Genomic DNA, 57,671 nt, shown 5'->3' with positions numbered 1-57,671 from the left:
CAAATCCTGGCCTTTTAAAATAATTCCGTTTGATATAGTAAACATTAAAGTAAAATCTGGTTTTTTTTATTAAAGTATTTTTTTATTCATTAAATTTATTTAATTTGAAAATCAATAGTAAAACTGTAATAAGCATGAATTTGAACACAAGCTTGAAACATGAATTCATGATTATCATTGCTTTTTATAAACCATCAAGGTGATTGCTATTAACTCTCAGGAAATACGATACTTTTACAGGAACATTGTAAAAACAGGTAATGTATACAGAGTTAAATATAACAATAAGGATTATGGAGAGTTCAGTAAGTTATCTGATGCTTTATATGAAAGGGATGCACTGTTTTTTTGTAATTTCGACTATGATTTGCTTGTTGAATGTGACCTTGAAAACAAGTATGAAAATATGGAACTGCCTCCGTTTCCTGAAAAAAGACCAAAAGGCAGGATAAAGGGAAGCAAAATCAACAAGAGCGAACGTGAAGGGGAAATACTGTTCAACCATAAGATGAGAAAGTTCTACATTCAAAAGGGTGACGACATCATCGGGTACTATGACAGCATGACCGAAGCGTTTTACTATAAAAAGATTTTAATGGACAACAACTGGGATATGAGCGCCCTAAGCACCAACATCACCGAAAGGCTTGAAGTCAATATCGTCATTGACCAAACAAAAGAATATAAAGTACAACTCAACTTCTGTCCTAAGTGTAAAAGCAGGTTGAAAATCGGAGAAGAAGATTGTCCTTCATGCGGTATTAACATCAAGGAATACTTGTATAAAAATAATTGAATGATAGAGAATAATTATTCTCCATCAACATAGTCATTTAAAGATTTTACATTGATTTCCTTATTCTGAACAGCTTCAATAGCATTCAAAACAGCTCTTGCACCAGCTAATGTGGTTACATAAGGTATACCGAGTTCAATAGCTAAACGTCTGATGATGTAACCGTCTTTTGCAGACTGTTTACCTTCAGATGTGTTGATAATCAAGTCGATTTCATTGTTGAGTATTGAATCGCGAATGTTAGGTGATCCTTGTGATACTTTTAGGACCTTTTCAATGTTGTCAAGTCCTGTTGCATCACCGGTACCTGCAGTTGCAGCTATCTTAAATCCTAAAGTCTCTGCCTTTTCAGCGATTGGTCTGATTTTTTTCTTATCGGATTCTTTTACGCTGATGAATATCTTACCTTCCTTAGGCAATTCCATACCTGCTGAAAGCTGGGACTTGTAGAATGCCATTCCGAAGCTTTCATCGATACCGATACTTTCACCTGTGGATTTCATTTCAGGTCCAAGCACAGTGTCGGATTCCGGAAGTTTAAGGAATGGGAATACTGATTCTTTAACGGCAACATGGTCGATTTTAACCTCTTTGGTTAATCCGAAGTCTTTAAGTTTTGCGCCGTTCATAATCCAGGTTGCCACTTTTGCCAATGGCACTCCAATAGCTTTACTTACGAATGGAACGGTCCTACTTGCACGAGGGTTTGCCTCAATGATGTATACCATTTCCTCATCAAGTTTGACTGCATATTGAATATTCATTAAACCTTTAACATCCAATTCCAATGCCAGTTTTCTTGAATTATCACGGATGGTGTTCAATATGTGTTCCGGTATTGTCTGTGGAGGTATTACACATGCGGAGTCTCCTGAGTGAACACCTGCTTCTTCAATGTGTTCCATGATTCCTGCAATGAATACGTCCTCACCGTCACATAATATGTCAACATCCAGTTCAATGGCGTCTTCAAGGAACTTGTCGACGAGAATTGGGTGGTCAGGTGAAACCTTTACGGCCTCTTTCATATATTCTTCAAGCTCGTTCATGTCGTAAACGATTTCCATTGCTCTTCCACCAATAACGTATGATGGACGTACGAGCACTGGGAATGTGATTTTCTCAGCGATTGCCTTTGCCTCTTCAAAGGAGTTAGCTGTTCCGTATGGAGCTTGGTGAATGTGTAATTTTTCAAGAAGATCTGCAAACAGTTCACGGTCTTCTACCCTGTCGATGCTTTCATATGGAGTTCCGAGGATTTTTACGCCTGCATTAGCCAGTGGCACTGCAAGGTTGATTGAGGTTTGTCCTCCGAACTGCACGATAACGCCGTCAGGTTTTTCCTGTTCAATGACTCCCATAACATCTTCAAATGTCAATGGCTCGAAGAACAGTTTATCTGAAATGTCATAATCGGTACTTACGGTTTCAGGGTTGTTGTTGATTAATATTGTTTCGATTCCATCCTCTTTCAATGCGAGGGATGAGTGTACACAACAGTAATCGAATTCGATTCCCTGACCGATTCTGATAGGTCCTGCACCTAGAATTACCACTTTCTTCTTGTTGGTTGAGGTTAACTCGTTACCTTTGTCGTAGCTGCTGTAGTAATATGGGGTTTTAGCTTCAAACTCTGCAGCACAGGTGTCTACCATCTTGTATGATTGTTTGATGTTGTACTTGTTGAGCAGGTTTCTGATGTACTCTTCGGTCTGACCAGATAAGTCTGCTAAACGTTTGTTGGAACATCCGATTTGTTTTGCTTTTCTAAGGTAATCTTCATCATCCAATTTGTCAGCGCTCACATCGTTTTCAAAGTTTACGATGTTTCTGATTTTGTATAGGAAGAAATTATCGATTTTTGTGAGTTCACGGATTTTATCAATATCCATTCCGTCCTTAATTGCTGAGTAGATTTGGAAGTAAATCAAATCTGTCGGATGAGCCAAGTCATCTTCTGTGTATTCAATATATTCGAATCCGTCAAAGCCCATGTCAAGTGATCTTAATGCTTTTTGGAAGGCTTCCTCGAAGGTTCTTCCGATTGCCATTACTTCACCGGTAGCTTTCATTTGAACTCCGACTTCACGGCTGATTCCTTTGAACTTGTCGAATGGCCATCTTGGGATTTTAATAACCACATAATCGATTGCCGGTTCGAATGATGCAGGAGTCTCTTTTGTGATGTCGTTTTTGATTTCATCCAAAGTGAGTCCTAATGCCACTTTTGAGGAAATTTTAGCGATAGGATAACCTGTTGCCTTGGATGCGAGTGCACTACTTCTTGATACACGTGGGTTTACTTCAATAACCTTGTACTCATCGGTTTCAGGGTTTAGGGCAAATTGAATGTTACATCCTCCACGGATGCCTAATGCTCTGATGATTTTAATGGATGCGTCACGCATTTTTTGAATGGTTTCGTCGCATAGGTTTTGAATAGGAGCAACTACAACACTGTCTCCTGTGTGGATACCCATAGGGTCGATGTTTTCCATGGTACATACGATGATACAGGTGTCTTCCTTATCCCTCATTACTTCAAACTCTATCTCTTTCCATCCGAGAACTGATTCGTCGATTAATACCTGGTTGATGAAACTCATGTCCAATCCGTGGTTTGCGATTTCAATCAATTCCTCTTCGTTGTGGGCGATTCCTCCACCGGTTCCTCCTAATGTGAATGCTGGCCTTACAATGACCGGGTAACCGATGTCCTCTACAGCCTTAAGTGCATCCTCTACACTTTCAACCGCATGACATTTTGGAATTTCCTCACCGATTTCTTCCATGAGGTTTGCGAATAAGTCACGGTCTTCCACATCCTTGATTGTCTGTACGTCGGAACCGATAACCTTGATTCCTTCGAGCAATCCTAAATCTCCAAGACCTGTTGCAATATTCAATCCGGTTTGTCCACCCATTGTTGGTAAAATAGCGTCAATATCTTCTTCTTCAATGATTTTTGCAACAACTTCAGGAGTCAAAGGTTCAGTGTAAACAGTGTCCGCCATTCCCAAATCGGTTTGGATTGTAGCCGGATTACTGTTGACGAGTACGGTTTCAATTCCTTCTTCTCTTAGTGATTTACATGCTTGTGAACCTGAATAATCGAATTCTGCTGCCTGTCCAATTTGAATAGGTCCAGATCCAATAATTAATACTTTTTTAATATCTTTATCTACTGGCATATGTAATCCCCTTTCCTAATAATCATCCATCATTTGGCTAAACTCATCAAAAGTATTTCTTGTATCGTTTGGACCAGGTCCTGCTTCAGGGTGGTATTGTATACAACGCATAGGTAATTCCTTGTGTGAAATACCTTCAGGAGTTCCGTCATTTAAGTTAATGTGAGTCAATACTAAATCTGTTTCCTTTAAGGATTCCTTATCGATTGTGAATCCGTGGTTCTGTGATGTTATATATACCTTTCCAGTGTTCAGGTCTTTGACTGGCTGGTTTTCACCACGGTGCCCGAATTTCATCTTGTATGATTTTGCACCGAAAGATTTAGCAATCAATTGCTGACCCATACAGATTCCAAAAATAGGCAACCTGTTTGCCAATTTCTTCATGGTTTCAATAGTTTCTGTTACCCTATCAGGGTTTCCAGGGCCAGATGTAATCATCAATCCATTTGGAGAGTAATCCAAGATTGTTTTGTAATCAGTATCGTAAGGGAATAATATTACTCCAATATCCCTTTCTAAAAATGAGTTGATAATGTTCTTTTTAACACCGCAATCGATTAATGCTACCTTTTTGTCAGCATCTTCGTTAAACATCTTGATTTCCTTTGTGGATACCAATGGGACAACGTCAACGTCTTCAATGCTTGGTTGTGACCTTGCCATTTCAATCAGTTTGTCATCGGCAATGTCTTCTGTTGTGATTGCAGCTTTAAGTGAACCTCTTTCACGGATTTTAAGTGTCAAATCACGAGTGTCGACTCCACTGATTCCAGGAGTCTTAAATTCTTTTAAAAATTCGTCCAAGGTCTTTTGAGGTCCGAAATTGGAGACTTCACGACAAACCTCACGACAAACAAATCCTTCAACCTGAATCTTATCAGACTGATACCACTTCTCACTTACACCGTGATTACCTTCTAGCGGGTAAGTGGACATTAAAATTTCTCCTTTAAAAGACGGGTCAGTTAATGATTCGGTGTAACCACCCATACCTGTTGAAAAAACAAGTTCTCCTAATTTAGTGGTTTCGTAACCGAATGCTTCACCTTTTAAGACAGTTCCATCTTCCAAAGCTAATTTAGCTATTTTTACCATTAAATCACCATTTTAAGAAAATATAATTCTCTATCCTTTATATATTTTATTTTACTATATTATTAAAGTTTGTTTTTTTAGGATTTTGATTCAAGTTTTGGAAAATAAAATGAATATAATTGAATAATATTTAATGTTCAGGTCTGAACAAATTGAAAAAGAATAGTTGAACATTTCCGCAATTGCCATCTGCAAAATTTTTAAAAGCAATCAGAGACAAAATTTAAATTAAAAATATATTAAAGGACTTGACCATGAGCAACACTGAAAGATTGGCTAAAAAGCATTTGAAAACCCCTGCGGAGTTCACCAGATTTAAAAAGCTGATTACCGAAACCAAAATCTACAATGCTCCCGAAACATTAACAGGAGAGCTGAGGCCTTATCAAAAGATTGGATATTCCTGGCTGATTCAAAATATCCGCTACAAATTCGGAAGCATCCTGGCTGATGACATGGGGCTGGGTAAAACAATACAGGTCCTGTCCGCAATCTTATTTTACAAGGAAAAAGGGCTTTTGGAAGATAAGTCCTGCCTAATCATTGTTCCGCCGACATTAATATCAAATTGGGAAAACGAGATTAAGAAGTTCACTCCAGACCTGACATATTACATTTATCACGGATCAAACAGGACTTTTCCATTGGAGTCATATGACATCATATTAACATCTTACGGTGTTGTTAGGCTTGATTTGGATATGTTTGTGGATGAAATGTGGTTTTTATGCGTAATTGATGAGGCGCAAAACATCAAAAATCCGAATACAGAACAGACCAAGGCGATAAAGGAGGTTCCGGCAAGGACAAAAATAGCCCTGACTGGTACTCCAATCGAAAACAGGCTGATGGATTACTGGTCAATATTTGATTTTGTTAACAAGGGCTATCTTTCAACAAAGGATGATTTCAAGCGCAATTATGTCATGCCTATTGAAAAACTGGATGATGAGGATGCTTTAAAAAATCTAAGAACAATAGCCAAGCCTTTTGTAATGAGGCGTTTAAAGACTGATGATGACATTAAAAAGGAGTTGCCTGACAAGCTCATCAATGATGTCTACTGCAGCTTAAGCAAAAAGCAGATTAAGTTATATAACGCCATTTTGGATGAGATTTTCTTTGATATTGAAAACTCGAAGGGAATTCAGAGAAAGGGAATAATCCTCAAGATTCTGACTGCCCTAAAGCAGACCTGCAATCATCCTGCACAATTCCTGGACATTAAAAAGCCGAAGATTTCTGAATCCGGAAAAATGGAACTGCTGGTGAATATCCTTGAAAACATCCTTGACAATGATGAGAAAGTCATAATCTTCACCCAATACGTTGAAATGGGAAAACTGATTCAGGAGTTGATTTCGAAGAAATTCAAGCAGGAAGTGCTGTTCTTGCACGGTTCACAAACCCTTAAGGAAAAAACAAGAATCATAGATACCTTCCAAGAGAATGATGATTATAAGATCTTTGTTGCAACACTTAAGACCGGAGGAACCGGTTTGAACCTTACTGCTGCTCAAAATGTTATCCATTACGACTTATGGTGGAATCCTGCCGTTGAAAACCAGGCCACTGACAGGGTTCACAGGATCGGACAGACAAAGGACGTGATGGTTTATAGGTTCATCACCAAAGGAACGCTTGAAGAGACTATCGATGCAATAAGCAAGCATAAGACAGACCTTGCAAGCAAATCCATAAGCAATGACGAAACATTCATTACTGAAATGAGTGATGAAGAGTTAAAAGAAGTGTTATCACTGAGACTGTGATTCCTCTATCTTCAAGCTGAAATTAAGGCTTCTTGATGAATGTGTCAATGCACCGATTGAGATAATGTCAACGCCCAGATTAGCGTAATCAAGAATGGTTTCATCAGTAATTCCGCCAGACACTTCAATCAATGAGTTTTGACGAATGTTTAACTCATTCAATTTATCGATAACCTCTTTAACTTCAGATGGAGTCATGTTGTCAAGCATTACGATATCCGCACCGTTTTGAACACAATCAACCGCATCATCCAATGATTCAACTTCAATTTCTATCTTTTTAGAAAAGCTGGTGTTCTCTTTAGCTTTGAGAAGCGCTTCAAGAGGTGTTCCGCATGCTGCAATGTGATTGTCCTTGATCAGCACCATGTCATCAAGGGCGAAACGATGAGTGTCGGCACCACCAACTTTAAGAGCATATTTATCAAATTTGCCTATTGCAGGAGATGTTTTACGGGTTCCTGCAATTCTTACATCTGAATCCTTGACCAAATCAGCATAATATCTTGCCGCACTTGCCACTCCACTCATTCTCATGAGCAGGTTCAGTGCAGTCCTTTCAAGCAGGAGAATTGTTCTTGCATCGCCCTTAAGTGACAGTAGCATGTCACCGTTTGATATTTCACTTCCCTCTGCCAACCAGAAGTTCACTTTAACTCCGTACTCTTCAAAAAGGTCACGTATGACATTTATTCCAGCCAATATACCTTCATCTTTTGATTTTATATATGCACTTACTGTTTTGTCCTCATCCACAACTGCATTTGAGGTAATGTCTCCAAATCCTTCATCTTCAGCCAGCATATATTCAATAATTTTTTGCAAAAAATCACCTAAAATTTAATATGATTATGAATATATATTAAATTAAGAAATATAAAAGTGATTACATTATGGAAATAATTTTTTTAGGAACTTCATCCGCAGTCCATTCAAAAGAAAGGAATCATCCGTCAATAGCCCTTAAGGCATTTGGGGATGTGATGCTGTTTGATTGTGGTGAAGGGACACAAAGACAGATACTTTACACAAAAGTAAGTCCTATGAAAATATCCAAAATATTCATTACTCATTATCATGGAGATCATATCCTGGGCCTTCCCGGACTCCTGCAGTCAATGAGCCTGCATGGAAGAGAGTCAGAATTGACAATCTATGGTCCTAAAGGATTGAATGACATTAAGGATGCAATCTACTCATTAGGATACTGTGCTATTGACTTTCCGGTTGAATGGATTGAAATCGATACAGAAACCATCGAGGAAACTGAAGAGTACATCATTACAGCACAAAGAGTCAGGCATAATGTTCCATGCCTTGCATATTCAATTGAAGAGAAGAAAAAGCCACGTTTCCTACGTGAAAAGGCCATTGAATTGGGTGTGCCAGTAGGACCTGCCTTTGGAAAGCTTCATAATGGAGAGGAAGTTGAAATTGACGGCAGAATCATAAAGCCCGAACAGGTTCTAGGAAAGCCAAGAAAAGGAATTAAGATAACCTATTCCGGTGACACCAGACCTTGTGAGGAGATGATTGAGCTTGCAAAAGACAGCACATTGCTTATCCATGAATCCACATTCGTTGAAGAGGAGCGCACAAACGCTGAAGATCATGCCCATTCCACTTCAACCGATGCAGCATACATTGCAAAGGAGTCCAACAGCAAGGAATTGGTCCTGACACATATCAGTACAAGATACGGCAAGGAATATGTTGATATCATGCTGAAAGAAGCCCGTGAAATATTTGACAACACTAAAATAGCTAAAGATTTAATGGAAATAGTACTATGAATATCCCAGTAATTAACGACACCACAATGAGTTTAATCAGCATACTGATTATAATAGGCGTTACTTTATTAATGACTAGATTCATTGCATATGTAATGAATAAGGCAGAGAGATTTAAGGATGACATGACCGCAGCATATCTTGTAAGAGACATGATTACTTATGTGATTTATTTCATTGCATTGATGGTGATACTGCAGTATTTTGGAATAAATCTTGCAGGAACCTTGTTGAGTGTAGGTATTGTAGGTATTGCAGTGAGTTTTGCTGCAAAGGATATCATTTCAAATCTTTTTTCAGGAGTGCTCTTGATTTTGGGAAGAAGCGTAAAAGTAGGGGATACCCTTGAGATAAATGGAGAGAAGGGCTATGTTGAAAAGGTCTCTCTCAGGTCAACCGTAATCACAGATGATTATGGAGTCAGGAACCATGTTCCGAACTCAATATTGACAAACAATGAATATCTCGAATATAAAGACCCCGAAATGTTTAGAGTCGATATTCTTGCAGGATTTCCGCTTGACATTGACATTGTTGATTTCAGAAAATACCTGATCGAAAGAATGGAGAGCTATCCTAAAATATCAGACAAACCCAAACCAGATGTTTACAGTAAAGAGATTAGTTTTAAACAAAGCAAGGTTAAGGTATCATTTTGGGTAAAAGACTTTAATGATAAAGACGAATATAAGATAATAATTACAAATGAAATTAGAAAATATATTAATCAATTAGGTGAGATGAATGAGTAGTGCACTTCAAGACGAGATTTTAAGATTGAAAGAGGAAAAGAATGCCATAATCCTCGCACACAACTACCAGCCAAAAGAAGTTCAAGAAATTGCTGATTTTCTTGGAGATTCACTAGAATTATGTATCAAAGCATCAGAAATTGATGACAAGGACTTGGTAATATTCTGTGGTGTGGATTTCATGGCCGAAACCGCATTCATATTGAATCCAGACAAGAAAATAGTCATTCCAACCCTTGAAGCTGAATGTCCAATGGCACATATGCTTCCTGAAGAGGAACTGTTAAAGGCAAAAGAGGAACATCCTGATGCAGGAGTTATCCTTTATGTGAACAGTATCGCTGAAGCAAAACAGCATGCAGATACATTATGCACTTCCGCAAATGCAGTCAAGGTTGCTGAAAGCCTGCCTCATGATAAAATTCTATTCGGACCGGATAAAAACTTAGGAACTCATGTTGCAGAAAAAATCGATAAGGAAATCATTCCAGTTCCTAGCGACGGTCACTGTTACGTTCACAGACTGTTCCATATTGAAGATGTTGAGCTTAAAAGAAAGGAATATCCTAACGCTGAGATAATCTGTCACCCTGAATGTGACATTAAGGTTCAGCAAGCATGTGATGTGGTAATGTCAACCGGTGGAATGTTAAGACACATTGCCGAAAGCGACAAGGAGGAATTTGTCATTGGAACAGAGGTTGACATGATTACAAGAATCAACTCAGAGGTTCCGGGCAAAAAGCTATATCCTCTGCTTGAAGGGGCAATCTGCAAGACCATGAAATTGCATACCCTTGAAAAAATTAGAGATTCACTTGTCAATGAGGCTCCTGAAGTCACATTGCCTAGTGATGTTGCTGAAAAATCTAGGAAAGCTGTTCAACACATGTTGGACGTTTCAAAATAGCTAGTTTAACTAGCTACTATTTTTATTTTTTACCTTATCCATAAATTCTGCAATCTCTTTTTCAACAATGGCTTCGTCATCATAATTGATATTTGTAATGTCACTTTCAAAAGTCACTATTGTTACGTTTTCAATCAGGTCATTCAGGGGCATTACGTCAAATTCGGGAGTGTAATACATATCATCATTTGAACTGATAACCAATGTCTCGGCTTTAATGTTTTTTAACTTATCCTCAACATCATACTCCAGAACCGCATCATTACGCAATTTGAAATCATAAATGTCCACGAACAATCCTTCATCTACAAAATCATCCATCAATACATCGATTTGGTCATTGGACAGGTTTGAAAATATTTTCTTGGAGAAATAGTTTGAATACAATAGCCTGTTGATTGAAACCATCATTCTTGATAATGAGTCGCTATAAATCTCTGAGTAAAAATCATCAGAGGATTCAATTATACTTTCCATGCATTTGGAAACCACATAACGATACCCGTTTGTTTTAAAACAGCTTCCTGCAACCATTATGAATTTCATTTCATCAGGATATTCGCAAGCCCAGGTATAGGCATCATATCCTCCAACACCCTTACTGATTATACCATAAACCTTTTCAATACCGAATTTTTCCCTTAAAAATTGTCTTTTAAAATTAACCTTATCCTTAATTGTGTATTTTGGAAAATTATGTTTTAAACCAGTGGTTGATGGTGAACAGGATTCTGGAAATCCTAATGAAGTTGTTGAAATGATATAAAATTCATTTAAATCAAACGGTTTGCCTTCGGCAACAAGCTTGTGTATATAATCAACCGAAGAGTAGTTTCCATTGAAAGTGTGACAATAAACTAATGCATTGCATATATTACCATCCTCGTCATATTTGGGAGTTCCTCTAGCGGAGTATTCGATTTCAACGTTTTCAAGAACCCTTCCTGACTCAAATTCAAATTTATCCAATATGAATTTATCATAACCTATGAATGCATCATTATCTCTGTACATATTATCACATCATAAAAGGTTCATATAATAAATAATAGTTAAAACAAAGTATATAAATATACTTAAAAATTATCCAATTGAAAAACTTTTAGTGATAATAATCTACAAGATATGATTTTTTTACATATCTTCTAAAAAACTGGATAAAAAAGCGTTCATCTCAATCTCTTCACGAGCAATGAAATCATCTAACCTGAACTGGGCCACATCACTTGCAAAGGGATAGAGTTTATCTTCAAAATAAGATTTTATTATCAAATCATCACCGACAATGCTTGTTTGTTCCTCTAAATTTTCATCAAGGAAATTCAGCTGTTCTGGTGATAATCCTGAAACCTGGTACTCGACAAAATTAACCTCACCTGATCCGTAATCTGTAATATTAACAATCATCAAACTCCTCCATGAATTCTTTGAGCTCATATGAAATGCTTTCAAGCTCGTTGAAGCATAAATGTCCCAAGTTTGAATCCATCACTATCAACTGGGAATCCTTGATCATGTTGTTCATTGGGATGCCGTCAAGGTCTGTTGGGAAATGAGGGTCTTTAGTGCAGGAAATGATTAGAACCTTAGATTTGACCTTATCCAAGTCATCTTCTACATTGAAGTACATGCAGGACTCGTTGCAATATTTCAAATCGTAAATGTCGACTTCAAGCATTTCATTGCCGAAGTTTTCGAATTCACTGGCCAGTTCATCATTTGACATTTCTCTCAATGCCTCCTTTGAAAGTCCAAAGTTGAATTCAGCCAGATTAGCCAGCCTCAATGTTCTTATCAATGAGTAGGTCAACTCTCCTTTGGCATAATCGGGATCGGATGTTATTATCTCATCAACAAATTTTGAAAGGATGAAATCATGGCCGGCAACCTTATAGCTGCTCACTCCTGTGATTATGAAATCCGCATAGTCGGGATATTTGATTGCTGATGTTAGTGCAACGAAACCTCCCATGGAATTTCCTATCATTCCCAAAACATGGGATATGTTGAATTTTTCGGCTAAAAACTGCTTTTGGAAATTTACAACATCAAGAATTGTGTATTTGGGGAATTTATTTTTCAAACCGGTTGTTGATGGTGAACATGAATTTGGAGAGCCCAATGCGGTTAGACAGATGAAGAAGTACTTGCTTTCATCAAAAGCGTCCCCCTTGCCGACCAGTGGAGCTATCTTTTTCATTGATGAATATCTTCCAAGAGACCCATGGCAATATATGACTGCATTTTTAATGTTATTGTCCTCATCATAAATGGGAGTTCCAAATGTCATATATTCAACCTGAACATCCTCTAAAACATCTCCGTTTTCAAATTGAAATGAATCCATTGTGTGATATTCATTCCTGCTCTCAAAGTATTCATCATCGTAAATTTAAATTCCTCCAATGCAAATTATGTATATTCCTTTGAAAAACAAATTATTTAAATTAAACTAAACAATGTTATTGTGATGAAATATAAAATTTTGGAAAAACCAAGTTGCGAGGATGCATATGACTTCGTTCAGGAAGCCCTAAGAAAAAAGGCAACAATAATACTGTTTGCATGCTGTAAAGTCAGTTATGAAGGCCGTGCATTAAGCGAACTGAATTGGGGAGAGCGAATTATAATGATCAAGCCCGATGGCGCTTTTTTAATCCATCAGGAAAAAAAGGTTGAACCAGTGAATTGGCAACCACCAAAATCAAAAACAAGAGCATACATCCGGGAAGATAACCTATTTTTAGAAAGTCACAGAAGGACTCCCAAGGAACTGCTGACTGTGGAAGTGAAAACAATCCAATTTGCCAATTATGCGAATATGGAAGACTTTGAAGAGCTTGAGCAGGCAGGATATGAAAAGGACATGAGCGACATGATTATGGAAAAGCCTCATATGATTGAAGAGGGATTCACACCTACTGCACGTGAATACAGCGTCGAGCATGGTTTCATTGATATTTTAGGAAAGGACAGTGACAATAACCTGATGATACTTGAACTTAAAGCCAGAAAGGCAGGAGTCACAGCGGTTAAGCAGCTGAGAAGATACATTCAGGATATGGAAAACACCGATAACGATTATCTGAAAGAGGTTAACGCCGAAAAGAAAAAGATAAGGGGTTTGCTTGTTGCACCATCAATCATGGATGATGCCTTGGAGCTGATTGAAGAGGAAGGCATTGAGTTCGTGTCAGTTGAACCTCCTCGTGAGCTTAAAAGAGATAAAAAAGTAACATTAGATTTCTTCTAATCTAATGCATCTTCTATTTTTTTAACTTCATTCTCGAAGTGATTTTTTGTAAAATCATTTGCAGGAATTGAAATTGTCACATGACAATCCTTTTCCAATTTAAAAATAAGATAATCCTCGCCATCCAATGGAAGGGAATCCTCATCATTTAATAAATCTAAATTATCCAATTCTTCAAGAATATTCTTGTACTCTTTTTCCTCAAGTTCAATGACCTCATCCAAATCCATCTCTTGAAGTTTTGAGTTCAATTGCAATGCAATGGCCACAAAACCATTAACAGTCTTATCGGAAATGTCGAATTTTGAGTTTCTGATTTCATCCATTGAGAATTTAACGTGCATTACTGTGTTTTTGGTGGCTGGAACCTCATTTGACAATCCGATCTGGTTGATTTCATAATGATTTTTCCACTCGCCTATTCTGTAAACTGCATAATTTATATCATCAAGATTAATAATTTTTTCATCTGCCATACTATCACGCCTTATGTAAATATATTTTTATATTATAATTAATAAATGTAAATTTTAATGGAGGTTAAAGTGTGAAAAAATGTCCTGAATGTGGAAATCCTAGTTATGATGGTGCTCCTGTTTGTGGAAATTGCGGTTATAAATTTCCAAAACAAAAGGTTGTAGCTCCAAAAAGCGAAGATATATTCCAACAAGAACCAAAAGTTAAAAAAGACGCCAATGATGAGGACACTATTAGTATAATCAAAAACAACAAACTTATTATTGGAGCAATATTACTTATAACTTTGATTGTTATTTGCGGAATCGTTCTCATGGGAACCGGCAATAACAGTAATTCCAGTTCACCATTGCAGGCAACAGCCAACGCAATGGAATATTCTACAGGAGATTTCTCATTTAAATATTCTGGTGATTGGAAAGAAATCAATGAAACCGATTTAGAACATGCTGGAGCAAAGTTTTTCCAAAATGAAGATAATGTTACAATTGAATACTATAACGTGACAAGCAGTGCTGATTCCATTAAAGAAATATCTCAAGGAATCCTAACATCTGCGCAAGGAAAAGGCGCTTATGTCGAACTTGTTGAAACAATAACCCTAGACGGCAGAAATGCATCCAACATTGTTTTAGAAGATGCTGACGGCGATTACACTCGTTATGTTTCAATGTTCACTGAAGGAATTACCCATGTCTTTAAAGTAAACGGAGATTCAATGAATGCCGTTTCATCCGAAGACGTTGATTCTGTGATTAACACTGCTAATATCGCTTAAGTATGATTAACTTCATACTTTTTTCTTATTTTTTAGATAATTATGAAAATTAAACTATCTCTTTGTCAAATGAACGTCGTTGACAATAAGAAAGCCAATATTGAAACCGCCACCTCAATGATAATCGATAGTGCAAACAATGACGCTGATTTTATAGTTCTGCCTGAAATGTTTAACTGCCCATATTCAAACGACAAATTCATCGAGTATGGTGAAAGTGAAAGTGAAAGCGACACATTAAAAAGCATTTCCAAGTTGGCTAGTGAAAATCATGTCTATATTCTGGCAGGGTCAATTCCCGAGTATGAAAATGACTGCCTGTACAATACCAGTTACCTGTTTGACAGGACAGGATCAATAATAGCAAAGCACAGAAAAATGCATCTTTTCGACATTGACGTTAAGGATAAGATTACCTTTAAGGAGTCTGATGTGCTGACCGCCGGTGATGAGTTTACCGTTGCCGAAACAGAGTTTGGTAATATTGGCATTGGAATATGCTATGACGTGCGTTTCCCTGAGCTTGCAAGAATAATGGTTGAAAATGGTGCATTGATACTGTTCTATCCGGGTGCATTCAACATGACCACAGGTCCTGCACACTGGGAATTGCTCTTTAGGTCAAGGGCATTGGACAATCAGTGCTATTGTGTCGGCGTTGCACCTGCATTGAATAAGGATGCAAGCTATCACAGCTATGGCCATTCAATAGTCACAAGTCCTTGGGGAGAGATTTTAACCCAGGCGGATGAAAAAGAGCAGATTATATTCTGTGATATTGACTTGAGTGAAATAAAAAAAATAAGGGAAGAGCTTCCGCTTTTAAAGAATAAAAGGAAAGATCTCTACGAAACTAAACTACTCTAGTTTAGCCAATCTTTTTTCAAAGTATGATAATTTTTTATCGTTGTCTGCAAAGACTTCACATGCTGTTTTTATGACTCTGACTTCATTGTCATAGTCATTAGCTTTTCTGTATAGTACGCATAATCTTTTATATGGTGCGTCTTTTGCTTGTTTTGATTCAACGTAGCTTTCATAACCCTTGATTGCCTTTTGGACATTAGTCTTTTCCATTTCCTTAAGGGTGCTCATTGGAATCAATGACACTACTTCTTCACCGGATGCTTTTGCCTTTTGCCTTTTTTGAGCCTTTTTGATTGCCTTGTTACAGGATTTCTTAAAGTCCTTGTCGCTTTCAGCCTTACGTGCATCCTTGATCAGTTTGATTGAATCATCTGTTGCAATGTCTCCTAATGCCTGAATGGCTGCGAGCCTTACACCCCAGTCCTCATCCTCGAGGCATTTTGATATAGCATCCAATTCGCTTTCAGCCTGAAGTTCACCTAATGAGCGCACTGCAACTTTTCTAACACCAAAGTCTTCATCATTAGTTGCGCCAACAAAGTATGGGATGACCTTTTCATCACCGGTTTCTTTAAGTGCAAATGCAAGGAAGCGTTTGTCTTTACCTTCTGCATTTTCAAATTCTTCAATTAATTTGTCAACAGCCACTTCGCCCATGTTTCCTAAAATTTCAGCGGCCTTAAACCTTACTTGAGCGCTTTCATCAGTGGTGGCTTTAATCAATGGTTCAATAGCATTCTCATCAGTTATTCCAACCAATGACTCTATTGCTTCTTTTCTAACCTTAACATCATCATCAGATAAATTGTTAATGGCCTGTTCAAAACTTAAATTTGGCATGATATTAGTTAGATTTTAAGCATATATAAAAATATTTGAATTTAAAAAAAAGTTTACAAAAAAAGTAAAATAAATAAGAGAATGAATCTCTTATTTGAATAGCATTAAATACTATTTTAAATTTAGATACAGGTGTATCCACCGTCTACAGCAATAGCTTGTCCAGTTACGTAACTGGATTTAGGGGATGCTAAGTAAACAACGGTTGAGTCTAATTCTCCGTCCACACCGGATCTTCCAACAGGCACAACGGTTTTGGTGTATGCTTTGTATTCGTCGTTGTCAATAGTTGAACGGGTGAGTTCAGTTGGGAAAGTACCAGGACAGATTGCGTTTACAGTAATGTTGTATTTTGCCCATTCTGCTGCTAATTGTCTGGTAAGGTTTACAACTCCTCCTTTTGCTGCTGCGTATGGGGAAGTTGGTGTTGCCATGGTTCCTACTAAACCGAACATGGATGCAGTGTTGATGATTCTTCCGTATTTTTGTGGAATCATTGCTTCACGTGCAACTGCTCTTGACATTTTGAAGGTACCGGTTAAGTCAACGTCTACGGTCATGTTCCATTCTTCGTCAGTTAATAATTCTGCTTCTTTAGTTGCACCGTATCCTGCGTTGTTGTGGAGAATGTCTATTCTTCCAAAGTGGTCCATGATTTCTTTTACACAGTTTTCTACACTTTCAGTGTCGGTTACGTCACAAACTACACCAATGCAGTCTACACCAATTTCTTTGATTTCTTCTGCTACTTGGTCTAATCTTTCTTTCCTTCTTCCGGTAATTACAATGTCAGCACCATATCTTGCGTATGCTTTTGCCATGTCTACTCCGATACCGGAGGAAGCTCCACTTACTACTGCTACTTGTCCTTGTAAGTTAAATAAATCATTCATTTTATTACCACCTTAGGCATATAGCCTATGTATAAATATTTAAACATTAAAGTATTTAATAATTTTTATCTAGAAAAATCATGAAATAATAAAAAAATATTCAATATTTTGTAAAATTTATTAGACGATTTTATTTAACTGACCATAATATGTTCGATAAAAAGTTTAGGTGTATCAAAAAATTCATCAAAAATATGTGACTGAACAAAAAAAGTTAATATAATTGAATAATTAAATTTACATAAACCAATTGAAAAGAATGAGGAAAATAAATGATTGAAGAGCAAACAAAAAGTTATTCAAAAAAACAAATCTACAAAATTCTCCATCCGTGGGTTGAACAGTGGTTTGAATCAAACTTTGAAGACTTTACACCTGCACAGAAAAAATCAATCATAGACATTCACAAGAAAAACAACGTACTAATCTCATCACCTACAGGTTCCGGTAAGACCTTAACAGCATTTCTATCAGTAATCAGCGAACTGACAACCCTTGCAGAAAAGGAACAGCTGGAGGATAAGGTCTACTGCATTTACATCTCCCCATTAAAGGCACTGGACAACGATATTGAAAAGAACCTTGACGAGCCGTTGGACGGAATTGAAAAGATAGCCGGCAAAAAATTAGGAATCAGAAAGGCAGTGAGGACCGGTGACACAACACAATATCAAAGGCAGAAGATGCTTAAAAAGCCGCCGCATATACTTATCACAACTCCGGAAACATTGTCAATACTTCTTGTGGCTCCGAAATTCAGGGAAAAGCTAAGCCATGTCAAATATGTAATCATTGACGAGATCCACTCACTGGCTGAAAACAAGAGGGGAGTTCACTTAAGCCTATCCCTGGAAAGACTGCAACACTTAATAGGCCAATACACAAGAATCGGATTGTCTGCAACAGTAAGTCCGATTGAGGAAGTTGCCAAGTTCCTTGTGGGATACGAGTATGGAGTCGAGCGAAACTGCAAGATTGTCAACATAAACTATTTAAAGGAGCTTGACATGGAAGTGATGTGTCCAGTAAGCGATATCGTGCTTGCCGATGAGGAGGACACACGTTTAGGAATGTATGACCTGTTAGATGACCTGATTCAGGAAAACAAGACCACATTAATATTCACAAATACCCGTAGCGGAACAGAAAGGTTCGTTTACAATCTAAAGAAAATGTATCCAATGAACTACAATGATTCCAATATAATGGCTCACCACTCCTCCCTGTCAAAGGAAGTTCGTCTGGAAACGGAAAACAAGCTGAAGGAAGGGAAATTGAAGGCAGTGGTTTCATCAACATCCCTCGAGCTTGGAATAGACATCGGTTACATTGACCTTGTAGTTCTTATAAACTCACCGAAATCAGTTGCAAGAGCCCTTCAAAGGATTGGAAGAAGCGGACACAGACTGCATGAGAAATCAAAGGGAAGAATCATAGTGACTGACCGTGACGATTTGGTGGAGTGTTCAGTTTTACTTAAAAATGCAAAGGAAGGCAAGATTGACAGAATCAACATTCCTAGAAATTGCCTTGACGTTCTGGCACAGCACATTTACGGAATGAGTATAGAAAATCCATGGGACATCGATTACGCCTATGACGTGATACGCAAAAGCTACTGCTACAAGGATCTCACAAGAGACGATTATGAGGACGTCCTGAGTTATATGGCCGGAGAATACCCTGAGCTTGAAGAGCGTTACGTTTATGCAAAGATATGGATTGACTATAAGGAGAACACTTTCGGAAAGCGTGGAAAATTGGCAAGAATGCTTTATTCAACAAATATTGGAACAATACCTGATTCATCAGGAGTTCTAGTCAAATATGATGGGGAAACCGTTGGAAAGATTGAAGAGTCATTCATGGAAAGGCTTAAGAAGGGAGACACTTTCGTTTTGGGAGGAAGAACCTTCAGGTTCAATTATGCAAAGGGAATGACAATCAACGTGACACCCGCCAATGGGCCGCCAACAATACCCTCATGGTTTTCACAGCAACTCCCATTGTCATTTGACCTTGCAATGGAAATTCAAAGGTTCAGATCATATATGGAATCCAAATTCGAATACAGAAGAAGCAAGGAAGAGATTATGGAATTCATTTATGATTACCTGTATGTTGATGACTTTGCAGCCAATTCCATCTATGAATACTTTGTAGAACAGTACAAGTATGCGAAAATCCCATCCAATCGATGCCTATTGATAGAATACTATAGAGGATTCGGAGACAGGCGTTTTGTAATATTCCATTCACTGTTTGGAAGAAAGGTCAACGACGCACTTTCAAGGGCTGTCGCTTATGTTGTGGCTCAAAGGTACAACACCAACATTACCATTTCAATTTCCGATAATGGATTCTATTTGAGTTCAGACGGCACAATCGGAGGTTTGGAATCCTTTAAAGAGTTGAATCCTGAGAATTTTGAAAGGATACTCACCAATTCATTGAATAAAACAGAAACACTGGCTTCAAGGTTCCGCCATTGTGCGGGAAGGTCGCTCATGACCCTTAGAAGATACAAGGGAGAGTCTAAATCCGTTGGACGCCAGCAGGTGAGGGGAAAGATCCTGCTTAAGTTCGTGCAGGAAATGGATAACGATTTCCCTATCCTAAAAGAGTCAAGAAGGGAAGCCACAGAGGATTATATGGATATCAAAAATGCATTGAAGGTCATCAATATGGTAGACAGTGGAGAAATGGAAATCAAAACCATAAACACTGTAATTCCAAGCCCATTTGCATTCAATCTGGTTTCACAGGGATATCTTGATGTTTTAAATCAAAATGACAAGGGAGAGTTTACAAAAAGAATGCATCAGGCAATCCTTGATCAAATCAAAGATAAGCTGAAGGACATCTATTAATCAAAATTAAAAATAAATACTTTTATAACTGAAATTAGATAGTTATATTAAAAGGTGATATTATGACTAAATGGAGCGCAGTAATAACAGGTTTCATATTAGCAGTGTTCGTAAAATCATTTTTTGCACAGTATGAATTTATTGGATTGTTGATTGTCGGATTCATCACAGGCTACATCGCACATAGCGGTGCGTTAGGTGGTTTGTGGAATGCTGCCGTTGCAGGCGCATTGGGCACAATCGTTGCAGCAATATTATTCATCTTTGCCGCAACTTTCGGAGGAAGTGTACTTGGAATCTTTGGAGGATTGACAGGATTTACCGTTTCCGGAATTGCAAGCATAGTCACAATTATTGGATATTTGATTTATTATGCAATAGTTATGGGAATTACTGGAGCTGTTGGAGGGGCAATAGCTTCTAAAAAATAAGTTTTGGAGATAAAGCATGAGATATGACATGGACATTGATATTAAGGCTTTAGTATTTGGTGCTGCAATAGCTGCCGCATTCATCATATTCGGATGGCAATTCAAGAACGAATGGCTTTACCCATTCTCAGCAATAGGACTGTTATACATTGGATATGGACAAAATAGCATTAAAAAAGGAGCAATATTAGGTGCACTTGGAGCAACCCCAATTGTAGTATTGACATTACAAGGATACATGGGAACCGCTTCAGGATTTTTCGTAACAGAAAATGGAATATTGGCTGTAACAGCAATTATCCTTCTAGTTGGTGCTTTGGTCGGACTTGTTGGTGCTTGGGCAAAAAGAGACCGCATGAAAGCAATGGCTGAATACGAAAAACAACAAAAAATAGGCAAAAATAAAAACAAAAACAAAAATAAAAATAAAAAGAATAAATAATAACTCTATGTTATTATTTTTTCTAATTCATCTCTTTCTATACCACGTTTGATTTCAAGAGCAATTCTTCTACCCATACTCATTGGTTTACCATAGGTTAAGTAGGAGTAAGGAGAACCATCCATGAAAGTGTTAGTTCCACCATCAGTTCTGGCACTGATTTCGAAACAGATTACTTCTAAATTATCATTTACTAATGTTTGCATACAGAATGGACCGTTTAATCCTGGTGCAACTAGTTTTTTAGCGCTTTCAGTTAATTTGTCTGCAATGTCGAACACTTGTGGAAGTAATGATTCACGAATTACAGCAGGGTGGTTACCGGTTACAACATAGGATGGGCTTAAATCAATGTCAAGTTGGTCTTTAGCAGGCATTCTTACAAATCCGTCAATACTGGATTCGTATCTTGTGTCCATACCCATCAGTTCAACTGTATCGTCAAGTGCTGAGTAGAAATAGTGGATACAGTAGTTACAACCTGAAACGTATTCTTCAATGTGTGCTGCTTCAACATCACTGTCTTCTAACCATCCACGTGCTTTCATTGCTTCGATTTTTGCGTCAAATTCTTCGGTGGATGATGCTACAAAGTAACCTCTTCCTCCTCTTGCACCTGGGAACTTGACCATTACAGGACGGTCGATTTGGTCAGGACTGTCGTATTTGAATGGTATTCTTACATCACCTTCAACGAGCAGTGCTCTTTCCTTGTCTCTTTCAGCTTCCCATCTGAGCACGTCTCTGTTTCCGAACATTGGGACGTTGAACTTGTCTTCAACATTATCAAGACCAGCATATGCGACAAAAGATCCATGAGGAACAACGATTGCATTCATGTCTCTGAGTTTTTGCTGTACATCCTCATTGACGATGTCCTTGAATTCATCGACGATGATGTATTCATCAGCTACTCCAAAACGTTGATATGGAATTTCTCTTCCCTTTTGACATACAATAGCTGTTCTAAATCCTTCTTCCTTTGCACCTTGAAGAATGTGTAAGGAGGTGTGGCTTCCGAGAGTGGCTATTGTGATTTCACTTTTGTCATATTTAGCCAAAATATCTAAAATATCTTCCTTTTTAACTTCTCCCATTTTATCTTCTCCTAAAAGAATGATGATAATATTTATATTTATAACAATTAATAAAGTTTTTTTAATTAATTTTAATAGAGATAATTAACAAAATATAACATGAATAATTAAGGATTGAAAAAAATGTTAATTGGTTTAATTTCAGACACCCATATACCTGACAGGGCAAGAGAATTGCCTGAAAAAGTAATTGAAGCATTTGAAAATGTTGAATTGATAATCCATGCAGGAGATTTGACTTCACCGAAAGTCATTGAAGAGCTTGAAAACATAGCACCAGTCATGGCCGTTCAGGGAAATATGGATAGGGTTAATGGAATAGACCTTCCAAAAGCCAAGGTTATAGAAGCGGAAGGACTGAGAATTGGCGTTGTTCATGGAGAAGTCTATCCAAGGGCAGACACAGACCAATTGCTATACCTGGCAAAACAGTTGGATGTTGACATTCTTGTTTCCGGACACTCCCACCAGCCAAAAATCGAACAGAAAGGCGGTGTCCTATTGGTGAATCCTGGAAGCCCTATTGTTCCAAGGCTTGCAGACAGAACAGTAATGTTGCTTGAAGTCAACAACAAGGAAGTGGATGTTGAAATAGTAAAAATCGGCGCACCAGTATGCAGCGCACTTGATTTTGACCAATACAAGAGGGATTGAAATGGGAAGTAAATGGCAAATGGAAAAGCATAATGACCCGTATTATAAAAAAGCTAAAAAGGAAGATTACCGCTCACGCGCATCATATAAACTCAAACAGTTGGATAAAAAGTACAAGCTCATCAAGGAAGGAAATACCGTGGTAGATCTTGGGGCAGCACCTGGAGGATGGTCCCAAGTGGCACTTGAAAAGGTAGGTGAAGAAGGAATCGTTGTCGGCGTTGACTTGAACAGATTCAAGAAATTCCATGAGGAGAACTATTTCGGAATCAGAGGGGATTTCACAACCCCTGAGGTTCAGGCAAAAATCATGAAGCTTATCGGCGGAAAGGCAAAAGTTGTAATGTCTGATGCGTCACCGTCACTGTGCGGAATAAAAAACATCGACCAGTTAAGATCAATCGATTTGACCTACACTGTCATTGGAATAGCTGAGAACATCCTTGAACCGAAAGGAAATCTTGTCATGAAAGTTTTCCAGGGCCCTGAATACAAGGAGATGTTGGATTCACTTAAAGGCAAGTTCAGACATGTGAGAACCACAAAACCTGCATCATCACGTAAGAAAAGTTCTGAAATGTATGTTGTAGGCCTGGAATATATGCCAAACAAACGCCAGAAAAAGAAGAAAAACTAAATATTCCACATAATATTAAAAATCATCACCATAAAGAAAAAAAGATACTTGTTTTAAAAAAATAGAGAAAAAAAGAAGTAAAATTTAAAGTGAATTGTATGCATCACTAGCGGTTTTTAATTCTTCTTTTGCAAATTCAATCCTGCTGTCAACCTCATTAGATGGCTTACCTGCATCCAAAGCACTCTTGACATTTTGAATAGCCGAATCCGCCCGTGCCAACTCTAATTTCGCATCATTGTAAACTTGAACATCATCAGCGCCACCGGCATAATATGTGGCCTTGACACTATCAAACTTCACAGACAGATTGTCATATGATGCCTGTAGCTCTGCAAGCTCATCATATTGGGTTCCAGATGAGATTTCATTTGTAATTCCTGAAGAGACAATACTATAACTCACATAAGCAACAACAAGGATTGTTGCGATAATCATAATAATTCCAACGACAGAAATCATCATAGAAGTAGATTTGAATATGCTTAATCTAGATTTTCTCATATTAACCTCAATTAATTAAATTTTCTAATACTATTTTATTAACCTTAGTATATATAATTGTTACTTTCCAAATGCTCTTTCACAATATATTTTAAGTATGAAAAATTAATATTATGACAATGAACTCTACTAATAAAACACAAACATCAACCGCAAAATTCGAAGAATTTTTTGCAACATCATATAAGGATGATGTATTCAAAATCCTTGAAAAATACCCTGATGAACGGTCACTTAATGTAAATTACCAATCATTGGAAATGTTTGATCCAGACCTTGCGGACTTGCTTATTGAGAAACCTGAAGAGGTTATTGAAGCCGCTCAAATTGCGATTAAAAACATTGACCCATTGGTTAAGGATGCTGACATCAACATTCGTTTTGAGAACATGAGCAACATAGTTGCCCTGAAGGACCTGTTAAGTAAATATATCGGAACATTTGTTGCAGCTGACGGTATTGTGAGAAAGACTGATGAGATTCGACCACGTATTGAAACCGGTGTTTTTGAATGTAGAGGATGTATGAGATTACACGAGGTCGAGCAAACTTCAGGAAATCACATAGTAGAGCCGTCATTATGTAGTGAATGTGGTGGAAGGTCATTCAGACTGCTCCAGGAGGAATCAAAATACATTGATACACAAACCGCCAGGATGCAGGAGCCTTTGGAAAACCTATCCGGAGGAACCGAGCCTAAGCAGATGCTCATGATTCTGGAAGATGATTTGGTGGACAAGTTAAATCCGGGAGACAAGGTGAGAATTACAGGTACTTTGAAAACCTTCCGTGAGGAAAGAAGCGGTAAATTCAAGAATTACATTTACGTTAATCATATTGAACCTTTGGAACAGGAATTTGAGGAATTGCATCTTTCAGAAGAGGATGAGGAAAAAATCATTGAACTGTCACAGGACCCTCATATCTATGACAAGATCATTGCATCAACCGCTCCATCAATCAAAGGATACCGTGACGTTAAGGAAGCTATTGCACTCCAGCTGTTCGGAGGGGCTGCAAAGCAGCTTGAAGATGAAACCAAACTGAGAGGAGACATTCACATTCTCATTGTCGGGGACCCTGGTATCGGTAAGTCCCAGATATTGAAATACGTATCAAGGCTCGCTCCAAGAAGTATCTATACAAGTGGTAAAGGTACAAGTGGTGCCGGTTTGACTGCAGCAGCAGTTAGGGATGAGCTTGGTGGATGGTCTCTGGAAGCAGGTGCATTGGTTCTTGGGGACCAGGGAAACGTGTGTGTCGACGAGCTGGACAAGATGAGGTCAGAAGACCGTTCCGCGCTTCACGAAGCATTGGAACAACAGACTGTAAGTATTGCGAAAGCAGGAATCATGGCAACATTGAACTCAAGATGTTCCGTTCTTGCAGCTGCAAACCCTAAATTCGGTAGGTTCGACCGTTACAAAGTTCTTGCAGAGCAGATTGACTTGCCTGCACCGATCATTTCTCGTTTCGATTTGATTTTCGTTATTGAGGATATTCCAAGCACTGAAAGAGATTCAGAACTGGCTGACCATATTCTGAAAACTCACCAGTACAATACCATCGAATATGAAATCGAGCCTGATTTGCTGAGAAAATACATTGCATATGCACGTAAGAACGTCAATCCTCAATTGACCGATGAGGCAAATGAAGTCCTTAAAGAGTTTTATGTAAGCACAAGGAACAGTGATCCTGAAGATCAAGGTGCCGTTCCAATCACTGCAAGGCAATTGGAAGCTATCATTCGTCTTTCAGAAGCAAGTGCTAAGATTAAGCTTAAGGACTATGTTGAAAAAGAGGACGCTGAGAAGGCTGTCAGACTGCAAAGGGCTTGTCTTGAAGATGTTGGAATTGACCCTGAAACCGGTAAAATCGATGTTGGTGCTCTCGGTGAGGGAACCGTTAAAACCGACAGGGACAAGATCCAAAGAGTTACCGAAGAGATTAAACTCCTTGAAGAGGAATATGCAGGTAACGCTCCAATGAACGTATTGCTTTCAAACATGAGCGAAAAGTACAACCTAAGCGAAGACAAAACCGAGGAAATTGTCAGAAAGCTTGTTCAGAAAGGAGCTATCTACGAGCCTCAAACAGGATATTACAGAAGTTTAATGTAACTTCATTCGGGGAAATAACCACCCCCACTAATTTTTCTTTTTTTAATTTCTAAACAAAAAACATCACACATTAACAATACATTAATAAATGATTAAAACTAAATTTAATATATTATACTTATACTGATTTTATGGAGAGATAATTATGGATAAATATGAAGATTTATTAGAAAGAGCAATAGACCAATTACCTCCTGAAGTATTTGAACACAAAAGATTCAAAATTCCTAAAGCTTATTCAGACATCCAAGGTAATAGAACATTCATTAAAAACTTTAAAGATGTTGCAGAAGGTTTAAACAGAGACCCTCAACATTTATTAAAATTCTTAATGAGAGAGTTAGGTACTGCAGGAAACATTGAAGGTCAAAGAGCAATCTTGCAAGGTAAATTTACACACTACTTAATCAATGAAAGAATTGAAGATTATGTAGACAAATACGTTATTTGTCACGAATGTAACAGACCAGATACTAGAATTATCAGAGAAGGTAGAATATTCTTACTTAAATGTGCTGCATGCGGTGCTACAGCACCTTTAAAATCATTATAATTTTACCTTTTTACTTATTTTTTTACTGATACCATGTTTTGTCCAGAGTGCGGAAGTACAGATAAAGAGATGGTAGGAGACATCTGCATAGACTGTTTTTTAAAAGAATTCCAGATGATTGAACTGCCGAAAAGAATTGAAGTCAAAATCTGTAGCCACTGCAATAGCAGGCTTGAGGAAGGGAAATGGACTGAAGAATTCATTCCCGAAGAAGAGATTATCTACCGTGCACTGGAAAGAAACGTTAAAGTGGCTGATGAAGTTTCAAATGAACATATCACTCTTGGAATTGAACAAATCAAAGGCACAATAGCAGAATGTTCCGTTGAAGCTGTTGGAGAGGTTCATGGAGCTGAAATTGATGAGGCACATGAATGTGAAGTTAAAATACTTAAAACAGTTTGTCCAACATGCAGTAAAATCCAATCCGGATATTACGAGTCAGTCATCCAGTTCAGGGCTGACAATCGTGAAATAAAATCAGAGGAATATGAAAAGGCAGATGAGATTGTTGAGAGAACTTTGATAAAGCAATCCAAAAAAGACAAGCTCGCATATTGTCCTCAAATAGCAAGGCTCAAAGAAGGTCGTGACTACTATATCGGTTCATTTAAATCCGGAAAGAAAGTTGCTGAAGCTTTAACCGAAGACTTTGGAGGAGTCGTTAAGGAATCTCCAAGGCTTATAAGTGAAGATAAGTCCACTGGAAAGGGATTGTACCGTATCTGGATTTCAGTCAGAATCCCTGAGTTTGAAGTTAATGATTTCATAAGGTATGAAGATAAAATCATGAGAGTGAAAAGCATCGGCAAAAGCAGTGTTGTTGGCCAGGAGATAACCAATGATAAAAAGCACAATATCCCAATGAAGAATATGGAGGATATTGAACTTATTAAAAAGGAATCCGAAATTGAAACAACAACAATAATCTCAAAATCACCGAGCATCATACAGATTTTGGATCCTGCCGATTATTCCGCAGTTGACCTGGAGATGAAAGAGGAATTCGCTGATTATAATATCGGTGATGAAATAAAGCTTATTAAAATTGACAATTACATTTATTTATTAGACTAAGTGATAGAATGAACATTGAAGAGAAAATTCAATTAATCGAACAAGGAACCCTGGAAGTTATAGACACAGAAGAATTGAAAGACATTCTTGAAAAAGACCAGCCTATAGCTTACACCGGTTATGAACCATCTGGTAAAATCCATTTGGGACATGCTGTAACCGTACAGAAACTAAAACAATTGCAAAAACTTGGTTTTAAAATCAAAATCCTTTTAGCGGATTACCATGCATTCTTAAATGGAAAAGGAACCGTTGAGGAAATTGCAGAAACTGCAGAATACAACAAGAAATGTTTCCAGGCATTGGGCCTTGATGAAACAACCGAATATGTTTTAGGTTCCTCATTCCAATTAGATCCAGATTACACTGACAAGGTTTATAAATTGGCTACAATGACCACCTTGAAAAGGGCAAGGAGAAGTATGGATCAGGTAAGCCGTGCAGATGACAACCCTAAAGTGGCTAGCGTAATCTACCCAATCATGCAGACCGTCGACATGGCTGCTCTTGAAGTGGACATTGCACTTGGAGGAATGGAACAGAGGAAAATCCAGATGCTTGCACGTGAAAACCTTGAAAAAATCGGTGAAAACGTTCCTGTATGTATTCACACTCCTTTATTGCATGGTCTTGACGGTGATGCAAAGATGTCATCAAGCAAAGGAAACTACATTGCAGTGGATGACAGCGTTGAGGAAATCAGCAAAAAAATCAACAAGAGTTACTGTCCTCAAGGGGAAGTTGAAGGCAATCCAATGATTGAAATTGCAGAAACCTTCGTTTATCCAAATCAAGATACTTTACTTATTAAAAGGCCTGAAAAATTCGGTGGAGACATTGAATTGACTCATGATGAGTTAATCAAGGACTTCAGTGAAGGCAACTTACACCCAATGGATTTGAAAAATGGAATTAAAGACTTCTTGATTGAATTCTTTGAGCCTGTAAGAAAATACATGGAGGAGAATTAAATGGTTGAGGAAAAAGAAGAGTTCGAAATGGGCATACCTAACGGTGTTGGCGAACAGATGCTTGCCCATGCCTTTGAAAAATTCGACATCAAATTGGAACACGGAGAGTTTGGCCCTAAAATTATTGGGGAATACGATGAGCTTGTCAAAGCTAGGGAATTTTTAGAAAACGCAATCCGTGACAGATTAAAAGAATTACAAGGAAATGAATAATTTCCTTTCACTTATTTTTTTAGAAAAAAAAGATTATAAAATGCAATCAGGACATATTCCTAGATATGGCGCAACTGCTTTTTTAATATCTGATGAAACCTTATTGACACCCCTGTTTGCGTCAATGATTTCATGAGTGTAATTATCAACTAATTTTAAATAATTGTCTTTAACACGAGTTAAAAACTCCACATTTTCAAAAGTGTCATCACCAGACGCTCTGGCCACTGATGTTTTAACATCCAAATCCATCAATATTAACAGATCCGGTTTTTTAGCGTACCTGTTAAGCTGCTCCACCCAGTCGACAGGTTCCTGATAGGCTAAAGATGAAATGAATGACCTGTCGGAAATGAATATTTTAGAGTCATCCTTAAGTTTATCCATTATGAACATCCTGTCGGCTGCAAAAAGAAGAGCCAAAATCTTTTGAACCTCATCAGTTTCTGCATCAGGCCTTTGTAAAATCTCACGAATCAATTTGCCAACCACTGAATCGGTCGGCTCGACCAAAGTCTCCACCCTAAATCCATTGGCTTCGAGCCATTCCTTCAACATTTGGATTTGAGTTGATTTTCCAGCTCCATCAATTCCTTCAAACACTATGTACATAAGATAGAATATGTTTTAATTTAATATATAATTAATTACAAAAACTTAAATGAATAAATCAAAACAAGGTGTAGTTATAAAATGGTTTTAGAAGAATTATTAGCCCCTGCAGGCTCTTATGATGTGTTGGTGGTTGCAGTCAACGCAGGTGCCGATGCGGTTTATATTGCAGGCCAGCAATACGGTGCCCGAGCATATGCCAAGAACTTCACAATGGAGGAGATTGAAAAGGCAGTCAACTACGCTCACATGAACGGCAGCAAGGTTCATGTAACCGTGAACACACTGGTAAACAATTTTGAAATTGTCGATGTCTTGAAGTACCTTTTCAAATTGTACCAGATTGGAGTGGATGCAGTAATCGTACAGGATTTCGGACTGATCTGGCTTTTGAAGACATTCATACCAGATTTGGAGGTTCATGCATCAACACAGATGGGTTTGAACAATTACTCATCATTCAAATGGGCAAGCAGGAACAATATCAAAAGGGTTGTTCTTCCAAGAGAAGTCAATATCCATCAAATCAAGCAGACACATGACCAGCTTGAAAAGGACAATATCGACATGGACATTGAAGTGTTCGGCCACGGAGCATTGTGTTACTGCGTAAGCGGAAAATGCTACATGTCATCATACAACAGTGGAAGAAGCGGAAACCGTGGAGCCTGCGCACAGCCATGCAGAAGAGAATATCGTTTAAAGTACAGAGGATACAATATCGGAAACGGATATCTCCTATCCACTCATGACCTTGCGACTTATAACCATCTGACTGAGATTTCAGATGCAGGAGTCAAATCCCTAAAGCTTGAGGGAAGGATGAAATCCAAGGATTATATCGGAACCATCGTGAACAGCTACAGAAACATCATTGACGGCAATCCTGGCGACTATAAGAAAGACTTGCACCTTGTTTTCAACCGCCAGTTCACCGACGGATACATGATGGGAGACAAACCTGGTGAAGTGATGGGAAGAGGCCATTCCGGACACGAAGGTTTATATATAGGAGATATTGTTGACATTGACGGCACCAAAGTCACAATTGAGGTTAAAAACCATGAGATTCCAGTCATCCTTGAGCCTGGTGACGGAATAGCGTTCAAATATAACGGAAAAATCAAGGGAATATACCTTGAAAATATCATAAAGCAGGATGAAAACGAAATCATTATAGACACCACACGTCTTGTTAAGGTCGGAACTGAAGTGTTCATCAGCTATTCCAAGTCAACACATGAATACCTGAAGCAATTTGAAAAGGAAACAATCAAAAGCAATGTTCCAGTTAACCTGTCATTGACTTGGGATGAGAATCTGAACCTCTTTACAAAAGTGGAGTTCCATGTTGATGATGAGCTGATCAACTTCCGCCACAAGACCTTGGATAAATTCGAAAAGGCTAAAAACAAGCCATTGACCGAGGAGACTCTGGAAAAGCAGCTGAGCAAGACTGGTGGAACACCATTCTACATGGACAATATCCGCTTCAACAACATGCCGAAAGACATTTTCATACCTATTCGTGAAATAAACCAGATCAGGCGCGAGATACTTGACACTGCTACCGAAATGTTGATGAATCATTACACTCCAACCAAAAAGGCAGTAAAACAGGTCAGGAAGGACTTGACCAAATTCTTTGAGGATTATGAAGGAAATGCAGGTAAGATTAAAAAGAAAACTCCTAAACTGTCAATATTCATTGACGACCTTGCGCAAATCAGGGCCGCATCAGGATTTGATTTGAAACGTATTTATTTTGACGGAAACTGTCATTACAACAACTCTGAGGATTACTATGCTAACATAAAGGAGACCTTGAAGCAGGGAAGCCTTATGGCATCTCCAACCGAGTTTGTTTGGGTATTGTCCTCATTCATATCAGAAGAGGATGCTGTAAGATGCAATGAGATTGTCAAGGAGCTTGAAAATGAGGGAATAATCATTTCAGTCATGGGCGACTTCCCTGGAATGAGTGAAATCTTCGACTGTCCGATTTACGGAAACCATAACCTGAACGTTTGGAACAGCTTCTGTGTGCGTGACATGAACGAGGCAGGATTCAAGTCATTGATCTTATCCTCCGAGCTTTCAGGAGCTGAAATCAAGGAACTTGTCAGCAAGAACCATGACCGCAACATCGACCTTGAGATGATTGTGAACGGAAACCTTGAGGTTATTGTCAGCAAGGACGATTTCACCAATCTCAATGACGGAAATGACTTCATTATTTCAAATGATGCTGATTATGCGATTCTGGAAGACAAGAAAAGGAAGAAGTTCAAGTATAAGGTGTTCTTTGACTACAACAGGCAAAGCCACATCATCAACAAGGATTGCCTGTGCCTGATTGAGGAGATGAATGAAATCAAGGAGTTCGGATTGGATAATCTTATCGTGGACTGCAGATACTCAAATGAGCAGTACACATCACAAATCCTATCCATATACAATGAAAGTCTTCAAAACAAGGACGATGAAGAACTGACAAAGTACAAGTACCAGATTATGGATTTCTCACAATCCTACATCAACAAGGGCAATTTCATTGAGGGCAGATTGCATGAGAATTCCTGAATTGCTGGCTCCAGTCGGGTCAATGGACCATTTGAAGGTTGCAATCAATGCCGGCGCCAGTGCGGTTTACCTGTCCGGAAAGAATTATGGGGCAAGGAAGTTCGCTGAAAACTTCACCTTAGATGAGATTCGCGAGGCAGTAAACATTGCACACATGCATAACGTGAAGGTTTACGTTACCGTGAACACCATAATCAAGGAAAGGGAACTTGAAAGCGTCATAAACTATCTGGCAAATCTACATGCAATAGGCGTTGATGCCGTTTTGATTCAGGATTTGGGACTGGTTGAACTGATTAACGAATACCTTCCTGATTTAAAGATCCATGCCTCAACACAAATGACCCTTGAAAACCAGTTGAAACTTGACTATATTGAAAGCAAGGGTGTGAAAAGGGTTGTTCTTCCACGTGAAATGAGAAAAGAGGAAATTGAAAATCTGAACACTAATATGGAGCTTGAAGTGTTTGCCCATGGAGCATTATGCTATTCATATTCCGGACAGTGTCTTATGAGCAGTTTCAAGGGCGGAAGAAGCGGCAACAGAGGAACCTGTGCACAGCCATGCCGTCAGAAATATAAAATAAAAGGAATCAAGAAGCATGATTACTACTTATCCCCTTGCGATTTGAGCCTGTTCAATCGATTGAAGGAAATAGCTGAGCTTAATGTTCACTGCATTAAGATTGAAGGAAGAATGAGAAGCAAGGAATACCTGGCAATTGTCGTGAGCAATTATAGGAAGGCATTGAACAAGCTTAAAAGCGGAAAAACCTCGAAAAGTGAGGAAATCAGCCTTGCATTCAACAGGGGATTCAGTGAAGGGCAGTTCATGAACACATCCAAAAGAAGCCTGAGGTCCGGGCATATCGGTTTGAAGATAGGAAGAGTCATCAAAAGCAGCAGAAACCAGATTGCAATAAGACTGAACGATTCTATAACCACAATACCTGAAAAGGGTGACGGATTGCTTATAGTCAAGAACAATAACGATTACGGATTGGAAATATCACAGCCACCAGTCATAACCACACTGAACCATTTCAATAAGGGCAAGAACAAGGTCGTGAAGGATTTCACAAGACCGAACAAGGTCATGATTGTCAAGAAGGTTTGGCAGAACAAGAAAAGCGATTTCAATCTGAATGAATCTGATGTGTATCTCACCAAAAGGAACAGCCACACCCGAAAGGTAAAGGAAATCGAGAATAGTGGCGAAAGTTATGTCAAGTCCAAATTGATACTGACATTCTCTCTTAAAAACAAGTATCCTAAGCTTAAGGGAAGATTGACACTTGCAAACAGGAAAGTCATTGAATGTGAGGTTACAGGAGACACACAGTTTGAAAAGCCTCTCAAAAGAAGCGTTGATGTCGATACCGTCAAAAAGCAGCTTGGTAAAATCGACAATTACCCTTATGACATCACTCAGATTAATGTCAATTATGACGGAACACTCTTCATTCCTATAAGCAAGCTCAATGAGCTTAGAAGAAGCCTGTTTGAAAAGCTTGAAAACGAGGTTATCAATTCATATTCACATAAACTCAAAAAAGTAACATTGACACCTGCTGAAAACGACAACAGTGAGGAAAATGTCAATTTCTCATTCTATACAAATAACCTGAAACATCTCAAGAATCTTGAAGGCGTCAAGAGGGTTTATCTGGAGATTCCACCAAAGGACGATTCCCTGATTCTTGAGGATGAGAAGTACAACATCAACTACATGGTCAATTTCCTTAAGGAAGCGGTTGAACTTTCTATCGGCAAGGATTACGAGTTAATCTGGAAATGGCCGGACATCACCCATGACAAATTGATTAGGGCATTGAACAAGGTTCGTGGAATACTTAACAGAATGCACTGCTCACTTCCGATAATGAGCGCAAGTTTCAATGGGGAATACGGACCATATTCAATGAATATTGCAAACAACTATTCAATCAATAGCCTTGAAGGATATAAGATTGTCACATTGTCCGTGGAGCTTAATGAAAACGATTATGAGGACATCATCTCTCATTGCAGCAATCCCCAAAAGGTAGAAATGCTGGTTCAGGGATCTGTTGAACTGATGAAGACAAGATACAGCCTGTTATATGGCAATGAGACCAGAAGGTATGAGAATTACCTGATTGACAGGAACAACAATCATTATCCTATTCATAAAAGCATTTCAAATGAAGAGCTGATTATTTTTAATGACAGTGAACTTTCACTACTTGATAAAATAAACCATCTAAGAGACGCTGGTTTTATGAATTTCTCAATAGACGGCCGATACAAGGACGATGATTACTATAGAATAATAGATGTGTATAAAGAAGCATTGAACGGAAACATCAGCAAAAAGGAACTTGAAAAGTACAGTCCTAAAAATACCATTGCCAATTACTGATATTACTTTCCAAATGCTCTCGGCAAAATTAGAATATATAAATAAAAGATATATTATTTCTACAAAAAGGGTTTGGTAAAATGAAAGGGGAAAGAATAACATTGCAAAACATTAAAGGAATAGGGAATAAAATCTCTGAAAAAATACTCAATAGCGTTGGAGGCGAAGAAGAACTCCAAAAGATAGTTGACAATGTCGATGTTGAAAAGATATCAGCAGTTGACGGCATCAGCCAAAGGAAGGCTATTGAAATAATGAACCAGTTATTGAACAATCCTGATTATGAGTTTATTAAAAGCGACCGTGCAATGGAACTCTATGAGGACATCATTAACAAGATTTTATCATATTCCAACACCTCATACTCAAAGAATAGAATTTTGCTGCTTTCTCCATCCAAAGACATTGACAAGATCAATGAAAAACTAGATTTTGTAATGAATGCCAAGGAGCATGTCTCACAACTTCCAATCATCAAATTGAGAGGTTTGATGAAAAACCTGAAGGAAGTTGAAGAAGCCAAACCCGAATATGACCCAAGCAAAGTCATTCTTGTTGAAAGTGCCGAAGACAATTCATACCTGACCGATTTGGGACTGAACCAATACTACCCAATCATTACTGCAAGCGATTCCCCTCTTCTTCAGGAGGAGATGAGGAATTATGATTTGGTGTTCTACGTCTATTCCCAGGGAGTTCTTGATTTTGAGGGAATGCCGAATGTCATCATAATCAGCATTGATGAGAGAGATTATGAAATTGTTCCGGAAAAGATAATCAATTTCTTTATCCAGAATAAGGACCTCTTCTCAAGAGTCCATGAAATTCAAAAGATCAGGAATAGGGAAAGTGTATTGGGCGAGATAATTCCAATCATTGATGAGTTGAATATCATTGATAAAAGGGAGGTCGATATTGAAGACCTTGTCCTTTCACTTAAAGATGAGATGGATGATGAGTTGGAAAAATCAATCAAACAGGTTGACCTTGAAGGAGATGAAATTCTCAACCTGTTAAACAATAACTTCCCTCCAAAAATCAGTAAAATATTTGACGACATTATCAATAAAAGGAAGGAAATCATCAGGGAAAAAACCGGCATGAGTTTTGACCCATACCTCAGGACATATCCTATCCAGATTGATGAAACAGAAATCGAAAGGGTGACCCTTCAGCAATCCTCCAAAAAGGAGAATGACATATTCGACATAAAGAGGAATGCTGCAATAGAATTGAACTCCATAAAGGAAAGGGCAATCGAAGAGGTCAAAGATGCCATCAGATTCGACTATGAGTTCAGCTTAGGCAGTTTTGCATATGAGTATGGCTTGTGCAGACCACAATTCGGCGAGGAGATAAAGTTGACAGGAGCTCTGCACCTCGAATTGGCACTTAAAAAGGACAAGGATTATGTTCAAAAGGTGGATTACCAATTGACAAAAGACGAGAACATAGCTCTCCTTACAGGTGCAAACAGCGGGGGTAAAACCACACTTCTGGAAACCTTGACTCAGATATCACTCATGGCACAGATGGGACTTCCTGTAAGTGCAGACAAGGCCGAAATAAAAATATTTGATGAAGTGTATCACTTCTCAAAGAAAAGATCCCTTGATGCAGGTGCATTCGAATCATTCTTAAACGTGTTCATACCAATCGTCACCACAGATAGTGAAAAGTTAGTATTACTAGATGAACTCGAAGGAATCACCGAACTCGATGCAGCAGTTAAAATCATATCAACATTTATTGACATGATTAAAGAAACCAATTCTTATGGTGTTATTGTCACTCATATGGCAAGGGAACTTATGAATTACACCGATATTCGTGTGGACGGTATTGAAGCGAAAGGATTGGATGAAAACTACAATCTTATCGTTGACAGAACCCCTAAAATGAATTTCCTTGCAAAAAGTACACCCGAATTAATTTTAAAAAGAATATATGAAAAATCAGATGATGATTTGAAAGCTGTATATGCTAGGATTTTAGAAAAATTCTAAAAAAACATATACTACTTTTTACTATTTTTATATAATGAAAGTTATTCCTAACGCCGGCAATGAAAACATAAAACGTATCAATGAAATATACCAGGTTTTAAAAAAGAACGATTTTGGATATTTGATTGAAGAAAACACCTTTTTTAAAAGATTTCCATTCCTCAGAAACCGTAAAGCCAAGGAAGAAGGCATATTTCCAGATGAATCAATACCTTTAAGATTCAGAAGAGTATTGGAGGAGTTGGGTCCAGCCTATATCAAGTTAGGGCAAATGTTGAGTACAAGGCCCGACCTTGTGGGCGTTGAAATTGCCGAAGAGCTTCAGAAATTAAGGGATAACACTCCAACCACTCCATTTGATGAAATAAAAAAGGTTATTGAAAGCGAACTTCAATTGCCAATAGATGAAGTGTACAGTGAAATTGACGAGGAGCCTATCGGTTCGGCTTCAATCGGCCAGGTTTATAAAGCTAAACTGAAAAGCACAGGCGAAGATGTTGCAATCAAGGTTCAAAAGCCTAATTCACGTGAAGTTATTGAGTCCGATGTTAGGATAATGAAGTTTTTGGCCATAAGAATTGACAGATACCTTTCAATAACACAGACATACAATCTGCCTGCAATGGTGAGTGAATTTGAAAGATCAATTTTTAAAGAGATAAATTACCTTGAAGAGGTAATGAACATGCAGAATCTTTCAAAGAACTTCAAAAACGTTTCATATATTAAAATACCTAAAGCTTATACTGATTATTGTACTGAAAAGCTAATCACAATGGAACTGATTGATGGAATTGTGGTTTCCGATTTGATGGAGGGAGACTATCCTGAAATCAACAAGAAAAAGATTGCAAGTTATGGGGTCAAATCATACTTCAAACAAATCATGACCGATGGATTTTTCCATGCAGACCCTCATCCTGGAAATTTGATTGTTACAGAAGACCAGAAGCTTTGCTATATCGATGAGGGAATGATGGGAATTCTGAATGATGATTTCAAGGAAAATCTAGCAGAATTGATTCTTCTTTTAATCAGCGGAAACACCAACAATATCATCAAGCAACTTATCTACATGGACATCATAACCCCTGCACAGAATACTGACGAGCTGAAGGCCGATGTTGATGACTTGCTGACCAGGTATTACGGTGCAGAGCTGAAGAACATGGACGGTGCAATGGAAGATTTGCTTAATGTAATGGTGAAAAACAAAGTGGTTCTTCCAAGAGAATTTGTGATGATTGGTCGTGGAATTACACTTATCGAGGACACCGGTAAAAAGTTAGACCCTAAATTCAATGCAGCAACCGAATTGAAGAAACTGTCCCGTAAGATAGTAATCAATAAGTACAAGCCTGAAAGACTTGCAAAGGTCAGCATGAATTACCTTTTGCAACTGGAGCACCTGGCAAAGGACTTGCCTGAGACAATCAACAGTACCATCTCCAAAATAGAGGAAGGAAACCTTGAAGTCAACTTAAACCACTTGGGAATAAGTGAGCTGATTAACCAGTTATCCGTTGCATTAATCGTATCCGCATTGATTGTCGGATCATCACTTGCAATACTTTCAGAAAAAGGTCCACAATTATGGGGAATGCCTGCACTTGGATTAATCGGTTTTGTATTCAGTGCAATTCTTGGAGCATATCTTGTTATTGAATACATGATTGAAAGGGATTAATTTAAAAGTGATAATTTCAACGTATGTTTTGTACCCTAAGATACGTAAACTATTTTTTATATTTGACAAAATAAGAAAAAATTTTGAAAATTAATAAATGGGAGGAAAAAAGCGGAAGCATATTTTCCGCTTTAAAAAAAGAAGTAATGAGTTTATTCTTTTCTTCTTAATACTGCATATCCGCCTGCCACTGCACATACTCCTACTAATAACAAGATCGGATTACCAGTAGCCAACATATGTTGGGAAGAGGTTGCGTTTGCAGTTATGTTAGTAGTTGCATTGGTTGGCTCTCCTGCAGCAGCCACATGAGTAGTGTTTGTTGCATTTGCGTTTTCTAGAGTTTCGTTGTATTGACTACCAGCCCAACCACCGTTTTCTTCACTTGCGTTGTATTGGCTACCAGCCCAACCACCATCATCTTGATATTGACTGCCAGCATAACCGCCATCTTCGTATTGGCTACCAGCCCAACCACCATCATGATATTGACTGCCAGCATAACCGCCATCTTCGTATTGGCTACCAGCATATCCGCTCATGTCATCAGCATATACAGTTCCTAAGTTATCGCCGTTATCTGCTGCACAAACAACTCCAGCAGATGCAATTACACAAAATATTGCAAGTAATGTTAATAATTTTTTTGAAAGATCCATTGTAATCACCTTATTAATTTGATAAGTGACGTGTTAATCTAAAACAACACGTCTTTGCACAAGTAATTATATGAAAAAGACCATATATAAAGTTTTTCGAATGCAAGTGCTTACTTGCATCTTATTTTTAAAAAATAAGAACTAATAAGAAGTAAAATAAAAAAATATTGAATTTAATAAAGATATTTAAAAAAATAAAAGAATAGATGAAAGTTAATTCATCTACTTGACTTTAACTGTTGTTTTGATGGTGTCTTTAAGGTAAGTTACCTTTACTGAGTATTTCTTGCCTTTTTTGAGCTTTTTGATGACTTTTTTCTTAATGGTCACTTTGGCAATGCCCTTCTTGTTTGTTTTAGCCTTATAAGTCTTGCCTTTGAACTTGAATTTAATCACTTTCTTTTTAGCAGCCTTGCCGTTGATTTTAAGACTCGCCTTAAGGTAAAACTTTTTGGAAGACTTTTTGACAGTAGCCTTATAGGCTTTAAGAACCTGTTTTACAGTAACAGTACCTTTGACTGTGTCTTTAAGGTAAGTGGCCTTGACGGCATAGGATTTCTTGGTGAGCTTTTTAACCACAGCCTGCTTAATAGTGACACTAGCTACTCCTTTGGCATTGGTTTTAGCCTTGTAGGTTTTGCCCTTGAATGTGAACTTGACTGTTTTGCCCTTAACTGCTTTGCCGTTGATTTTAAGGGTTGCCTTGAGGATTAGCTTCTTATCAGTGTTTTTAACACTCACTTTTGTCACTGTTAAAACGTGTTTGACAGTAACGGTGTTCTTGTAGTTCACTCCACGGTAACTGGTTGTTATGCTGTATTTTCCAGGCTTTTCGGAAATCTTTATTTTTGCGATTCCATCATTATCGGTTACTGCTGTTAGTGTTTTGCCGTTGATTGTGAATTTGACGACTTCACCTGCTCCAACAGCCCTGCCGTCAGCAGTCACAACTTTCACGCTGAAGTATGATCCTCCATTATAGTCAACATTAATGTTCTTATTGTTGACAATTTTGGTATCATCAGCTACTGTGTAGACTTTAAGACAAACAGTCTTGTTTAAAGGTGCAAAATCAACCCAACTGTTGCCATCAATGCTTACAAGGGATGTTCCGTTCAGGTAATGAACTCTTGACCAACCTTGATAAGGAACAGAATTGCTTTTAAATACAACCTTGAACTGGTCGCCGGTTTTTATTGGAATGTACTTGTTTAAAACGATTGTCCTGAATCCTGCAAACTCGCTGACACCGGTTTGTGTGTGAACCTTCTTGCCATTTACAAACACGTCAAAGGAGTAATCAATACCTGATTCGTTGAAATATGTTCCCACAGCACCAATAAGCTCATCATACTTGGATGTGAACTCATTAGAATACATTGTATAATTGGCGTCAAATCCTGCCAATGCTGTCAAGTCAGTCTGGTAGTTGACATGATAATTGATATTGTTCTCGAAGATGTAAGCAATAGCCATCCTTTGCGGATTGATTGCATAATAGTCTATTTGTGGGAAATTAGTGTATGATTTATCACCAAAGCCTAAAACTGAATCCTTGGTAATCCAAAATCCTCCAGTGGAGTCATTGCGATCTTGCCATCCTATAAGTGAAATGAAATGAGTATCATGTTCCATGATTGCAATGTCATCGCCTTCAGTTGGTATTTTCTCTTCAGGAGGCTCAACATATGCCTGGACTGTAACTGCACCGTATTTCATTATTGCTCTTTTAATATTGTCTATGGTGTCGTTCATTCCGGTATATATGAACAGTGCATCCTGAACATGAATCCTTTCAATATCTGCATCAGCATCGAGAATCATTCCCCTGTCATCATATGCGCTGTCCATAGGCAATACTCCATACCAGCTTAATGCATAACCCAAACCACTATAAGCAAAACCTGTTAGGCTGATTCTGATGTCCCCTGTTGGATAGTATTTGAGCTGCATTTTCTGAACATAGTTCTGTGAAAGATTATATGCAACACCGGTTCTTTTAAGGAGTGCTGTTTCAATGGATGCCACGGTGGCGAATGCCCAGCAGTCATCATTGTCCCCCTGGATTTTACCCGGTGTTGTCCATCCCCAGTCACGTGCATCAAACCTGGATGGAAGAGCGTCCACAATTATCTCATTATTTTTGAAATTGAGTTTGATTCCAGGTGTTTCAACGCTGAGGACATAGTCATGGTTATCCATGAGGAAAACATCATCGTTTTTCTCAACATTCACGAGCTTTGAATTGTCTGCGAAATCCATATAGACTCCCACTCCACCATTGTCAAAGGCGGAATCGCTGATGTATGCTAACACGTCATGGGCATAAATCGCATTTGCGTAATTTGAGGAATTGCCTAATGCCTCATTTTCTGTGAAATTGGATTTTGTAATGTTAAGTTTTCCCTTGTCGAAGTACAATGCCCCGGCATTTCTGTTTGCTCTATTGTTTGTGAAATTGGACCCGGTAATGTTGACATTAGTCCATGAGGAGTAGATTGCACCACCTGCAAAGTCCGCAGCATTGTTTATGAAATTTGAACCGGTAATGTTGAGGTTTCCTCCAAGAGTGGAGATTGCTCCTCCGAATCTTGCACTGCAGTCAGTGAAGTTTGAATTTATGATATTCACGGTTTGTTTGACACCATGTGATGCTGAATCAAGGTCTATGTGAATTACTCCTCCATCACTTCCTGCTGTAATATTGTTGAACAGACAATCCTTGATAAGGATTGGAGCTGATGGAATAACCTCTGACCCTGCCCCCTTCAGTGGGAAGTATTTTGCAAGAATCAGTCCTCCGCTTAAACCGGTAAGGGAATTGGAGAATGTTGAATTCACAAGCTCGAAGCGATCCCCCTTGAAGTCAATCGGAGTCTTGTTCTGGCATGTGAAGTTCTCAAATATTGAATTGTGGATTGCAAATTGTCCCCTGTTTACTTCAATAGCCAATTGAACTAAATCATTTCCAATTATTCTGGAATTGTTTACGACTAAATTGGAAAATGATGAGTATATAAGTTGACGAGCCTGATTGGAATGGAAATTACAGTTATTCAAAGTCACATTGGCAAAGGATGTTGAAATCAATGTATCCTTTGGAGCTATGCAGTCTGTGAAGTTTACATTGTTCAATGTGATTTTGGCGTCACTTAACAATACGCTTTTGTTAAAATTCTTAAATGTCACATTATTAATAACAATTTCGCCTTCGGAATTGGAGAATGAAATCATTGCACCTTTGCCAGCACCGTCAATAACATGATTGTTACCGTTTATCACAAGCTTGTCCTTGTCCACTTTGATTACGGTCAAGGTAATATTATTGTCTATTTTTTGACTTAAAATATATTGGTCAGTGCTTTCGTTGAACAAGTAATCATGAGTAATGTTAAATACCTCACCTGATTTGCTGATATCCTCAGCAAGAGCTGCAAATGAGTTTTCATCCACTTTTAAAGTGTATGCCTTAAGACAAACTGTCTTGCTTATGCCTGCAAAGTCAGTCCATGTTTCACCGTCTGCACTTGCAAGAGACCTTCCAGGCATGTAATGCATCCTTGACCAAGCCTGATAAGGAACAGAATTGCTTGTGAACACTACCTTGAACTGGTCGCCCTCTTTTACCGGAACGTACTTGTCCAATACGATTGTCCTGAATCCTGCAAACTCGCTGACGCCTTTTTGTGTGTGTACCTTTGCTCCGTTTACATAAATGTCAAAGGAATACTCGATTCCTGACTCGTTGAAGTAGGTTCCAACAGCACCAATCACCTCAGTATACTTGGAGGTGAACTCATTGGAATACATTGTATAGTTAGTATTAAATCCTGCCAATGCTGTCAAGTCAGTCTGGTAGTTGACATGATAATCGATATTGTTCTCAAAGATGAATGCAACAGCCATCCTTTGCGGATCAATTGCGAAATAATCAATGTATGAGAAATTATCATATGGATATTTAGCAAATCCAGACAGAGAATCCTTTACAATCCACATGCCCCCATCGCTTTCATTGGTGTCCTTCCATCCTATAATTGTACCGAAATGAGTATGATGAACCATGAGTGCAATGTCCTCACCCTCAGTTTCAATTACCTCTGTTTCGTTCTCTACAATTAACTGGACCATGACTGCACCGTATTTCAGTACTGCTCTTTTAATATTGTCTATGGTATCGTTCATTCCGGTATATATGAACACTGCATCCTGAACATGAATCCTTTCAGTGTCCATGTCTGCATCGATAATCATTCCACGGTCATCATATGGGCTGTCTTTTGGCAATATTCCATACCAGCTTAATGCATGACCCAAACCACTATAAACGAAACCTGTTAGGCTGATTCTGATATCACCTATTGGATAGTATTTGAGTTGCATTTCCTGAACATAGTTCTGTGAGAGGTCATATGCAACGCCTGTTTTTTTAAGGAGTGCTGTTTCAATGGCTGCCACTGTGGCGAATGCCCAGCAGTCATCATTGTCCCCCTGGGTTTTAGCAGGTGTTGTCCATCCCCAGTCACGTGCATCAAACTGGGATGGAAGTTTGTCAACGATTGTCTCATTATTTGTGAAATTAAGCTTGATTCCAGGTGTTTCAACACTGAGAATGTAATTATGATTGTCCATGAGGAAAATGTCATCGTTTTTCTCAACATTCACAAGCTTTGAATTGTCTGCAAAGTCCATATAGACTCCAACTCCACCATTGTCAAAGGTTGAATCGCTGATGTATGCCAGAACATCATGGGCATAAACCGCATTGGCATATGTGGAGGAATTGCCCAATGCCTCATTTTCTGTGAAATTGGACTTGGTAACATTAAGTTTTCCCTTGTCGAAGTATAATGCCCCAGCATTCCTGTTTGCTCTATTATTTGTGAAATTGGATCCGGTAATGTTTACATTGGTCCATGATGTGTAGACTGCACCGCCTGCAAAGCTTGCAGCATTGTTTATGAAATTTGAACCGGTAATGTTTAAATCTCCACCAAGAACGGAGATTGCCCCTCCGAATCTCGCACTGCAGTCAGTGAAGTTTGTATTAATGATGTTCATTGTTTTCCTGACGTGGCGTGATGCGGAATCAAGGTCTATGTGAATTGCTCCCCCATCATTTCCGGCTGTAAGATTGCTGAACAGACAATCCTTGATAAGAATTGCATCTGTTGGAATGTACACTCCTTCATCCTTTTCGATTGGGAAGTATTTTGCAAGAATAGCCCCTCCACTTAAATCGGTAATGGAATTTGCGAAGGTTGAATTCACAAGCTCGAAGCGGTCCCCCTTGTAGTCAATCATGGTCTTGTTCTTGCATGTGAAGTTTTCAATCAGGGAATTGTGGATTGTGAGGTGTCCCCTGTTGATATCAATGGCCTTTAGAATAAGATCATTTCCAATCAGTCTGGAATTGTTTATGGTCACATCAGAATACTCGCCAGATATGAGTTTAGAAACCTGATTTGAATGGAAAGTACAGTTATTCAATGTTGCAACGGAATGTGAACTTGAAAATATTGGATAAATTGAAACTTTGAATCCGGTGAAGTTTACATTGTTCAGGGTGATTTTCGCATCACTTTGAAATGCAGTCTTGTTGAAATTCTTAAATGTCAAATCATTAATGACAATTTCCTTTGCGGTTTTGGGGATTATGAAACTTGCACCGATGCCTGCTCCGTCAATTACGTGATTGTTACCGTTAATCACAAGCTTGTCCTTGTTCACTTTGATTTGTATCTGTGTATCCCACTCAGATTTTTTACCTAATATATGTGTGTCAGTGCTTTCGTTGAACAGGTAATCGTGGGTGATGTTTAATACTTCACCGGATTTGTTAATTTCCTCAGCAAGTGCTGCAAATGAGTTTTCATCCACTTTTAAAGTGTATGCCTTAAGACAAACTGTCTTGTTTAGGCCTGCAAAGTCAGTCCATGTTTCACCGTCTGCACTTGCAAGAGACCTGCCTGGCATGTAATGCATCCTTGACCAAGCCTGATAAGGAACACTATTACTTGCGAACACTACCTTGAACTGGTCGCCCTCTTTTACCGGAACGTATTTGTCCAATACAATTGTCCTGAATCCTGCAAACTCGCTGACGCCGGTCTGATTGTGTACTGACTCATTGTTCACATAAATTTCAAGGGAATACTTTATTCCTGAATCGTTGAAGTAGGTTCCAACAGCACCAATCACCTCGCTATACTTGGAGGTGAACTCGTTTGAATAGATGTTATACTTGCCGTCAAAGCCTGCCAAACCGGTAAAGTCAGTCTGGTAGTTCACATGATAGTCATTAGTGTTTTCAAAGATATATGCCACTGCGGCCCTTTGCGGTGCAATTGCATAATAGTCAATGTCGGAGAAAGTGGAATATCCTACATTTAAAAATTCAGTTAGTGAATCCTTTGTAAACCACATGAAATAGGATTCCTCATCACCCTCATCCATGTATTTATCATTCCAACCTATAAGTGAAATGAAATGGGTGCCGTGTTCCATAAGTGCAATGTCCTCGCCTTCTGTTGGTATTTCAACTCCAGTACTGTTTACAAAGAATTGAACTGTAACTGCACCGTATTTCATTATTGCACGTTTTAAATTGTCAACAGTATCGTCTTGTCCTGTGTAAATTATCATTGCATCCTGAACATGAATGCGCTCAACATCCAAGTCAGTGTCTGATATCATTCCACGATCATCATAAACACCATCAACAGGTAACGCTCCATACCAGCTTAGGGCATAGCCCAATCCACTATAAGTAAAACCGGTTAGGCTATTTCTTAAATCCCCTGCATTAAAGTACTTCAACTGAAGTTTCTGCACATAGTTTTGTGAGAGGTTGTATTGAATTCCTGTTGCTTTGAGAAGGGCTGTTTCAAGAGATGCCACTGTGGCGAATGCCCAGCAGTCATCATTGTCTCCCTGGGTTTTGCCGGGAGTTACCCATCCCCAGTCACGTGCATCAAACCTGGATGGTAAAGTGTCGACAACTATTTCATTGCCTTTTAAATTGAGCTTGATTCCAGGAGTTTCAACACTGACAAGGTAATCATGATTGTCCATGAGGAATATGTCATTGTTTTTCTCAACATTGACAACAACGGAATCATCCGCAAAGTCCGCATATACTCCAACACCTCCATTGTCGAATGTTGAATGTGAAAGGGTTGCCTTGACATCATGGGCGTAAATTGCATTTGCAGTCTTGTTTGACTCCATAGATACTTTATTGTTCATGAATGTAGAGCCGTTAATGAGGAGATTGCCCTTATCAAAGTATATTGCCCCTGCATTTTTACTTGCCTTGTTGGAGAAGAAATTGGATTCTGTGATATTGACATTGGTCCAGGAGGAGTAAATTGCCCCACCTTCAAAACCTGCAGCATTGTTGGTGAAACTGGAGGATGAAATGTTTAGGATTCCTCCAATGATTGAAATAGCTCCACCAAATTTGGAGCGGCAGTCTGTGAAATTGGAATCAGATACAATGAGTGTTGGTCGAACACGCTCTGTTCCTGAATCAAGGTCAAGGTGAATAGCTCCCCCATTGCTGGTGGATGACAAATTTGAGAATAAACAATTTTCAATAAGAGAGTCTGATGTGTAATAAGGTATTTTTCCATCGCCAATTTTTTTATGAAGCGGGAAAAATTTGGCAATAATTGCTCCTCCAGTGGCATTGGCATTGGAATTGAGGAATTTGGAGTTTCTAATTGAAAAGTAATCTCCCTTAAAGTTTATTATGCCCCCATGTTGAGCATTGAAATCCTCAAAAGTGGAATTTTCAACAATCATCTGCACCCTATCCAACATTAATGCACTGCCCAATATGTTTTTTCCTGAAAAATAGGAATTATTAATTGTTATTTGAGTATATGAAAAAGAAAAAAATCCCTTTAGTGAATTTGAATAGAAATTACAGTTGTTAACAGTTAAAGCAAAATAGTTCATAGAACCAAACAACAGAGATGAATCATCAATGCAATCTGTGAAATTAACATTGTTTAAAGTGAGACTGTTCACATCAAAGTCTAATGGAGGAGCCCTGAAATTTTTAATTGTCAAGTCATTGATTACAAGGTTAACATTATCCACAGATTCATCATCACCAGGATGGAAATCGAAACAAAAAATGGATGCTGATCCGTCCAAAACATGATTGTTTCCATTTATTGTCAAATTTTCTATATTAAATGAACATGATTCTGGATCGTCATCATCAGCACATGCATAATCATGAGTCATGTTGAATTCGCTTCCGCTACTGTTCAAATCAGCGCCGAACTGATTGAAACTCAATGGTTCTTCACCCTGACTTAAAACATTTTCATCATCAGATTCTAGATTTTCTTCAACGTAATTATTCTTTGAAATGGAATCAAAGCCATTTTCCTGATTTAATTTGATATTAGATTGATAATCATCTATTGCACCCATTGCATCATCCTGGATTTCACTGGCTGAAACCATCGACATGCCTGAAATGATACAGATTATGATTAAAAATACAATAATCGCAGATTTAATTTTCATATATTTTCTCCCTTCATTAAAAATTAAACATTATACATAAATTTTTATAATTTTTATATAATAATAATTTTCTTATTTGATTAAAAAGTGGGAAAAAATATTGCATTGAGTTAAATTAAAAAAAATGGTATTTGAAAAAAATAGGGAGGAAAAAGCAGAATGGTTATTCTGCTTTAAAAGAAGTTTAGGAATATAAGCCTACTGTTTTCTTCTTAACACTACATATCCGCCAGCCACAGCTGTCACTCCTAACAATAATAAGATAGGATTACCAGTAGCTAACATGTTTTGAGGAGCAGTAGCGTTGGTAGCATTTGTAGCTGTTGTGTTTGCAGCTACAGGAGCAGTAGCATTTCCGGTTGCATTACCAGTAGCGTTTGCATTTTCTAGAGTTTCGTTGTATTGACTACCGGCCCAACCGTGGTCTTCAGCACTTTCGTTGTATTGGCTACCAGCCCAACCGCCGTCATCTTGATATTGACTGCCAGCATAACCACCATCTTCGTATTGGCTACCAGCCCATCCACCGTCATCTTGATATTGACTGCCAGCATAACCACCATCTTCGTATTGGCTTCCAGCATATCCTCTCATGTCATCAGCATAGTTACTTCCTAAATAATCGCCGTTATCTGCTGCACAAACAACTCCAGCAGATGCAATTACACAAAATATTGCAAGTAATGTTAATAATTTTTTTGAAAGATCCATAGTAATCACCTTGTTAATGAATTTGATATGAGCCCGGTTAAACCAAACCACACATCTTTGCACAATTAGTTATCTGAAAAAGGCAATATATAAAGTTTTTCGAATGCAAGTGCTCACTTACATCTTATTTTAAAAAAATAATAAATTTAACAAGTTTAAATAAAAAAATAAATTATTTAAAAAAGTTATTTTAAAAATAAAGAAAAATTTATCCACTGGAATTCGATGATTGTTTTGATCGTTGGCATCCCCAATTTCATAATCATTCAGAATATTCCCGATAGATTAGATTAATAATAAATATTTATTGACACAATAAGCGGAAGGTAAGCACTTACACTCGAAAATATTTAAATACATTTAATATTATAAAATCATTTAACGACATATCAGGACGTGAACAAATGACAAAAATAGAAATTGAATTAACCGACGAGCAAATCGAAAAAGTAAAACAACTAGAATCAAACGGAGTCAGTGTTGGTGAAGCCATTGACCAATTATTCGAAATAAGAAACGAAATGATTGCGCAAATGGATGAAGTTGAAAAAAGCATTAATTTTATCGATGAACTTAAACACACCGCAATAGATGCGGATAAGAAAATCGAAATGATTGAAAAAAGATATGAGGAAACAGGTACAAGCCCTGAAATGAAAATTCAAGAAATCAAACACAAAATCAGTTGGGGAAGAGATTTCTTCAAATTCTAATTTTTTAGTGCAAATCATCAGCACTCAGGTTGATGATTCTGCAACAAACCATTATTTAAAAAAAAAATTATTTAATAGCTATTTTAACTTTTTTTGCTGCAGGCTTGTAGCATTTATTGCCTTTGAAATTAATTTTGGTTGTGAATTTACCTTTTTTATATAATTTCTTGATTTTAAAGACGGCTTTTCCTTTGAAATTAGTTTTTGCCTTATATGTTTTGCCCTTGATTTTCAAGGTGACCTTCACTTTTTTCACTGCTTTTGCCTTGCTGTTTTTCAATTTAATTGTGTATTTTTTAGTTTTTGAAAATCTCTTGAATTTCTTTGCCTTAGCGGTGATTTTTGTTTTTTCCTTATTGATTGTTATTTTGACTGTTTTGCCCATAGCATAGTTTGGACTGGTGGTTTTAATAACAAGATTCCTTTTACCTGCTTTTGCAGTTTTAAGCATTTTGGATGTTAATTTGAATGTTGCAACACCCTTGGAATTTGCAGTTGCACTTCCAATGTACCTGCCGTTTAATGTGAATGCTACTTTAACGCCATAAGCAGGATTATTATTAGCATCATTAATGGTAACAGAGTATTTGCCACCATAATTAATTATATATGCCTTATTGCTTGCAGAAACTTTCAGATTTTGCTTTAAAATATTGAAAGTGACATTTTTAGTGGCGTTAGTGTAATTTTGACCTCCATCAAACATGACTCTTGCTGAATATGACCCTGCATTAAGATTTGGAATTTCAATTGTTGCGGTTCCATTAACTACATTGGATGAGTATCTTTTATTGTTAATTACAACTGAAACGCTTCCCGAATTAACCACCGCATCTTCACATGAAACATTTGCTGAAATTCTAACAGTATTTCCATAGATGACATCTTTTGCACTTAAAATTGTTAAATGAGCCAAATAAAGAAGTTTAGCATTATCTCTTAATTTTATATCATTGGTACCTAAAGTAGCTACATTATCCTTAAATGAACATTTACTTATTACCAACTCTTCACCAACCAGTATGGCCCCACCATCATTAGCTTTATTGAATTTAAATGATGTCTTATTAATGTTTCCATTTTTATCTAAATAGATTGCTCCTCCGCTTGAAGCAGAGTTATTGGTGAAGTTGCACTCAATTATATCTGCAGTGTCGTAAGCATATAGTGTGCCTCCTGCATGCTCTTCGGCACAATTACCTGTGAAATTGCAATTGTTTAATTTTACACAATTATTACTGTAAATTGCACCACCGCTAAAACTTGCAAGATTATCAGTGAAAATGGAATGATTTATTGTCCCATTTCCCCATAATTGAATTGCACCACCGGCTCTTGCAGAATTAGCTGTGAAATTGCAATTGTCTACAGTGCTCACACCATAAACATATAATGATCCACCATTTTGTGCATAATTACCTTTAAAATTAGAATTTTCGATTTTTCCATCCTTCCAGAAGTAGACTGCACCACCATAATAGCTTGCAGTGTTATTTGTGAAGTTACAATTAGTCACATTTCCATTTTCATTGAAATAGACTGCACCAGCATAATCTCCAACAGTGTTGTTTGTGAATATGGAATTTGATACTGTTCCTCCACCGTTTAAGTAAACTGCACCACCATCACCATTAGCATCAGGACAGGAATTATTCTCAAATCTGGAGTTGGTCACTACTCCGAATTCATCAAAATATATTGCTCCACCGGTTTTAGCAGTGTTGTTTGTAAAAAAAGAGTCCTTGATTATTCCATTCTTGGCGACTATTGCACCGCCATACTCATTCGAATATCCGTTGATGAAGTGAATGTTTTTCAAGGTAACATTATTTGAGGTTATGTTGAATATACGGGCTTGTCCTGCACCGTCAATAGTGTGTCCATCCCCATCAATTACAATATTGTCCCGAACAATCTTTATTCCTTCTTTAAACCCAGAATCATTGGAATTATATTTATAATCCTTTTTCAGTGTCAGGCTTCCATTGTCTGAAATCTTTCCGATTTCACCATTTAACTCAGTGAAATTTCCGATTTCAGGACTATCCTGCAATGCAGTTTGATTGGAATCTGCTGCACTTACACAAGCCAAAGTTATTATGAGAAATGCTGAAAGTAATATTGTAAAAATGGTTTTGGACTTGATTGTATCACCAAAGATATAAAAAAAGAACATTTAAGGGTTTATTCCCTCAAACATTATGTTTATCAAGTCATCAGCATAATAGTTATCTTCAAATTCCAAATCATGATTATATATCTTCCACAATATAACTGACTGGAACAGCATTCCGAAACACATTATAGCCAATGATTTAGGATTGACTTTTCTTATTACACCTGTTTCTATTTTTACTGTGAAGAATTCTTCAAGCTGGTCCAATATCACATCAGTGATGTCGGATATGAGGATTGTTTTCTCAGGATCTTGACGAACTTCTTCCATAGCCACTCTCAATATGCTTAAATCTTCCTCTGTAAGATTCAAGATTCCAAAGAATGAAATTTTGAGATACTCTTCAATTCCGTCATCATCATCAAATTCAAAAATCTCTTTTAATTTGTTGATTAACAATTGAAGATGATACTCTTTTGTAACTTCAACGAGATTGTTCTTGTTTTTGAAGTTTCTAAAAATTGTTACTTCATTCACACCAGCCTTTGCGGCTATTTTTTTGGTGGTTGCCTTAGCAAAACCTTCCTCCTGAAGGATTTCAAATGTTGCCTTTATGATTTTCTCATCAGTACTGCTGAAAGTTTTCATAATTATAGTTATGTTTTTTATAATAAATATCTTAACTATTTAGTTCATGATTGATTAATGATACTTGTAAAATCAATGAATGATTTAAGGAATGCAATTTAATTTTAAAGTGATATAACTCTTATTTTTAGTATTTAAGATGCAAGTAAGCACTTGCTTTCAAAAATCTTTATATATTAACGTTTTAAAAGATTTATACATAGTCTTCAAGAGGATTGGGGACAAAGCAAAAACCAAAAGGAGGCACCAAACATGAACAATAAAAAAATCATGCATGGATTAATATTAATATTAATTGTTTCATTATCATTCGCCACAGTTTATTCCGCCGAAATCGGAGAGGTTTCTCACAACGATTCCTCAAACAGTCATGACAACATTCACATTAGCGGATCAAACAACATTACCGATGTGATGGGTTCAGTTAGCCCTATTCATCAATTCAATTACGAAAATACAACAATAATTACATTTAATTAAGAGTAATGACCTATTACTCCACTCTTTTTTTATCATTTATTTTATTCAGAAAATTTTTTTAGGGCAATTATCAAATGCTTCATGAAGTCATTTCTTGTTTTTTCATCCAGATCCAAGATAGACAGGTAAGGATTCAAATCTTCAAGTTCAACCAAAAGCAGTCTTCCATCTTTTGTTCTACAGGCGTCGACCCTTTGGATTCCGTTTTCAATGTCATTCCACTTGATGAACTTTTCTGCAAATTCCTTATCCTTCTGGCTGAATTCATATGTTTTTAGGTCCCATCTTCTATCATTATCAGGAGCGTATAATGCATATTCCAGATTGTCATTGATGAAATAGAAGGACACTTCGTATTCAAAGTCGATTGCAGGCTGTATCAGCATGTTTTCAAGGTTCCTTTCAAGCAATTCCTTTTTAGATAGAAACTCTAGGCCAATGGAATCCGCACCATCCTTTGGCTTAATGACATATCTTTCACAATCGGGAAGCATATTCAGCTTTTCAATATCATCGATTGTTGGAATTACAGGGTAATTGTCCAATGTCAAGTCCAATAGGTATTGCTTGCCTCTCATGTCGGCTTTTCCTGCAAACTCATTGAAAGTTTTAAGATTGTTTGAAGTTACTCTTTTGACGAAGGATTTGTATTCCTCCTTAAAGCCACTTACAGGCCCAGTATTTCTAAAAACGATTAAATCCGCATCCTTTTCAAACTCTTTTGAATTTTTCGGATGGCACAATGCAACATCAAAATGTTCCTTCAATATGCCAGTAATATATAAATCCTCTTCAAAATACTTTCTGCCCTTGGCTTCGTAGTACAAATCAGTCAAATACAATATTTTCATCATTAGCCTCCATTAAAAATAAAAAAAACAGAAAAAAAGAATATAAAAAGAAAAAAGGGTTTATTATTCTGCATCAGCATACAATAAACCGATTGCTCTGTATACGTACAGTATTATGAAAGGCACTCCTACAAAAATGCCTATGAATACTCCAATATATGGAATCAATCCTATAAGTCCAATGACAAGGAACATGGCAAATGCGATAATGTAGATTACAATCAAGGTAACGATAATCTTTATAATGCCTATTTTTAACATGTCCTTTAATATTTCCTTGAATCTCAGACCTTCAATTCCGCTTCCGGATTTTGCAAACCTCACCATTGCGGTAAATGACATCAATGAGAATATGATGAACAATATGATTCCAACGATTAAAGTGATTGTTAACGCATTGGAGAATGTGGCCACCGCTGAATTTGGAACTTTCGCCATAATCATGGTCAAATTGTTTGCTCCATTAGCTATAGCGTCAGAACTTGCATATACAATCTTTGTTAATGATTTGAAAAGGCCGCTTGCGGAAGCGACAACTATTACAATGATTAAAGGTATGATGAAATAGATTAAATCCAAAATAAATGCTTTAATTCCAATGACAAAATTCTTCACATAATCAAAGTCAGGAAGTGTCTTTTCACCCTCAGTTCCTCCTTTAATAACATCAACAGAGTACCCTAAAACTATACATGCAACGACTAAAGTCACAAGGGTTAAAATGATGGATAATGTACCGTTTTTCACTCCATATGATGGAAGAACTGTTGATAAGCTCATTAGAATAATTAAAACACAGAATATTAAAAATTTTCTAGTATCACTAATAGGATATTTAATTGCATCCATTATAATTTCACGTAAGTCCATATTTATCACATACCTAAATCTTGACGATAATATATTTTTAGATAATACTATTTAAAATTTAAAGTGGTCAACTGCCATCACTGGTTAACAGAACAACTATTCGGCCATTATTTAACAAAATCCAACAGAAAATGCAATAATCTTAATATATATGAATAATAAAAATTACAACATAGAGGCAAAATATGAACAAAAAAACAGTTACAATACTTTTGGTTATATTACTTTCCTTTTGTTTTTTAGGCATTGTGGTTGCAGAGAATGCCACAAGTGACGATGGCAACGCAACAGATTCCGACAAACCAATCGATGGTGGGGATGATGATGACAATGCAACCGATGATGACAAAGATAAGGATAAAGATGATGGTAATTCATCGGATGAAAACAAATCGGACGATAAAGCTAAAAAGGCCTACATTATAGCGAAGGGAACTGGAAATAACATTAAATTTAGTGATGGTTATAAAGGATTCATTCTTGATTATTCAAAATCCCCTGCAAGCAAAGGAGATGAATTCAAACATGCCTCCGCATCAAAGGCAAGAAATTCAAATAAGCTGAAACTTGCAATAATAGAATGTTACAAGCAGGATTGCAAAGGTCAAATTGAAAAGATAATGACTGATTTTGTAAAAACCGGATCCTCCCATTCCAAGGTCGGCAAGGCTGTTGCCAGTTCACACGAAAAAATAAACGACCATGAAGTCGTTAAAATAGATGACGACACTGAAGCTATTTTTGATTTTGAAGTTTTAAAATCAGTATCAGGAAATGAATCAGATTATTTTGCATATAAAGTTTCATTTAGAAGCATCGATGCTGAGGATAGTGAAGATGACACAGACGACACCAGCAACAAAACTGGCTCAAAAAGTGTGGTCAACATAACCAATCAGACAAATGCAACCAATGACAATGTAACTGGCGCAACCGATAATGTAACTAATGCAACAAACGCAACCAACATGACCAATATGACCCCACAGGATAACGGGACAAATTCAACATTCCTTGATGATTTATATGGTTATTGGGCTTTGCTTTTAAATTCACTCTATGATGCATGGAAACCTATCATAGACACATTAACTAACTTCTTCATGACCATTTACAATGCTGCATCAGAAATAATGAGAATGGTTAATGAATTCCTGGCACAAATCCAGGCCCTGATGGATGGTCTTGACAGGTTAGTGGATTTGCTTGGATCAATATGGGAGCAGCTGAGCGGAATCTTAAAACTAGTTGCTATCCTATTGAGTGGTCTTGAACAGCTCCTAAACATGATTTTATCATTCTTGAATTTTCTTGCTGGACTTTTATCCTCAATCATTTCACTCCTACAGCAAATCATAGGACTTGTGCAGCAAATTCTGGGATGGATTATGGGATTAATTAATTCAATTATAGGATTCTTTACTGATTTAATCAACCAACTCCTGGCATTCATTCAATCAATCCTAGACTTCTTGAAAGTCACAGGAAACTCCCTGCTTCAAGCCGTTGAAAATATATCAACCATAATAATCGCATTCTTGATTATTACAATTGGTGCAATGTATTACAATAAAAAATAAGATAATTTCATCTTATTTCTTTTTTTATTATTTTTCACTTTAGAAATTTAGGCGATAAAATTAATTTTCAAATCCTACCATTTACTGAAAAGGAGATGCAAGGATATTGAATCAAAACTATTAACTTTACATATTCTAAGCCATTATCAATGAAATACCAACTCATTGAAATTAATTCGATAACTAGTGAAATATGATATGCATCTGGCGATGAAAAAATAGAAAAATAAAAAAAATAAATTTGATTGAATGGGTTACTTAGCCATCTCTATCAATCTTTTTAAACGCCAAAGGATATACTGCAAGCATTATGAATGTGAACAAGGAATACTTGATGCAATCAACCAATGCAGTTTTTCCTGCAAGCTTTGGAATCAATACAAAAAGCAATATGAACAGCACTATTGCCCCTGCAAACCGGACTATTGCATCACGTCTGCTTTTAGGATTTTCGAAGTTAACATATTTTTCCTCAACAAGAAAACCTAATGAAATTCCAGAAACCAAAGCCACGTATTTGATGTATCCTATATCCGGACAGAATACAATTCCCAGCAATGACAGTGCGACAACAGCCAAGTAAAGATAGTTCCTATATTCAGTCTTGTCGTAAATACGGGATAACCCTAAGATTATCACCAAAGCAATCAGAAAACCTGCAATGGTGTCTGTTGGAAAGTGAACACCTAATCCGACCCTTGAAAGCGCAACAATCAGAACACCAATCAATCCAATGGCAACATAAGGAATTTTCTTAAGGCAAATAGGAATTGCCAAAAACAGGTTGGTTGCCATCATCGAATGCCCACTTGGAAGGGAATATCCCTGGGCCTTAAAGTCAAAGGGATTGTGATCAGGAGCATTTGCATAAATACACTTGATTTTATCCGCAACTGCATATGGCCTTAAACGTGCAACGGTAATCTTGATAAATTCGCAGCACACACCTGCCACACCCAACGAGAGCAATGTGAATTTACCCCAATCCTTGTTGTATGCAAGATAAACTGAAATGAATATAAAAGCAAGGACATTTTTAGAAACGACCTCAGAAATAATCTTAAAAAATCCAAATACAAAATCCGGAAGGGAGCTTTGCAGAAATAGTATCAGAGAAACTTCCCACGGAAAATAAAAAACTGTTTCTAACATAATGTTAAATATCTTTTATAATTAATAAAAAGATTACTAAAAAAAGAGTGATTAAATGTTAAACTGTGATTTCATTTTTTTCAATCCAACAGTTAATTGAGTTTAATGGATTAGAAAATAATTCATTTTCTTTTCCTTGGTACTGGAAGCTCTTCATACATGGCTTCAACCAGTTCCCTTAAAAACTCACGGTTTTCCATTTCCTCAACAAGCAGCATTTCCTTTGCACCTTCATACGGCAATTCCATATCAGCATTTGGCATCAATGATTTTGCTGTTTTTACGGGTTTGACCAGGAAACGGTCATCATAAATGCCTCCAATAATCTTACCCCGATAATAAATGATATATTCACCCATCATTGCCCGATAGGATATTTCTTCCAAATCAGACAATTGTTCTAATACATATTCCAAAAATTCTTTACTTGATGCCATAATACCCCTAATTCATCAATTATGTTAAAAATATATTCTTATTATTTTATTAAATAAATATTTACGCCAGCATACTATAAATGTACTTTTAGCTCTTATAGTATTTTTATATTGGTATTTGATAAATCTTCAATAATGGTTTCATTACAAGATTTCATTGTAACTCCATCCGCACAGTCATTATGCATAATAAGAAGAACACGGATGCCTGCAGATGACACATACTCAAGTTTAGAACAATCGATGAACACGCTTTTTAAATCATTATCCTGTCTGATTTTCTCAAAATTAGCAAGAAGCTCAGGAGCACTTAATGTATCCAAATGCCCTGACAAGGCTAGGTTAAGCCTGTCACCGTCAATTGACGCTTCAGCATTAAAGGACTCAGTTTCGGCATCGCAAATGTCAACATCAACAGATTCGTCAACGCTAATCTTCCATATGCAAACATTCTTAAATCCTTCCTTGATATGGGCTGTAATCTTAGGGTCAACATTCTCCAAACTTAAAGATCATAAATCATTGTAAAATCTTGTTGCCCGTATACTATACAAAATATTTATTACTTTTTTAATATTTGAATTGAAGATAACTTTAATGATAAAGAATTTTTTCTAAATATTCTTTAA

Annotated in this window: 48 protein-coding genes (1 of these 48 running past the window's edge); 25 read left to right on the top strand and 23 right to left on the bottom strand. The window is 37.5% G+C overall.

Features of this window, described 5'->3' with window-relative positions; translation table 11 throughout:
* Positions 1-45, bottom strand: partial view of an amidohydrolase family protein gene (locus E7Z78_RS02795; protein WP_303723658.1) — the start only. Its footprint begins 1,110 nt before the window's first position; the window shows 45 of its 1,155 coding nt (coding positions 1-45); the start codon lies at positions 43-45; its stop codon lies off the left edge, out of view.
* Positions 46-199: 154 nt separating this feature from the next.
* On the opposite strand from E7Z78_RS02795, the gene E7Z78_RS02790 reads away from it, so the two are divergent.
* A complete protein-coding gene (locus E7Z78_RS02790; RefSeq protein WP_303723657.1) occupies positions 200-796 on the top strand; it encodes a zinc ribbon domain-containing protein in 597 nt (198 codons plus the stop codon).
* A gap of 14 nt (positions 797-810) precedes the next feature.
* Here E7Z78_RS02790 and carB read toward each other — a convergent pair whose 3' ends face one another.
* Together carB and carA are read right to left on the bottom strand one after the other, a co-directional pair.
* Positions 811-3,987, bottom strand: coding sequence for a carbamoyl-phosphate synthase large subunit (gene carB, locus E7Z78_RS02785; protein WP_303723656.1), 3,177 nt, complete (start codon positions 3,985-3,987; stop codon positions 811-813).
* Positions 3,988-4,002: 15 nt separating this feature from the next.
* Positions 4,003-5,085 carry a glutamine-hydrolyzing carbamoyl-phosphate synthase small subunit gene (carA, locus tag E7Z78_RS02780; protein WP_303723655.1) on the bottom strand — a complete coding sequence of 361 codons (1,083 nt, stop codon included), beginning with the start codon at positions 5,083-5,085 and terminating at the stop codon, positions 4,003-4,005.
* 254 nt (positions 5,086-5,339) lie between these two features.
* On the opposite strand from carA, the gene E7Z78_RS02775 reads away from it, so the two are divergent.
* Positions 5,340-6,857, top strand: coding sequence for a DEAD/DEAH box helicase (locus E7Z78_RS02775; RefSeq protein ID WP_303723654.1), 1,518 nt, complete (start codon positions 5,340-5,342; stop codon positions 6,855-6,857).
* Here E7Z78_RS02775 and nadC read toward each other — a convergent pair.
* Positions 6,843-7,682, bottom strand: a complete 840-nt coding sequence (gene nadC / locus E7Z78_RS02770) for a carboxylating nicotinate-nucleotide diphosphorylase (RefSeq protein WP_303723653.1) — start codon at positions 7,680-7,682, stop codon at positions 6,843-6,845. The two genes, E7Z78_RS02775 and nadC, sit on opposite strands and share 15 nt — an antisense overlap.
* A gap of 68 nt (positions 7,683-7,750) precedes the next feature.
* On the opposite strand from nadC, the gene rnz reads away from it, so the two are divergent.
* Genes rnz through nadA form a run of 3 tightly spaced genes read left to right on the top strand, consistent with a single transcriptional unit; the run spans position 7,751 to position 10,312 of the window.
* On the top strand, positions 7,751-8,650 hold the full coding sequence (gene rnz / locus E7Z78_RS02765) for a ribonuclease Z (RefSeq protein ID WP_303723652.1): 900 nt from the start codon (positions 7,751-7,753) through the stop codon (positions 8,648-8,650).
* Complete coding sequence (locus tag E7Z78_RS02760) at positions 8,647-9,402, top strand: mechanosensitive ion channel family protein (RefSeq protein ID WP_303723651.1); 756 nt, start codon at positions 8,647-8,649, stop codon at positions 9,400-9,402. Before rnz ends, E7Z78_RS02760 begins: the two co-directional genes overlap by 4 nt.
* Positions 9,395-10,312: a quinolinate synthase NadA gene (nadA, locus tag E7Z78_RS02755; RefSeq protein WP_303723650.1), complete on the top strand. Its 918-nt coding sequence runs from the start codon at positions 9,395-9,397 to the stop codon at positions 10,310-10,312. The genes E7Z78_RS02760 and nadA overlap by 8 nt, the downstream gene beginning before the upstream one ends.
* Positions 10,313-10,321: 9 nt before the next feature.
* On the opposite strand, the gene E7Z78_RS02750 is transcribed toward nadA, so the two are convergent.
* From E7Z78_RS02750 to E7Z78_RS02740, 3 genes are all read right to left on the bottom strand, one after another.
* A complete protein-coding gene (locus tag E7Z78_RS02750; protein WP_303723649.1) occupies positions 10,322-11,326 on the bottom strand; it encodes an alpha/beta fold hydrolase in 1,005 nt (334 codons plus the stop codon).
* Between the two features lie 120 nt (positions 11,327-11,446).
* Positions 11,447-11,719 (bottom strand): DUF5750 family protein, encoded by a 273-nt coding sequence (locus E7Z78_RS02745; RefSeq protein ID WP_303723648.1) that lies wholly within the window; start codon positions 11,717-11,719, stop codon positions 11,447-11,449.
* Positions 11,709-12,659, bottom strand: a complete 951-nt coding sequence (locus tag E7Z78_RS02740) for an alpha/beta fold hydrolase (protein WP_303723647.1) — start codon at positions 12,657-12,659, stop codon at positions 11,709-11,711. Before E7Z78_RS02740 ends, E7Z78_RS02745 begins: the two co-directional genes overlap by 11 nt.
* A 123-nt stretch (positions 12,660-12,782) precedes the next feature.
* Here E7Z78_RS02740 and nucS point away from each other — a divergent pair, with 123 nt between their 5' ends.
* Entirely contained in the window at positions 12,783-13,565 is a 783-nt protein-coding gene (gene nucS / locus E7Z78_RS02735; protein ID WP_303723646.1) for an endonuclease NucS, read from the top strand.
* Here nucS and E7Z78_RS02730 read toward each other — a convergent pair.
* Positions 13,562-14,041 carry a hypothetical protein gene (locus tag E7Z78_RS02730; RefSeq protein WP_303723645.1) on the bottom strand — a complete coding sequence of 160 codons (480 nt, stop codon included), beginning with the start codon at positions 14,039-14,041 and terminating at the stop codon, positions 13,562-13,564. The genes nucS and E7Z78_RS02730 overlap by 4 nt on opposite strands.
* Positions 14,042-14,112: 71 nt before the next feature.
* Here E7Z78_RS02730 and E7Z78_RS02725 point away from each other — a divergent pair, with 71 nt between their 5' ends.
* Together E7Z78_RS02725 and E7Z78_RS02720 are read left to right on the top strand one after the other, a co-directional pair.
* Positions 14,113-14,820, top strand: a complete 708-nt coding sequence (locus E7Z78_RS02725) for a PsbP-related protein (RefSeq protein ID WP_303723644.1) — start codon at positions 14,113-14,115, stop codon at positions 14,818-14,820.
* 42 nt (positions 14,821-14,862) lie between these two features.
* Positions 14,863-15,687 (top strand): carbon-nitrogen hydrolase family protein, encoded by an 825-nt coding sequence (locus E7Z78_RS02720; RefSeq protein ID WP_303723643.1) that lies wholly within the window; start codon positions 14,863-14,865, stop codon positions 15,685-15,687.
* Here E7Z78_RS02720 and E7Z78_RS02715 read toward each other — a convergent pair.
* Together E7Z78_RS02715 and E7Z78_RS02710 are read right to left on the bottom strand one after the other, a co-directional pair.
* Positions 15,679-16,527 carry a HEAT repeat domain-containing protein gene (locus tag E7Z78_RS02715; protein WP_303723642.1) on the bottom strand — a complete coding sequence of 283 codons (849 nt, stop codon included), beginning with the start codon at positions 16,525-16,527 and terminating at the stop codon, positions 15,679-15,681. The two genes, E7Z78_RS02720 and E7Z78_RS02715, sit on opposite strands and share 9 nt — an antisense overlap.
* 122 nt (positions 16,528-16,649) lie before the next feature.
* Complete coding sequence (locus E7Z78_RS02710; RefSeq protein ID WP_303723641.1) at positions 16,650-17,420, bottom strand: SDR family NAD(P)-dependent oxidoreductase; 771 nt, start codon at positions 17,418-17,420, stop codon at positions 16,650-16,652.
* Positions 17,421-17,692: 272 nt separating this feature from the next.
* On the opposite strand from E7Z78_RS02710, the gene E7Z78_RS02705 reads away from it, so the two are divergent.
* The 3 genes from E7Z78_RS02705 (at position 17,693) to E7Z78_RS02695 (ending at position 21,163) form a co-directional block, all read left to right on the top strand.
* The gene (locus E7Z78_RS02705) at positions 17,693-20,290 is read left to right on the top strand and encodes an ATP-dependent helicase (RefSeq protein ID WP_303723640.1); all 2,598 of its coding nucleotides are present in this window, start codon (positions 17,693-17,695) and stop codon (positions 20,288-20,290) included.
* Positions 20,291-20,352: 62 nt separating this feature from the next.
* Positions 20,353-20,721 carry a DUF5518 domain-containing protein gene (locus E7Z78_RS02700; protein ID WP_303723639.1) on the top strand — a complete coding sequence of 123 codons (369 nt, stop codon included), beginning with the start codon at positions 20,353-20,355 and terminating at the stop codon, positions 20,719-20,721.
* A 16-nt stretch (positions 20,722-20,737) separates the two neighbouring features.
* Positions 20,738-21,163 carry a hypothetical protein gene (locus E7Z78_RS02695; RefSeq protein WP_303723638.1) on the top strand — a complete coding sequence of 142 codons (426 nt, stop codon included), beginning with the start codon at positions 20,738-20,740 and terminating at the stop codon, positions 21,161-21,163.
* A 5-nt stretch (positions 21,164-21,168) separates the two neighbouring features.
* Here the strand turns inward: E7Z78_RS02695 and E7Z78_RS02690 are convergent, their stop codons facing one another.
* Entirely contained in the window at positions 21,169-22,260 is a 1,092-nt protein-coding gene (locus tag E7Z78_RS02690; protein ID WP_303723637.1) for a formate--phosphoribosylaminoimidazolecarboxamide ligase, read from the bottom strand.
* A gap of 114 nt (positions 22,261-22,374) precedes the next feature.
* On the opposite strand from E7Z78_RS02690, the gene E7Z78_RS02685 reads away from it, so the two are divergent.
* Together E7Z78_RS02685 and E7Z78_RS02680 are read left to right on the top strand one after the other, a co-directional pair.
* Positions 22,375-22,914 carry a metallophosphoesterase gene (locus E7Z78_RS02685; protein WP_303723636.1) on the top strand — a complete coding sequence of 180 codons (540 nt, stop codon included), beginning with the start codon at positions 22,375-22,377 and terminating at the stop codon, positions 22,912-22,914.
* A gap of 1 nt (position 22,915) precedes the next feature.
* Positions 22,916-23,551 carry an RlmE family RNA methyltransferase gene (locus E7Z78_RS02680; RefSeq protein WP_303723635.1) on the top strand — a complete coding sequence of 212 codons (636 nt, stop codon included), beginning with the start codon at positions 22,916-22,918 and terminating at the stop codon, positions 23,549-23,551.
* Between the two features lie 84 nt (positions 23,552-23,635).
* Here the strand turns inward: E7Z78_RS02680 and E7Z78_RS02675 are convergent, their stop codons facing one another.
* The gene (locus E7Z78_RS02675; RefSeq protein WP_303723634.1) at positions 23,636-24,055 is read right to left on the bottom strand and encodes a hypothetical protein; all 420 of its coding nucleotides are present in this window, start codon (positions 24,053-24,055) and stop codon (positions 23,636-23,638) included.
* Between the two features lie 119 nt (positions 24,056-24,174).
* On the opposite strand from E7Z78_RS02675, the gene E7Z78_RS02670 reads away from it, so the two are divergent.
* The 5 genes from E7Z78_RS02670 (at position 24,175) to E7Z78_RS02650 (ending at position 28,992) form a co-directional block, all read left to right on the top strand.
* The gene (locus tag E7Z78_RS02670) at positions 24,175-26,178 is read left to right on the top strand and encodes a minichromosome maintenance protein MCM (RefSeq protein ID WP_303723633.1); all 2,004 of its coding nucleotides are present in this window, start codon (positions 24,175-24,177) and stop codon (positions 26,176-26,178) included.
* A gap of 145 nt (positions 26,179-26,323) precedes the next feature.
* A complete protein-coding gene (locus tag E7Z78_RS02665) occupies positions 26,324-26,731 on the top strand; it encodes a translation initiation factor IF-2 subunit beta (RefSeq protein WP_067040760.1) in 408 nt (135 codons plus the stop codon).
* Between the two features lie 33 nt (positions 26,732-26,764).
* Positions 26,765-27,808: a 60S ribosomal export protein NMD3 gene (locus E7Z78_RS02660; protein ID WP_303723632.1), complete on the top strand. Its 1,044-nt coding sequence runs from the start codon at positions 26,765-26,767 to the stop codon at positions 27,806-27,808.
* Between the two features lie 8 nt (positions 27,809-27,816).
* Positions 27,817-28,779, top strand: coding sequence for a tyrosine--tRNA ligase (locus tag E7Z78_RS02655; RefSeq protein ID WP_303723631.1), 963 nt, complete (start codon positions 27,817-27,819; stop codon positions 28,777-28,779).
* Entirely contained in the window at positions 28,780-28,992 is a 213-nt protein-coding gene (locus E7Z78_RS02650) for a hypothetical protein (protein ID WP_303723630.1), read from the top strand.
* A gap of 33 nt (positions 28,993-29,025) precedes the next feature.
* Here the strand turns inward: E7Z78_RS02650 and tmk are convergent, their stop codons facing one another.
* A complete protein-coding gene (tmk, locus tag E7Z78_RS02645) occupies positions 29,026-29,604 on the bottom strand; it encodes a dTMP kinase (RefSeq protein ID WP_303723628.1) in 579 nt (192 codons plus the stop codon).
* Positions 29,605-29,685: 81 nt separating this feature from the next.
* Between tmk and E7Z78_RS02640 the strand changes: the two genes are divergently transcribed.
* From E7Z78_RS02640 to E7Z78_RS02625, 4 genes are all read left to right on the top strand, one after another.
* On the top strand, positions 29,686-32,187 hold the full coding sequence (locus E7Z78_RS02640) for a U32 family peptidase (RefSeq protein WP_303723627.1): 2,502 nt from the start codon (positions 29,686-29,688) through the stop codon (positions 32,185-32,187).
* Positions 32,174-34,588 carry a U32 family peptidase gene (locus E7Z78_RS02635; protein ID WP_303723626.1) on the top strand — a complete coding sequence of 805 codons (2,415 nt, stop codon included), beginning with the start codon at positions 32,174-32,176 and terminating at the stop codon, positions 34,586-34,588. Before E7Z78_RS02640 ends, E7Z78_RS02635 begins: the two co-directional genes overlap by 14 nt.
* Before the next feature lie 80 nt (positions 34,589-34,668).
* Positions 34,669-36,594, top strand: a complete 1,926-nt coding sequence (locus E7Z78_RS02630) for a helix-hairpin-helix domain-containing protein (protein WP_303723625.1) — start codon at positions 34,669-34,671, stop codon at positions 36,592-36,594.
* Positions 36,595-36,628: 34 nt separating this feature from the next.
* Entirely contained in the window at positions 36,629-38,281 is a 1,653-nt protein-coding gene (locus E7Z78_RS02625) for an AarF/ABC1/UbiB kinase family protein (RefSeq protein ID WP_303723624.1), read from the top strand.
* 152 nt (positions 38,282-38,433) lie between these two features.
* Here E7Z78_RS02625 and E7Z78_RS02620 read toward each other — a convergent pair whose 3' ends face one another.
* The 3 genes from E7Z78_RS02620 to E7Z78_RS02610 all read right to left on the bottom strand — a co-directional run bounded on the left by E7Z78_RS02620 (position 38,434) and on the right by E7Z78_RS02610 (position 48,195).
* Entirely contained in the window at positions 38,434-38,940 is a 507-nt protein-coding gene (locus E7Z78_RS02620; RefSeq protein ID WP_303723623.1) for a hypothetical protein, read from the bottom strand.
* 222 nt (positions 38,941-39,162) lie between these two features.
* Positions 39,163-47,484, bottom strand: coding sequence for a lectin like domain-containing protein (locus E7Z78_RS02615; RefSeq protein ID WP_303723622.1), 8,322 nt, complete (start codon positions 47,482-47,484; stop codon positions 39,163-39,165).
* Between the two features lie 198 nt (positions 47,485-47,682).
* On the bottom strand, positions 47,683-48,195 hold the full coding sequence (locus E7Z78_RS02610; RefSeq protein ID WP_303723621.1) for a hypothetical protein: 513 nt from the start codon (positions 48,193-48,195) through the stop codon (positions 47,683-47,685).
* Positions 48,196-48,599: 404 nt separating this feature from the next.
* On the opposite strand from E7Z78_RS02610, the gene E7Z78_RS02605 reads away from it, so the two are divergent.
* Complete coding sequence (locus E7Z78_RS02605) at positions 48,600-48,908, top strand: hypothetical protein (protein ID WP_303723620.1); 309 nt, start codon at positions 48,600-48,602, stop codon at positions 48,906-48,908.
* Positions 48,909-48,975: 67 nt separating this feature from the next.
* Here E7Z78_RS02605 and E7Z78_RS02600 read toward each other — a convergent pair whose 3' ends face one another.
* The gene (locus E7Z78_RS02600; protein WP_303723619.1) at positions 48,976-51,084 is read right to left on the bottom strand and encodes an Ig-like domain-containing protein; all 2,109 of its coding nucleotides are present in this window, start codon (positions 51,082-51,084) and stop codon (positions 48,976-48,978) included.
* On the bottom strand, positions 51,085-51,672 hold the full coding sequence (locus E7Z78_RS02595; RefSeq protein ID WP_303723618.1) for a TetR/AcrR family transcriptional regulator: 588 nt from the start codon (positions 51,670-51,672) through the stop codon (positions 51,085-51,087).
* Between the two features lie 252 nt (positions 51,673-51,924).
* On the opposite strand from E7Z78_RS02595, the gene E7Z78_RS02590 reads away from it, so the two are divergent.
* Positions 51,925-52,152, top strand: coding sequence for a hypothetical protein (locus tag E7Z78_RS02590; RefSeq protein WP_303723617.1), 228 nt, complete (start codon positions 51,925-51,927; stop codon positions 52,150-52,152).
* A 41-nt stretch (positions 52,153-52,193) separates the two neighbouring features.
* On the opposite strand, the gene E7Z78_RS02585 is transcribed toward E7Z78_RS02590, so the two are convergent.
* Both E7Z78_RS02585 and E7Z78_RS02580 read right to left on the bottom strand, forming a co-directional pair.
* Positions 52,194-53,003 carry a hypothetical protein gene (locus E7Z78_RS02585; protein ID WP_303723616.1) on the bottom strand — a complete coding sequence of 270 codons (810 nt, stop codon included), beginning with the start codon at positions 53,001-53,003 and terminating at the stop codon, positions 52,194-52,196.
* 63 nt (positions 53,004-53,066) lie between these two features.
* Positions 53,067-53,783 carry a DUF4013 domain-containing protein gene (locus tag E7Z78_RS02580; protein WP_303723615.1) on the bottom strand — a complete coding sequence of 239 codons (717 nt, stop codon included), beginning with the start codon at positions 53,781-53,783 and terminating at the stop codon, positions 53,067-53,069.
* A gap of 275 nt (positions 53,784-54,058) precedes the next feature.
* On the opposite strand from E7Z78_RS02580, the gene E7Z78_RS02575 reads away from it, so the two are divergent.
* Positions 54,059-55,453 carry a hypothetical protein gene (locus E7Z78_RS02575; protein WP_303723614.1) on the top strand — a complete coding sequence of 465 codons (1,395 nt, stop codon included), beginning with the start codon at positions 54,059-54,061 and terminating at the stop codon, positions 55,451-55,453.
* A 258-nt stretch (positions 55,454-55,711) separates the two neighbouring features.
* On the opposite strand, the gene E7Z78_RS02570 is transcribed toward E7Z78_RS02575, so the two are convergent.
* The 3 genes from E7Z78_RS02570 to E7Z78_RS02560 all read right to left on the bottom strand — a co-directional run bounded on the left by E7Z78_RS02570 (position 55,712) and on the right by E7Z78_RS02560 (position 57,545).
* Positions 55,712-56,605: a phosphatase PAP2 family protein gene (locus tag E7Z78_RS02570; RefSeq protein ID WP_303723613.1), complete on the bottom strand. Its 894-nt coding sequence runs from the start codon at positions 56,603-56,605 to the stop codon at positions 55,712-55,714.
* Between the two features lie 122 nt (positions 56,606-56,727).
* Positions 56,728-57,042, bottom strand: coding sequence for a TfoX/Sxy family protein (locus E7Z78_RS02565; protein WP_303723612.1), 315 nt, complete (start codon positions 57,040-57,042; stop codon positions 56,728-56,730).
* Between the two features lie 95 nt (positions 57,043-57,137).
* The gene (locus E7Z78_RS02560) at positions 57,138-57,545 is read right to left on the bottom strand and encodes an STAS domain-containing protein (protein WP_303723611.1); all 408 of its coding nucleotides are present in this window, start codon (positions 57,543-57,545) and stop codon (positions 57,138-57,140) included.
* Positions 57,546-57,671: the final 126 nt, after the last annotated feature.

It is taken from the genome of Methanobrevibacter thaueri, from assembly GCF_015062915.1.
GTDB lineage: Archaea > Methanobacteriota > Methanobacteria > Methanobacteriales > Methanobacteriaceae > Methanocatella > Methanocatella thaueri_B.
This window is presented reverse-complemented; position numbering and strand designations above follow the sequence as displayed.

Coding starts and splice junctions, on each gene's coding strand:
- carA (WP_303723655.1), bottom strand. CDS start 5,085: ATGGTAAAAATAGCTAAATTAGCTTTGGAAGATGGAACTGTCTTAAAA.
- E7Z78_RS02580 (WP_303723615.1), bottom strand. CDS start 53,783: ATGAGCTTATCAACAGTTCTTCCATCATATGGAGTGAAAAACGGTACA.
- E7Z78_RS02705 (WP_303723640.1), top strand. CDS start 17,693: ATGATTGAAGAGCAAACAAAAAGTTATTCAAAAAAACAAATCTACAAA.
- E7Z78_RS02605 (WP_303723620.1), top strand. CDS start 48,600: ATGACAAAAATAGAAATTGAATTAACCGACGAGCAAATCGAAAAAGTA.
- E7Z78_RS02655 (WP_303723631.1), top strand. CDS start 27,817: ATGAACATTGAAGAGAAAATTCAATTAATCGAACAAGGAACCCTGGAA.
- E7Z78_RS02750 (WP_303723649.1), bottom strand. CDS start 11,326: ATGTACAGAGATAATGATGCATTCATAGGTTATGATAAATTCATATTG.
- E7Z78_RS02575 (WP_303723614.1), top strand. CDS start 54,059: ATGAACAAAAAAACAGTTACAATACTTTTGGTTATATTACTTTCCTTT.
- E7Z78_RS02680 (WP_303723635.1), top strand. CDS start 22,916: ATGGGAAGTAAATGGCAAATGGAAAAGCATAATGACCCGTATTATAAA.
- E7Z78_RS02570 (WP_303723613.1), bottom strand. CDS start 56,605: ATGTTAGAAACAGTTTTTTATTTTCCGTGGGAAGTTTCTCTGATACTA.
- E7Z78_RS02690 (WP_303723637.1), bottom strand. CDS start 22,260: ATGGGAGAAGTTAAAAAGGAAGATATTTTAGATATTTTGGCTAAATAT.
- E7Z78_RS02700 (WP_303723639.1), top strand. CDS start 20,353: ATGACTAAATGGAGCGCAGTAATAACAGGTTTCATATTAGCAGTGTTC.
- E7Z78_RS02740 (WP_303723647.1), bottom strand. CDS start 12,659: ATGGATTCATTTCAATTTGAAAACGGAGATGTTTTAGAGGATGTTCAG.
- E7Z78_RS02720 (WP_303723643.1), top strand. CDS start 14,863: ATGAAAATTAAACTATCTCTTTGTCAAATGAACGTCGTTGACAATAAG.
- E7Z78_RS02710 (WP_303723641.1), bottom strand. CDS start 17,420: ATGAATGATTTATTTAACTTACAAGGACAAGTAGCAGTAGTAAGTGGA.
- E7Z78_RS02650 (WP_303723630.1), top strand. CDS start 28,780: ATGGTTGAGGAAAAAGAAGAGTTCGAAATGGGCATACCTAACGGTGTT.
- E7Z78_RS02670 (WP_303723633.1), top strand. CDS start 24,175: ATGAACTCTACTAATAAAACACAAACATCAACCGCAAAATTCGAAGAA.
- E7Z78_RS02630 (WP_303723625.1), top strand. CDS start 34,669: ATGAAAGGGGAAAGAATAACATTGCAAAACATTAAAGGAATAGGGAAT.
- E7Z78_RS02715 (WP_303723642.1), bottom strand. CDS start 16,527: ATGCCAAATTTAAGTTTTGAACAGGCCATTAACAATTTATCTGATGAT.
- E7Z78_RS02665 (WP_067040760.1), top strand. CDS start 26,324: ATGGATAAATATGAAGATTTATTAGAAAGAGCAATAGACCAATTACCT.
- E7Z78_RS02640 (WP_303723627.1), top strand. CDS start 29,686: ATGGTTTTAGAAGAATTATTAGCCCCTGCAGGCTCTTATGATGTGTTG.
- E7Z78_RS02590 (WP_303723617.1), top strand. CDS start 51,925: ATGAACAATAAAAAAATCATGCATGGATTAATATTAATATTAATTGTT.
- E7Z78_RS02595 (WP_303723618.1), bottom strand. CDS start 51,672: ATGAAAACTTTCAGCAGTACTGATGAGAAAATCATAAAGGCAACATTT.
- E7Z78_RS02600 (WP_303723619.1), bottom strand. CDS start 51,084: ATGTTCTTTTTTTATATCTTTGGTGATACAATCAAGTCCAAAACCATT.
- E7Z78_RS02730 (WP_303723645.1), bottom strand. CDS start 14,041: ATGGCAGATGAAAAAATTATTAATCTTGATGATATAAATTATGCAGTT.
- E7Z78_RS02565 (WP_303723612.1), bottom strand. CDS start 57,042: ATGGCATCAAGTAAAGAATTTTTGGAATATGTATTAGAACAATTGTCT.
- E7Z78_RS02615 (WP_303723622.1), bottom strand. CDS start 47,484: ATGAAAATTAAATCTGCGATTATTGTATTTTTAATCATAATCTGTATC.
- E7Z78_RS02760 (WP_303723651.1), top strand. CDS start 8,647: ATGAATATCCCAGTAATTAACGACACCACAATGAGTTTAATCAGCATA.
- E7Z78_RS02620 (WP_303723623.1), bottom strand. CDS start 38,940: ATGGATCTTTCAAAAAAATTATTAACATTACTTGCAATATTTTGTGTA.
- E7Z78_RS02585 (WP_303723616.1), bottom strand. CDS start 53,003: ATGAAAATATTGTATTTGACTGATTTGTACTACGAAGCCAAGGGCAGA.
- E7Z78_RS02625 (WP_303723624.1), top strand. CDS start 36,629: ATGAAAGTTATTCCTAACGCCGGCAATGAAAACATAAAACGTATCAAT.
- nucS (WP_303723646.1), top strand. CDS start 12,783: ATGAAATATAAAATTTTGGAAAAACCAAGTTGCGAGGATGCATATGAC.
- tmk (WP_303723628.1), bottom strand. CDS start 29,604: ATGTACATAGTGTTTGAAGGAATTGATGGAGCTGGAAAATCAACTCAA.
- E7Z78_RS02610 (WP_303723621.1), bottom strand. CDS start 48,195: ATGGATCTTTCAAAAAAATTATTAACATTACTTGCAATATTTTGTGTA.
- carB (WP_303723656.1), bottom strand. CDS start 3,987: ATGCCAGTAGATAAAGATATTAAAAAAGTATTAATTATTGGATCTGGA.
- E7Z78_RS02660 (WP_303723632.1), top strand. CDS start 26,765: ATGTTTTGTCCAGAGTGCGGAAGTACAGATAAAGAGATGGTAGGAGAC.
- E7Z78_RS02775 (WP_303723654.1), top strand. CDS start 5,340: ATGAGCAACACTGAAAGATTGGCTAAAAAGCATTTGAAAACCCCTGCG.
- E7Z78_RS02675 (WP_303723634.1), bottom strand. CDS start 24,055: ATGAGAAAATCTAGATTAAGCATATTCAAATCTACTTCTATGATGATT.
- E7Z78_RS02695 (WP_303723638.1), top strand. CDS start 20,738: ATGAGATATGACATGGACATTGATATTAAGGCTTTAGTATTTGGTGCT.
- E7Z78_RS02745 (WP_303723648.1), bottom strand. CDS start 11,719: ATGATTGTTAATATTACAGATTACGGATCAGGTGAGGTTAATTTTGTC.
- E7Z78_RS02635 (WP_303723626.1), top strand. CDS start 32,174: ATGAGAATTCCTGAATTGCTGGCTCCAGTCGGGTCAATGGACCATTTG.
- nadA (WP_303723650.1), top strand. CDS start 9,395: ATGAGTAGTGCACTTCAAGACGAGATTTTAAGATTGAAAGAGGAAAAG.
- rnz (WP_303723652.1), top strand. CDS start 7,751: ATGGAAATAATTTTTTTAGGAACTTCATCCGCAGTCCATTCAAAAGAA.